Source organism: Bradyrhizobium rifense (genome assembly GCF_008123425.1).
Classification (GTDB): domain Bacteria; phylum Pseudomonadota; class Alphaproteobacteria; order Rhizobiales; family Xanthobacteraceae; genus Bradyrhizobium; species Bradyrhizobium rifense.
In genome coordinates this window covers 55,242-110,843 of the sequence record NZ_VSSS01000016.1, presented here as the reverse complement: position 1 = coordinate 110,843, position 55,602 = coordinate 55,242, and the positions used below count along the sequence as shown (strand labels likewise).

The following is a 55,602-nucleotide window of genomic DNA, read 5'->3' as shown; positions in this document are numbered from 1 at the left end:
CGGCGGCGTTGTGCGGGGTCAGCACGACCTTGGGATGGGTCCAGAACCGGCTGTCCTTTGGCTGCGGCTCCTGGACGAAGACGTCGAGCGAGGCCGCGCCCAGCGTGCCGTCGTCGAGGCAGGCCAGGATGTCGGCTTCGTTTTGCAAGCCGCCGCGGCCGGCATTGATCAGCACGGGCGCGCCGAGCGGGCTGTTGCGGTTGAGCTTTGTGAAGACGTCGCGGTTGAGAATGCCGTTTGTGTCAGGCGTCAGCGGCAGCAGTGACACCAGGATGTCGGTCTTGCGCAGGAACGCATCCATTCCGGCCGTGCCGTGGAAACATTCGACGCCCTCGATCGTGCGCGGACTACGGCTCCAGCCGGCGACGCTGAAGCCGAGCCGCCGCAGCACGTCGGCAGCATCAGCGCCCAGCGTGCCGAGCCCCATCATGCCGACCGTGACGGCGCTCGCCGGCCATTGATATGTCGGCTCCCAGCGTTTGGCGCGCTGCGAGTCCCGCAGATAAAGCTCCTGGCGGTGGTGCATCAGCACGTGCAGCACGACATATTCGGTCATGCGGTTGGTGAGATCAGGCACGGCGACGCGCACCAGCGGCACGTTGGGCAGGCTCTTGTCCGCCATCAGCGCATCGACGCCGGCGCCGAGATTGAAGATCGCCCGCAGATTCGGAAAAGAGCCGAGGTCGCCCGGTACCGGCTTCCACACCGCGGCATAGTGCACCTCGGCCGGATCGAGCCCGGCATCCGGCAGCAGCACGACACGACGGCCGCCGCAGACCGCGTCGAAACGGGCCTTCCAGCGCTCCGGCAGCCAGTTCTGCTGCGTGCTGTTGATCAGGACGGCCAGTGTGCCTTTGGTCATTCTAAGTGCCTCGTCGGGTTCCGCTTTTGAAGGCCCTCCTTGGCACGATCCGTCGGATTTTTCTTGCAATTTTTTTCCGCAGCCCTGTCGGGGCGGGGCATAGTGGATCGTCTTTAAAACAAGCGTTCAGGGAAGGTGCTGCCCATGCTTTATGCGATCCTTTGCTATCACGACGAGGACTTCGTCGGCTCCTGGAGCAAGGACCAGGACGAGGCCGTGATGAAGAAGCTCGCCGTGGTGCAGGAAGGTCTCGCGAAGCAGGGCCGGCTCGGTCCGGTGGCGCGGCTGCTGCCGACCACGGCGGCGGCGACCTTGCGCAAGGAGGACCCGCCGCTGGTGCTCGATGGCCCCTATGCCGAGACCAAGGAGCAACTGCTCGGCTTCTACGTCGTCGACTGCAAGAGCCTCGACGAGGCCCTCGACGTCGCGCGCGACCTTGGAGCTGCCAATCCCGGCGGCGCCTATGAGGTGCGGCCCGTCGGCGTGTTCAGGCCCGGGGGAATTTCAGCGTGAGCGAAGCCGACACCGGCTGGATCGAGACCGCGCTGACCTCGGCGCGACCCCAGGCGGTGGGCGCGCTGCTACGCTATTTCCGCGATCTCGATACGGCGGAGGAGGCGTTTCAGAACGCCTGCCTGCGCGCGCTCAAAACCTGGCCGCAGAACGGGCCTCCGCGCGATCCCGCGGCCTGGCTGATCATGGTCGGCCGCAACGTCGCGATCGACGAGGTGCGCCGTAACCGGAAGCAGCAGCCGCTGCCCGAGGACGACCAGGCGATCTCGGATCTCGACGATGCCGAAGGCGCGCTCGCCGAGCGGCTCGACGGCTCGCACTACCGCGACGACATTTTGCGGCTGATGTTCATCTGCTGCCACCCGCAATTGCCGGCGACGCAGCAGATCGCGCTGGCGCTGCGCATCGTCTCAGGCCTGACAGTCAAGCAGATCGCGCGCGCTTTCCTGGTCTCGGACGCCGCGATGGAGCAGCGCATCACCCGCGCCAAGGCCAAGGTCGCCGAAGCCGGGACACCTTTCGAGACACCGGGGCCGGTCGAGCGCTCCGAACGGCTCGTGGGCGTCGCGGCGATGATCTATCTGATCTTCAACGAGGGCTATTCGGCCAGCGGCGACACGGCCGAGATCCGCAAGCCGCTGTGCGAGGAAGCGATCCGGCTGGCGCGCTTGTTGCTGCGCCTGTTCCAGAGCGAGCCTGAGATCATGGGCCTGACGGCGCTGATCCTGTTGCAGCACGCGCGCAGCGACGCGCGCTTCGCCAAGGACGGCTCACTCATTCTGCTGGATGACCAGGATCGCGCGCTGTGGAACCGCAATATGATCGCGGAGGGCCTCGCGCTGATCGACAAGGCGATGCGCCACCGCCGCAGCGGGCCCTACCAGATTCAGGCCGCGATCGCCGCGCTGCATGCGCGCGCGGCGACGCCGGACGAGACCGACTGGACCCAGATCGACCTGCTCTACGGTGCGCTCGAAGTGGTGCAGCCCTCGCCGGTGGTGACGCTCAACCGCGCGGTCGCGGTGTCCAAGGTGCGCGGACCGCAAGCCGCGCTCGATCTGATCGAGCCGCTGGCGCCGAAGCTCGCCAACTATTTTCATTTCTATGGCGTGCGCGGCGCCTTCCTGATGCAGCTCGGCCGCAACGACGAGGCCCGCGTCGCCTTCGACCGCGCCATCGCGCTCGCCAACACCTCGGCCGAGGCCGCCCACATCCGCATGCACATTGATCGGCTGATCAGGGACAGCCAGCCGAAAGGAGCCAATGGCGGCGCCAGGCAGGGCGCGAAGGCCAAGTGACGGGCAAAGTGACGGCCTAAAATTTCGTTCCGGCAATTGTCGGCCCCCGCCGTCTCCCTTCGTCTTAATCCCGTATCCAGGGAGTCCTTCATGCTGAAAGCTATTGCCATTGTCGCCATCGTGCTCGCGGTCGGGATCGCGGGCATCCTCGTCTTCGCCCTCACAAAACCCGACACATTCCGTGTCGAGCGCACGCTCGCGCTGAAGGCGCCGGCCGAGGCGATCTATCCGCTCGTCTCCGATTTTCACTTCTGGACCAGCTGGTCGCCCTATGAGGGGCGCGATCCCGCCATGAAGCGCACCTTCGGTGGAACTGCGGCTGGGAAGGGCGCAACCTATGCCTGGGACGGCAACAACAATGTCGGCGCCGGCCATATGGAGATCCTCGAGGCGAGCACGCCGTCCAAACTCCGCATCAAGCTGGATTTCGAGCGGCCTTTCGAGGGCCACAACACCGCCGAGTTCACCTTTGTGCCGCAAGGCGATGCCACACTGGTCACGTGGGCGATGTACGGTCCGGCTCCCTTCATGTCCAAGCTGATGCAGGTCTTCATCAACATGGACACCATGATCGGCAAGGACTTTGAGGTCGGCCTCGCCAGCCTGAAGAAGCTCACCGAGAAGTAGTGCTCTGCACGCCCGAAGAAAGCAAAAGGAGAGAAACCATGCTCAATCCCTATCTATTTTATCAGGACACCTGCGAAGCGGCATTCACCTTCTACGCCAAGATTCTTGGCGGCAAGATCGAGATGATGCTGCGTGCCTCCGAGGGGCCGCCGGATATGCAGCCCTCGCCAGGCCGCGAGAAGATGATCATGCATGCGCGAATGTCGCTCCCTGGCGGCAGCGTGCTGATGGCGTCAGACGCGCCACCGGAGCATGTCCAGAAGCCGCAGGGCTTTTCGATCTCGCTGACGATCACCGACGTTGCGGATGCCGAGCGCAAGTTCAACGCGCTCGCCGACGGCGGCACCGTCACCATGCCCTTCAGCAAGACGTTCTGGGCCAAGGGCTTTGGCATGTGCGTCGACAAGTTCGGCATTCCCTGGATGGTGAATTGCCCCGCTGAAGGAATGTGAGCGCGATGCTCTGTTGATTCCCTGAGCTGCAGCTTCCTCTCTCCATTGTCGTGAGAGAGGGAGCGCGCCTCGTCAGCGGATCGATCCGGTCACGTCCTCGCCCGGCGGCTGCGTCACGCAGCTGCGGCAGATCACGAGCTTCGAGCCGAGTTGCCTGTCATTCTCGGCCTCGATCTCGTCTTGGACAGCCCACCATGCGTCGGAATAGGGACGCAGCGTGCCCAGCACCCTTTGCCGCTCCACATTGGGATCGCTCTCTGGAGCTGCGTGATTGGCAAAGCGGCGTTTTGTGACAGCAGGACGATTGGGATCCTGACCGAGCCCGTCCCACGCAATCGGGCGACGCTCTGCCGCCGGCGCGCTTGCGCATCCCGCGAGTGCTGCGCAAAAACTGAGCAAGACGAGAATGTGTCGAGCCATGCCGAACCTGCCGTGCGGTGTGCCACGCAAATCAGCGTGGGAAACTTTGCATCGCGACGCTTACCCGGGACTTAAGGGAAAACGACGTCGCCGGCATGGCCGAAAGGAGATTCGTGCGCCCGATTCACTTTGGGAGAACCGCACGAGCGCCTTTGTGACATGAAGCGAATTGCATCGCACAACGACTGGCGCAAGATTAGGCTGTGAAATTTGCGCCAGAATCGCTAACTTTATTCACAATACTTACAAATTGGGGCGGGCGTGACTTGGAAGGGAGCGACCGATGGCGGCGGCGCTACAAATCAATTTTGCTCTTTGGGGAATGCTGATCTGCGCCAGCGTGAAGCTCGCGCCGATCGTGCAGATCGTTTTCCACTAGAGGAATAGCCGGTTCGCGACGGCCACGGCTCCCTGTGCGAGCACGTAGAACCAGCCGACCGTTGCGACTGCGCTCGTGATCAGGAACGACAGGGTGATGACCTGATCGCTTCCTTTCCGCGAAAGTGATGACTGAGCTTGCGAGCCGGCATGTCCGTCGGTGCTGATGCTGGTCATGAATCCCCTGCGGACATCGGTGTCGCTTCGTTCACCGTATGCCAGATCAACTTGGCCGTGGTGTGACGCGGTTCACACTGTTTATGGTTGTCGACGCATGACGCCATGCATCAGCTGATGAACAGCGCAATCAGCATGAAGCTCATGCCCACCACGACGATCATGGGAACAATAAAGTCGCGCTGACGTGAGGGCCGTCGCGGCAATGGCCTTCGTCGTCGCTGCGTCTCACTCGCGTGCGACTCGCTCACCAGAGACACGGGCTCCGACGGTGCGAGCGAGACCTTGGCGTCCGAGCCGATGTACTTCACGTAGAGCTCGAGAAGCCGCAGTTCCGACGTCAGGTCGATCAGGCCCTCGCGGTCGCGCCGCGACAGCTCCTCGAATTCGAGGGTTTCTTCAGAGCTCAACGGGCCTAGGACGATCCGTCCCTGATCCGACAGGCGGTAGCGAAAATCGATGGACTCCATATGCGTACCATTTGAAAATGACCGATCTCGAAAAAGTGGAACCACCATATTCCGCAGTCGCTGCCGAGATATGACGGTCCGCAGCCATCGCGAGCCGGGTAGGCCTCGGTCTGGCCTGCATCATCATAAGCGACAGGGAAAAGCTGGAAACCGTGTAAATTGTGCATGCGTTGCGAAGCACTTAGGCGGATTTGTTTCCGGCAGGGCCGAATTCGCCGGGATCTGCCTAATCGTCGAACAGCGGAGGATTCATCGCGGTCACATCCCCGCCTGAAATCGAATTGTCATCGACAGCGCGGATAGATCGCGGCGAGGTCGCGCCCCTTCAGCAAAAGCAACCGCGAGGTGAGGCCGCCACGGCGGCTGATCCAGTCGCGAACGGGGCCCGGATAGGCCGCAAGCACGGCTTCGGATGCTTCCGGCTCGGCATAGAAGCGTCCGCGCCGGTCGACCGAACGCGCGGCATGGAAACCGAGCACGGCACGTTTGGTGACGCAGATGCGCTCGCCCGGCACGATGCTGAGCACCAGCGTGCAGGCGGACAGGCAGGGACCGTCGATCACCACGCGGTCGCCGCTCTCGCGCACCTTCTCGAACAGATCGAGGAACGGCCCGACCTGTCCGCCGGGGCTCTGGATGATGCGGATCTCGGCCCTGGCTGGGACGGAAGCGAGCAGCGCGGCCGCAAGCATTACGGCCGAGACAAAAGCAACACGTTGCATGAACTCTCCACCAGCTCGGTTCCGTACGGTGGGCAAAGCGTAGCGTGCCCACCATCGGCACGGCCAATTCGGGGAAGATGGTGGGCACGGCGCAAGAGCGCCTTTGCCCACCCTACAGGCTCCTACCCGTTCCGCCGCTCGCCGCGCAGCGTCGGCAGGCCGATGCCGGCCGCATCAAAGCCGCCATCAACGGCCAAAATTTGGCCGGTGATGTAGCTCGCGCGTTCCGAGCACAGGAAGAAGATTGCTTCCGCAAGTTCCTCCTCCAGGCCGTAGCGATTGAGCGGGATGGCGTCGTGATAGTCGGCGCGGATTTCCCTGGTGTGCACCTGCTTCGCCATCGCGGTGTCGACCGGCCCTGGTGCGACCGCATTGACGCGGATGTTGAGCGAGGCGAGCTCGACCGCGAGCTGCTTGGTGAGGTGCGCAAGCCCGGCCTTGCTGGTGCCGTAGGCCGAGCGCAGCGTCGAGGCGCGCACGGCCGAGATCGAGGTGATGTTGACGATGGCGCCGCCACCCTGCTCGCGCATCAGCGGCGCGGCCGCCTTGGTGCAGAGGAACGGGCCGGTGAGGTTGACCGCCATGATCCTGTTCCAGTCGGCATCGCTGGTCTCCAGCACGGGCGCGAACATGGCGACGCCGGCATTGTTGACCAGCGCATCGAGCCGGCCGAAGCGGCTCATGACCGCGGCCATTGCTGCTCCCACGGCGGCTGCGTCCGACACGTCGCAGGTGATCGCCAGCGTCGCCTCGTGTTGGTCGATCTCGGCGACCGCACGGCCGAGCAGCTCGCCCTCGATGTCGAGCAGCGCCACCCGCCAGCCCTCGGCCAGTAATTTCCTGGCCGTCGCAAGCCCGATGCCGCGTGCAGCTCCGGTGACGAGGGCGACTTTTTGCGGGGCATGCGGCATTTGCTGACCTGTCCTGTGTCCGAAAGGGGCGCGCATGAGCGCCGGCCCCTTTTACTGCGCTTTCGTCCCGGCAAGAAAGGGTCCCAGGCCATGCCCATCGATCCCAGCACGATCCCGCCCGAGGAATGGCGGCCAGGTGTGAAGACCCGCATGGTGACATCCGCGCGCAACGGTGCGACCGCGCTCTGCATCTTCGAGCAATGGGTTGATCCCGGCGCCGGCGCGCCGACGCACAGCCACGCGGTCGAGGAGGTGCTTACCGTGCGGGTCGGCGAGGCGGAGATGTGGATCGAAGCCGAGCGCGTCATCGTGACGGCCGGCCAGTCGCTGCTGGTCCCGGCGGGCAGCACGCACGGTTTTCGCAATTCGGGCACGACCACGCTGCATGTGCATGCCGTGCTGGCCTCGCCGGTCTTCGAGATGCTGCCGGAAGGGGCGACGCAAACGACGCGGCGGTGGGAGCGTTAGGGGGCTCGGCAATCTCAAATCGTGGTCCGTCACCTGAGGTGCGAGCCTTGCGGCGCATCTGCGCCGCGGGGCGAGCCTCGAAGGGCGACGGGCCGGCTCTACCGGGGCCGGTTCATCCTTCGAGGCTCACACTGCTTTGCGGTGTGAGCGCCTCCAGCGACAACCGCTTCGCGGTTGCGCGGGGATGACGGAGATGGAGTAGAGCCTACGACAGCTCGGCAGAGGCCCGCTGCATGTTCGCCGACATGTCCGCGGTCACCGCGCTCTGCTCCTCGACCGCGGCGGCGGTGGTGGCGATGAACTCGTTGACGCCGGCAATCGCGACCTTGATCGCGGTGAGCGAGCTCACGACATCGCCGGAGATCGTGTTCAGCGCGTCGATCTCGGAGGTGATCGTGTCCGTCGCCTGCTTGGCCTGGTTGGCGAGGTTCTTCACCTCGGAGGCGACCACCGCAAAGCCCCGTCCGGCTTCGCCCGCGCGTGCCGATTCGATCGTGGCGTTGAGCGCGAGCAGGTTGATCTGGCTGGTGATGCCGGCGATCATCTCGACGATGCCGCTCATGGCCTGCGCGGCCTCGTTCAGTCGCTGGGCCTGGCCGTCGGCGGCCTCGACCCGGTTGGTCGCGACCTTGGAGGTCTCGCGCGACTTCGCCATGGTCTCGGAAATCTCGCGGATCGAGGCGCTCATCTCTTCGCTGCCGGCCGCGACCGCCTCGATCAGCCCGCGCGCATTCTCGGCCTTCTTGCGGCCGATGACCTGCGCGGTGACGTCGGTGGCGTATTTCACCACCTTGTAGGGCTTGCCGTTGAGGTCGAAGATCGGGTTGTAGGACGCCTGGATCCAGATCCCGCGGCCGCCCTTGGCGATGCGCTTGTATTCGGCGGCCTGGAATTCGCCGCGGTTGAGCGTCTCCCAGAACTGGCGGTAGGCGGCCGAATTCTTCTCGCTCGGCTCGACGAACATGCTGTGGTGCTGGCCCTTGATCTCGGCCAGCGAATAGCCCATCGCGCCCAGGAAGTTCTGGTTGGCGGTGCGGATCGTGCCGTCCATGTTGAACTCGATCACCGCCTGCGACTTCTGGATCGCGGCGAGCTGGCCGTCATTGTCGGCCGCCTTCATCTTCTGCGCGGTGACATCGGTTGCGAACTTCACCACCTTGAACGGCCGGCCCATCTCGTCGAGGATCGGATTGTAGGTCGCCAGGATCCAGATTTCCTTGCCACCCTTGCCGAGCCGCTTGTATTCGGCCGCCTCGAATTGGCCGCGGTTCAGCCGCGCCCAGAAATCGGCATAGGCAGAGCTGGCACGATCCTCCGGCGTCACGAACATGCTGTGGTGCTTGCCCTGGATCTCGTCCAGCGAATAGCCCACCGCGCCCAGGAAATTCTCGTTGGCGGTGACGATGGTGCCGTCCATGTTGAACTCGATGACGGCCTGGGCGCGGCTGATCGCGGCGAGCTTGCCGGCTTCCTCCATGCTCCGCATCTTGTAGGCCGTGATGTCGGTCGCGAACTTGATGAAGCTGATCACCTTGCCGCTCTCGTCGAGCAGCGGCGCGTAGGAGGCGTGGACCCAGACTTCCTTGCCGTTCTTGCCGTAGCGCCTGTATTGCGTGGTCTGGAACTCGCCGCGATTGAGGCTGGCCCAGAAATCACGATAGCGGGCGCTCTCGCGCTCGGCCGGGCTCACGAAGATGCTGTGATGCTTGCCCTTGATCTCCGCGAGCGAATAGCCGCTCATCTTCAGCAGATTTTCGTTGGCATCGAGAATGGTGCCGTCGAGGCCGAACTCGATCACCGCCTGCGATCGGTCGAGCGCCTCGACCTCAGCGACCGCGTGCCTGACTTTCTTGCTCTGGAAATTGAACAATTGATGCTCCGCAATGATCTGGAGGCGAATCGACGGGATCAACGCACCGTCGCGCTTGCCTTGAAAAGTTGCATGGGCCCGTTGAGCAACTGTAAACTTCTGCACAGGGCTGCGGAGTTTCCGTAGTTTCACGTGCGATGCAGATGTTGTTCAGTTCACGAGCCTTCTGGTTTCATAAGCACAGCGCAATTCATAAAATGCGTACAGGCGGTCGTAGTTCTACGGGCGACTTTTTCGATATTTTCCGATGTGGATAGTGAAATCCGAGACTTGGATGTCGGATCCACCGCGCACCGATCGTCTTCTACTGGGCCGATCACGAAGGAAAGCGCGATGTACGAAGGCCGCGAGCTGCTCGTTCGAAACCTTTTCGCCGCCTATCTCGCCAACGATCGTCAACGGGTCAGCGATGCGCTCGCCGATGATTTCCGCTTCACCAGCCCGTTCGATGACGACCTCGACAAGGCCGCCTATTTCGAACGCTGCTGGCGTGACACCGGCTGGATCGCGCGCCACGAGATCGAGCGCGTCTTCGTCATCGGCGACGAGGCCTTCGTCACCTATCGTTGTCTGGCAACAGATAGCAGGAGTTTTCGCAACACCGAGTTCTTCACGTTCGCTGGCGGCAAGGTCCGCCGCATCGAGGTCTATTTCGGCGCTGCCTTCCAGGACGGCCGGTTCGTGCCGCAGCCGCGTTAGCGTTGCGCAATAACCTCCAAAATAATTTTCATACCCGTGTCGGTTCCGTAAAAGGGCGTTCGTCTTGTTAGGTAAGCACGGACGGTGAAGACAAGGACCCGCATGCGATTCATGATGCTGATGATACCGCTCGGTTACGAGACAGCACCGGCGGACGTGCAACTCGATCCCGAACGCGTCGCCGCGATGATGCGCTACAACGAGGCGCTGAAGGATGCCGGCGTGCTGATCACGCTGGACGGCCTGCATCCGCCGTCGATGGGCGCCCGCGTCTCGTTTGCGACCGGTGTGCCGATCGTGACCGACGGTCCCTTCGCTGAAGCCAAGGAAGTGCTGGGCGGCTACTGGATGATCGAGGTCGGCTCGCGTGCTGAGGCGATTGCCTGGGCGAAGAAGTGCCCGGCCTCGGCCAACGAGGTCATCGAGATTCGTCAGGTGCAGGAGATGGCCGACTTTTCGCCGGAAGTGCAGGAGGCTGCCGCCGGCTTTGGTGATCTGAAGAAGAAATGACCACGGCGGCCGCGGATAAATTCGCGGCCCTCGTCTATCCATCAACGAAGGGAGAGACCGATGAGCACCGATACCTACCTTGCCGTTTTCCTCGGCAGCAAGAACAGCCCGAAATGGACCGCATGGCACGCGATGTCCGAGGCGGAGCGCAAGGCGAAGGAGCAGGAGGGCATGGCTGCCTGGAAGGCTTGGGTCGAGAAGCACCAGGGCGCGATCCAGGCGATGGGCGGCCCGCTCGGCAAGACCAAGAAGGTCGACGCCGCCGGCATCGCCGACATCACCAACGAGCTGGGCGCCTTCACCGTGGTCCGCGCCGCGTCGCACGAGGCCGCCGCAAAGATGTTCGAGAACCACCCGCACTTCGCGATCTTTCCCGGCGAGCGCGTCGAGATCATGCCGGTACTGCCGATCCCGGCTGGCTAGGGCTGCCGCCCGGACTTGCGGAAAATACGGGTTCATCAAATCCGGCCCGCGCTAGTGACCTTGACGCCCGGCTCATGTAAAAGCCGTTCACATGAGCTGGCGCAAGGAAGAGCGCCGCGCCGAGCGCGGCTATCACCACGGCAATCTGAAGGAAGCCCTGTTGCAGGCTGCCCTCGGCCTGATCGCCGAGAAGGGCGCGGCCGGCTTCACCTTTGCCGATGCCGCGCGCATGGCCGGTGTCAGCGCGGCGGCGCCTTACCGGCATTTTCGCGACCGTGACGAGCTGTTGTCCTCGATCGCCCAACGCGGTTTTGAGCAGTTCGAAGCGCGTCTCACGGCAGCCTGGGATGATGGCCGCCCCGACACCGTCACCGCGTTCGAGCGCGTCGGCCGGGCCTATCTCGCCTTCGCCCGCGAGGAGCCGGCGTTCTACAACGCGATGTTCGAATCCGGCCTGCCTGTCGATGCCAATGCGGCGCTGCAGGCCGCAAGCGAGCGCGCATTTAACGTCATTCGCGCTGCCGCAGAGCGCCTGGCCGCGCTCGCCCCACCCGGTGCGCCGCGTCCGCCGGCGATGATGATGGCGCTGCATATCTGGTCGATGGCGCATGGCGTCGCCTCTCTGTTCTCGCGCGGGGATGCCGCGCGGCGAAAACTGCCGATGTCGCCGGATGAGCTGTTGGAGGCCGAGGTGCTGATCTATCTGCGCGGCCTCGGCTTCCCGACCGAGCGCAGGCCGCAGGCGAAAAGCGCCGAGCCGCCGCCGGTGCCGCCGGAGGCTCCCTCCGGTTCCGGCGTTCCGCCGGGCGGGCCCTGGGGCAAGCCGAAATAAAGTTGCGCAAATAATTCGGCCGACCTGTCAGGCCGCCAGCTTGACAAAATCGCGGGATGGTCTAGCTATGTAAATGTTATTTACATTCACAACGGCAGATGCCGTGATGGAGAAGGGAAATGGCCTACACCGCTGATGTCAATCGCTGGCGCGGCCCCTCGGACCAACAGCAACCATACGAGCGGCCGCACATGCTCGATACGCCATGGCATCCCGGCTGGATTGCCGTGACCATTCTCGGCTTCATCATCTGGTGGCCGATCGGACTTGCCCTTCTCTTTTTCACACTCGGGAGCAGAAAAATGGGTTGCTGGAGCCACCAGGATCGCTGGCAGAACAAGATGGAGCGGATGCAGTACAAGATGGACCGCATGCGCGGCCGCATGGAGCGCCGTGGTTTCGGCTTCGGCTTTGGTCCGCCGTCCTCCGGCAACCGCGCCTTCGACGAATACCGTACCGAGACGCTGCAGCGGCTCGAGGAGGAGCAGGTCGAATTCAAGAACTTCCTCGATCGCCTGCGCCACGCCAAGGACAAGGAAGAGTTCGACCAGTTCATGGCCCAGCACAAGACGCGTCCGACCCCGCCGCCGAACGACCAGCCGCAGGGTTGATACCTCTCAAAGCCTTCAGGCGCATGCCCCCAAAGTCCTGATGGCCCCGAGCCGCCCGCCTGCGCACCCCGCAGGCGGGCGGTTTGGTTTGGGGAGGGCGGTTAGGATCTGGATCTCGTCAGCGGCCGTACCGCCTGATGCCATAGAACCCGCTTCCCGCCAGGCGCGACTAAACCCCGACAGCGCGGCCCAGCGCGCCAACGGGGCCGACCATGACCAACGCCGAACGCAACCAGATCAACCAGCGCATCGCGCTGCTGGAGCGCGCCAGCGCGCTGTTCAGTCGGTTCGGGGGCTCCATTCCCGTGGCCATCGCATTTCTCAATCGATGGCCGACGCAGGTCGAACTCTATCCGGACTGGCAGGTCGGCGAGTCCTGGAAGTTCTTTCTGGCCAGCTTTCTCTATTTTCTCGCCAGCCTCGCGCTCGACCGCGCCATTATTTTCGCGAAAGCGGACCTCGACCCATGATCGTGCTCCGCGATTTTGCGCTCTTCATCCTGCCCGCTCTCATCGCTGCGGGCGGCTGGCTCTATGCGCTCAGCATGCGCAGGCAGACGCGGCCAAACCGCGTGCACGATGATCGCGAGCTTCAGCGCACCGTCACGAGCTGCGCGCGGACCGACGTCAGGAAGTGTTCGTAGGCGTGGTCGACGATCTCGTTGAGTGATCGCGTTCGCGCGAACATCGCCCTGGCTTCCGTGAGAAACTCGTCGCGGGTCGGTATCTTCGGCAGATGCAGATGTGTCAGCGCATCGACGCCGTCATGGGCGCGATTGAGGATGTCGTGCAGCGTCGGCAGTTGCAACTGGGCCAGATCGGCCCGGTGCAGCGCCGACGAGATCGCGTGCGCGAGTTTTGGCGCATCGAACCGCCCGGCAAGCTCGCGGGCCGCGCGATTGATGACCCGTGCGCCGAGCGGCTGCTCGTTGCGCAGTACCTGCTCGGGCGGTGCCTTCATGTTCCAGACGATTCCGAACCAGGACAGCACCTTCAGAACGTAATAGGTCACGTCGATTTCCCACCAGCGAAAGCCTTGGCGCACGCTGCTCTGGTAGGCGTGGTGATTGTTGTGCCAGCCTTCACCCATGGTGACCAACGCCAGCAGCCAGTTGTTGCGGGAATCGTCGCCTGTCACGTAGCGCTTGCGTCCATGCACGTGGGCGAGGGAATTGATGCAGAAGGTCGCGTGATAGACCAGCACCGTGCTCCACAGGAAGCCGACGACCAGACCCGACCAGCCAGCCACCAGGAAGCAGAGCACCGCAAGCGTCACGGCCGGCAGAAGCTCCAGCCGATGCAGCCACATCAGCTCCGGATAGACTGTGAGATCGCCGACTTTCACCAGGTCGGTCGCATCGTGCTCCCGGTAGAAAATCCAGCCGAGATGGCTGTACAGGAAGCCGCGCTGACGCGGCGAATGCACGTCCAATTCGGTATCGGAATGCAGATGATGATGCCGATGCTTGGCCGCCCACCACAACACGCTCTTCTGCGCGGTGCTTTGCGCAAGCCAGGCGAGGGCGAACTGAAACACCCGGCCGGTGGCAAAAGCCCTGTGCGAGAAATAGCGGTGGTAGCCTGCCCCGATCGCAAACATGCGCACGACGTAAAGCGCTCCGCAGATCGCGAGGGCCTGCCAGGTGACGCCTGTCCAGATGGCCGCAATGCAGCCGAGATGGACCAGAACGAACGGTATGGCGGAGGGGTACATGACGTCGTCGTGGTGGTCGTCGGCGGGCGCGTTGGGCGACATGTCTTGGCGTGACCTTGGGTGAGCGGGATTCGTTTTTTCGGCTGCGCCGACGGGCGCCGGGTACGAAAAACCCGCGGATGGCGGACCACCGCGGGGCTTGAACGAGACGCTTTACGTGGGCATCCCCGGCCGACGCAAGGTCGGCTGAAAGTTCGATGGATTATATGGTTGCGGGTGCCTGGCTTGCAAGCTCGTAACCTCACGGGGACCTGCGGCATGGTGCTCGGATAGCGACAGCGCCGCTGACGTGGCGCCCGGCTTGCCTACGGCCTATATTCGATACGTGAGTGTTAAGATACCGGAGGCGGCGACGATGGCAGCTGCGACCGCGACCAACGACAGTCTCTGGCAGACGATACGCGACGAGGCGCGGCGCGCGATGGCGGCCGATCCTGTCTTTGGCAAATCCCTTGCCGATGCCGTCCTCGTCCATGACGATTTTGGCGCCGCGCTAGCCGATCTGATCGGGCGCAGGCTTGGTGGTGATGCCACGGAGCGCGCGCGGTTCACCGCCTTTGCCCTCGACGCCTTTCGCGGCTCACCCGAATTGATCGAAGCGGCCGGCCGTGATTTGCAGGCCATCGTGCGCAGCGATCCAGCCATCGCCAGCCTGTTGGCGCCACTGCTGCATTTCAAGGGCTATGTCGCGCTGCAGGCCTGGCGCGTCTCGCACTGGCTCTGGCGTCACGACCATCGCGATGCAGCGTTGCTGTTTCAGAACGAGGCGTCGAACGTCCTGCAGGTCAGCATCCATCCGGCCGCGCAGATCGGCGCGTCCGTCTATCTCGACCATGCCACCGGCATCGTGATCGGCGCCAATGTCGTGATCGGCGACGAGGTCACGCTCCTGCAGAACGTCAGCATCGGCCGCAGCAGTGAACTGCCGACGCGCTCACCGCGCATCGGGCGCGGTGTCTATATCGGCGCCGGCGCGACCATTCTCGGCGACATCAGCATCGGTGATTTTGCAAAAATCGGCGCCGGCACGATCGTGACATCAGATGTGCCCGGCGGCTGCACCGCGGTCGGCAATCCCGCGCGGCTGACCAACTGCCCCGAGCCCGCATCAGTGGCGTGATTCACCCATCATCAGCTTTCAATCTTCGGAGCGTGCAATGAAGACGGCAATCGTGATCGGCGTGGGGCCGGAGCGCGGCCTTGGCGCCCAGCTCTGCAAGCGTTTTGCGGCCCAGGGGCTCAAGGTGATCGTCGCGGGCCGGACGCAGTCGGCGTTGCAGGCGGTCGTGGATGACATCGCGAAGGTCGGCGGCGCGGCCGTTCCGTTCGTCGCCGATGCGACCAAGGAGAGCGACATCACCGCCTTGTTCGATGCCGCCGGCGAAGACCTCGACCTTGCGATCTACAATGCCGGCAACAACACGCCGGGAAAGATCATCGAGATGGACGCCGAATATTTCGAGAATGCCTGGCGCGTGGTCTGCTTCGGCGGCTTCCTGTTCGGCCGCGAAGCGGTGCGCCGCATGGTGCCGAAGAAAACAGGAACGTTGCTCTTCACCGGCGCTAGCGCCTCGCTGCGCGGACGCTCCGGCTACGGCGCGTTCAACTCGGCCAAATCAGGCGTGCGCACGCTGGCGCAGGCCATGGCCAAGGAATATGCGGGAGACGGCATCCATGTCGGCCATGTCGTGGTCGACGGCGCGATCGCCGGCGACAAGATCTTCTCGCGCTTTCCCGACGCCGCGGGCCGCGAGGACAGCCTGATCAGCATCGAGGGCATCGTCGATGCCTTCGAATTCCTCTACCGCCAGCCCGAGCGGGCCTGGTCGTTCGAGCTCGACGTGCGAACCTCGAAGGAGAAGTGGTGAAGGGTGTGGATGGCGAATTAGGATTGGCGAATGCAGGCGGCCGCCTCTTCATTCGCTATTCGCCATTCGCCCCTTCAATACCCCGCCGCCAGCCCCGTGTTGCGGCGCGGATCGTTGGCACCGTAATAGCGGTTGTTGCCGACTTGCTTGCCGTCGAGCGACGGCGCGCCGACGATGATAACCGCGAGATGGTTCGCCGGTTGCGGCGGCCCGAACTTGTGGCCCATGCCCTCCAGAATCTTGCGCGTGTCCGGAGACAGGGCGTAGTTCTCGACATTGGTCAGGTCCGGCAACCATTGCTGGTGGATGCGCGGCATGTCGACGGCTTCCTGCGCGTCCATGCCGTAGTCGATCGCGTTGATCATCGTCTGCAGGACTGCCGTGATGATCCGGCTGCCGCCGGGGGTGCCCACCACCATGACGGTCTTGCCGTCTTTGGTGACGATGGTCGGGCTCATCGAGGATAGCGGCCGCTTTCCGGGAGCAATGGCGTTGGCCTCGCCCTGTACCAGGCCATACAGGTTCGGTACCCCGACCTTGGCCGTGAAGTCGTCCATTTCATCGTTCAGCAGCACACCGGTCGTTGCCGCCGTCACCTTGGCTCCGAACCAGTCGTTCAGCGTGTACGTCACCGATACCGCGTTGCCGTCCTTGTCAGCGATTGAATAATGCGTCGTGTTGGTGCCCTCGTGTGGCGCGACGCCCGGCTTGATGTCCTTGGAGATTCCGGCCTTGTTCGGATCGATCACGGCGCGGATCTTGGCCGCGTAGGCCTTGTCGAGCAGGCGATCGAGCGGATTCTTCACGAAGTCGGGATCACCGAGGTAACTGTTGCGGTCGACGTAAGCGTGCCGCATGGCTTCGATCTGCACGTGCACGGCCTGCGCGGAGTGATAGCCCAGCTCCTTCAGCGGATAGCCCTCCAGGATATTCAGGATCTCGCAGATGATAACGCCGCCCGAGCTCGGCGGCGGTGCGGAGACCACGTGATAGCCGCGATAATCGCATTCGACGGGCGCGAGCTCGCGCGTTTTGTAACTGTTGAGGTCGTCTTGCGTCAGCAGCCCTTTGCCGGCCTGGCTTGACGCCACGATAGCGCTGCCGACCCAGCCTTTGTAGAAGCCGTCAGTGCCCTTGCTGCTGATCTCGCGCAGGGTTTTCGCCAGTTCGGATTGCACGAGCCTGTCGCCCACGCTGAACGGCTGGCCATTGTTGAGAAATATGGCGCTCGATGCCGGATCGTCCTTGAAATCGTCGGTTGCCGTGCGCAGCAGGTCGATGTCGCCTTGGTCGAGCACAAATCCCTGTTCGGCGAGCTGGATTGCGGGGGCAAGGAGGTCGGCGCGTTTCATCGTGCCGTACTTTTCGCGCGCATACTCCATGCCCGAGACTGATCCTGGCACACCTACGGCCAGATGCCCCTTGGTCGAGATGCCCTTGATGACGTTGCCGTCCTTGTCGAGATACATGTTGGCGGTCGCAGCCTTTGGCGCCGTCTCGCGGAAATCGAGGAACGTCTTGCGGCCGTCGGCAAGCTGGATCGTCATGAAGCCGCCACCACCGAGATTGCCGGCTGCCGGATAAGCCACTGCAAGGGCATAACCGACGGCCACGGCGGCATCGACGGCGTTGCCGCCGCGCTTGAGCACCTCCACGCCGACCTGTGTCGCCAGATGTTGCGCGGACACGACCATGCCGTTTTCCGCCGGGATCGGTGCGACTGAGGCCGCGCGTGCAGAGCTGAATGTAACGAGGCTGACCGATACGATCGCGGCGGTCATCCACCGCAGGCTTGTTCCCGCATTCTGCACGGCGTGCTCCCTTGGCGAGGCCGTCTGTTCCGGCCCTTGTTGGTTGATGCAAGTGCAGCCTATCAGGCGGAGTCTGTCGGGCAAATCAGTGAGGGGGAGGGAACCGACCGTGTTCCGGGGCCGCACCTTCCACCCCCGGTAACGCCACGCGACACCATGTCTCGCACCCGGCACGTCCCCCATCCCCCTGCGCTGCCTGCCTTTCCCGCAGCCAAATTTGTCGCTGGTAACCCGGCATTAACCATCGCCGGGCTCTGGTAATGATGGACAATCGCGCCCGGAGCTGTCGTCGAGGCCCTTAGTTTTGACATCTTGGCAGGGAATGCAGGCGGCGGCTTTGGATGAGCCCCTGCACCCCAGAAAGACAAGGCTTTGAGCGGGCTTGCCGGCCGCGCCGGTTCTAGCGCGGCTGTTGGGGAACCGGCAGCCATTTAGCTCGCCGGGACATAGATAACGATCGCCTTGAGAGGATACTGCTGATGAATCCGGCCGACGTGGCTCAGTCCGCCCTTCCGGTTGCCGCCTCCGCCGACGTGTCGCTGATCGCGCTGTTCTGGCAGGCTCACTGGATCGTGAAATGCGTCATGCTGGGCCTGCTGTCCTGCTCGGTCTGGGTCTGGGCCATCGCGATCGACAAGATCTTCCTCTATGCCCGCACCCGCCGCTCGATGGACCGCTTCGAGCAGGCGTTCTGGTCCGGCGAGTCGATCGAGGATCTCTATCGCACGCTCTCGGCCAAGCCGACCCATTCCATGGCGGCCTGTTTCGTCGCGGCGATGCGTGAATGGAAGCGCTCTTTCGAGAGCCACGCCCGCTCGGTCGCCGGCCTGCAGATGCGGATCGACAAGGTCATGAACGTCTCGATCTCCCGCGAGGTCGAGCGGCTGGAACGCCGGCTCCTGGTGCTCGCGACCGTCGGCTCTGCCGGCCCCTTTGTCGGCCTGTTCGGCACGGTCTGGGGCATCATGTCGAGCTTCCAGTCGATCGCGGCGTCGAAAAATACCTCTCTGGCGGTGGTGGCGCCCGGCATCGCGGAAGCGCTGTTTGCGACCGCGGTCGGCCTTATCGCCGCCATTCCTGCCACTATTTTCTACAATAAGTTCACTTCCGAGGTGAACCGGCAGGCCCAGCGGCTCGAGGGCTTCGCTGATGAATTTTCAGCCATTTTGTCCCGTCAGATCGACGAGCGGGGCTGACGGACGGCATGTATAGTGTGAAGGCGAGATTGGGCACCAAGCCATGGGCATGAACGCAGCCAGTTCGTCCGGAGGCGGCGGCCGCCGGAGCCGGCGCAAGCCGGTCATGGCCGAGATCAACGTCACGCCGATGGTCGACGTGATGCTGGTGCTGCTCATCATCTTCATGGTGTCGGCGCCGCTTTTGACCGTGGGCGTGCCGCTCGACCTGCCGCAGACCCAGGCCAAGAGCCTGGAGACGAACGATCAGAAGCCGATCCAGATGTCGGTCGACATCAAGGGCAAGGTGTTCATCAACGATACCGAGATTGCTCTGAACGAGCTGATCCCGAAGTTGAAGGCGATCACGGACGCGCGCGGCGGACTCGAGGAGCGTATCTATCTGCGGGCCGACAAGAAGGCGGATTACGGCACCGTGGCCAAGGTGATGGGCCAGTTGTCGGGGGCGGGCTTCAAGAAGCTGGCGCTCGTCACGGAAGCGGATCAGGGGTCCTAAGCCGGTGAAGGTGAACGTCGACAAGACACTCGTTGCGTCGATTGTCCTCCACGTCCTCGTGATTGGGTGGGGGCTGCTCACCTTTAGCAGCAAGGCCTTCATCGCGCCGGAAGAGTCGCTGCCGATCGACATCATTTCCACTGACCAGCTCGCGCAGATCACCAACGGGCAGAAGACCGGCAAGAAGGAAGAGCCGAAGCCCAAGGTCGAGAAGATCGCCGAGGCCAAGCCCGAGGAAGATTCCGTCGGCAAGGTCACCGAGAAGAAAGAGCTGATCAAGACCACCTCGACCCCCGATACGCCGCCGCCGCCGCCGAAGCCTGTCGAAAAGCCGGTCGAGAAGAAGCCCGATCCGCCGAAGCCGGTCGCCGAGGCCAAGCCGAAGGAAGAGCCGAAGCCGCAGGAGAAGAAGCCTGATCCGGCCAAGGAAGATCCGATTGCGGAGCTCCAGAAGAAGCTGGACACCAAGAAGCCGCCGCCCAAGCCTGTGGAGCAGAAGGTTGCGGCGGTACAGCCGCAGCAGCAGCCGAAGCCCAAGGAGCGCAGCTTCGACCCCGCGCAGATTGCCCGAGACCTCGACAAGCGCGCTGCGACCCGGCACGAGCTCACCGGCACGGCGCTGAATGCGTCCGCTTCGTTGGGCTCGACGTCCGGGACAGCCGCCAACAATGTCGCGACCTGGCAAGGTGCATTCCAGGGCGCGGTCAAGCGCTGCTTCACGCCTACCTATAACGGGCAGGACGCCAATCTGTACGAAGCCGACATCGACATTCCCATGAGGGTCGACGGATCGCTGGCGTCGGAGCCGGTCATCGTCGCGGTGCGAGGACCGTCGCGGTCGATCGCCCAGGCGGTGGCGGAGAGTGCCAAGCGCGCCATCGTGCAGTGCCAGGTCTATTCGTTCCTGCCCAAGCAGCAATACGATAGCTGGAAGCTCATTCCGATGACTTTCGGCCTGAAAGACATGTTGTGACATCCGAACAAAAGAATTTTCCGATGAATGACGTTCGATCGATGAATCGCCGCCGCTTCATGACCCTGACCGGATCGGGGCTCGCGATGCTCGGAGGCGGACGCGCCTTCGCGCAGCAGCCGCAGGGGCGGCTCCGCATCGATCCTACGGAGTTTCGTCCGATTCCGATCGCGATCACCAATTTCGTGCCGGGCTCGCCCGCCGACGGCGATGTCAGCAACGGCGTTACGCAAGTCATCACCAACAATCTGAAGCGCTCGGGCCTGTTTGCCCCGATCGACCAGGCCGCCTTCATCGAGCGCATCAGCAACATCGACGTCGCGCCGCAATTCCAGAACTGGAAGACGCTCAACGCGCAGGCCCTCGTCACAGGCCGTATGACGAGGCAGCCGGACGGCCGGCTCAAGGCCGAATTCCGCCTGTGGGACGTGGTCACCGGCCAGCAGCTCGCCGGCCAGCAATATTTCACCTCGCCGGAATATTGGCGCCGCATCGCCCACATCATCTCCGACCAGATCTACGAGCAGATGACAGGCGAAAAGGGCTATTTCGACAGCCGCGTCGTGTTCGTCGACGAGACCGGGCCGAAGGAGCGCCGTGTCAAGCGGCTGGCGATGATGGACCAGGACGGCGCCAACGTGCGCTACCTGACCCGCGGCGCCGACCTCGTGCTGACGCCGCGCTTCTCGCCGAACTCGCAAGAGATCACCTATATGGAGTTCGGGCAGGGCGATCCGAAGGTCTATCTCTTCAACATCGAGACCGGCCAGCGCGAGATCGTCGGCAATTTCCCGGGCATGACCTTTGCGCCGCGCTTCTCGCCGGACGGTCAGCGCGTCATCATGAGCTTGCAGCAGGGCGGCAATTCCAACCTGTTCGTGATGGATTTGCGCTCGCGCTCGACCACGCGCCTCACCGACACGCCGGCGATCGACACGTCTCCGTCCTACTCGCCGGACGGCACCCGCATCTGTTTCGAGTCCGACCGCGGCGGCAGGTCGCAGATCTATGTGATGGCGGCGGGCGGCGGACAGGCGCAGCGCATCTCCTTCTCCAAGGACGACAACAACGCCACCTATTCGACACCGGTGTGGTCGCCGCGAGGCGATTACATCGCCTTCACCCGGCAGGGCGGCGGGCAGTTCTCGATCGGCGTCATGAAGCCGGACGGCTCCGGCGAGCGGCTCCTCACCTCCGGCTATCACAATGAGGGCCCGACCTTCTCGCCGAACGGCCGCGTGCTGATGTTCTTCCGCGATCCCGGTGGCAATGGCGGACCGTCGCTGTTCTCCGTCGACATCTCCGGCCGCAACGAGTTGAAGGTGCCGACGCCGGGCTTCGCCTCCGATCCGGCGTGGTCGCCGCTGCTGTCCGCGACCGCGGGCCAATAGGTCGATCGCGCGTTTGCAACGCGCGATGTTTTTTCGAAAAAAAAGCGCCGATTTTTCGGGTTTCTGCATGCGCGGCAAGCTTTCCTTCACCTTGCGCCCGGCAAGGCTTGCCTAGTTGCTTGATATCTCAGCAGAAACAGTTTCGCTATTGCCGAAAAACAACTCGACTTTAACGATGTTCCCTCAGAAAGGCTTCATCTGGTGTGGGTAAAAGTACGCGCCAAACAGGACGCGCGTACAAACGAAGATGCAGTTCGCAAGCCAGACCGGAAAATCCGATCGAGGACAGGCCGCGCCCCCGGTGTCGGCGGCGCTGAATGATTCCCTGTTCGAAGCACCCGGTCCGCTGTTTGCGGGTATCGTCTTCGTCGCGATCGGCGCCGCCATCACGGCGCTGAGGACCGGACAAACTCTGACCTGGGCCACCGTGGCGCTGATCATCCTGGCCGGAGCTCTCCGGTTGTTCGATCTGCGGCGCTTCCTGCCGCGCAAAGCGACCCTGACCGCCGAAGAGGCTGTGGTCTGGCAAAGGCGCTATCTGACGGGCGCGCTGATCCAGGCCGCTGCCATTGGAACATGGTGCGCGCTCGCTCTGGTGAGCACTGACGACGCCGTCGTCCACATGATCGCGCTCTCCATCACCACCGGGATCGTCGGGGGAGGCGCCGGACGAGCTTACGGGCGGCCATCGATCTACCATCTGCAGGCCGGCCTCATGTTCGGTCCCGCCGTCATCGCGCTGGCGTCGTGGGGCACGCCCTACTACATCGCCATGTCCGTCGTGAGCGCCGCATTCCTGCTGGCGATCATGCAGCTCTCGGCCAACCTGCACAGAATATTCATGCGCGCCGTTGTCGCCCGTGAGCGCGAAGCCGCGCTCGCCGGCCAGTTCGATACCGCCCTGAACAACATGCCGCACGGTCTGTGCATGTTCCGCGTCGACAGGCAGCTCGCGGTGATGAATCACCGGTTCAGCGAGATGCTGGACCTCCCCGACGATCTCGCCAGGAACGGCATCTGCGCGCGTGACATCCTGGCCGCGTGCGTCAGCTCCGGCTCCATCTCGGCCGCGAGCGGCGAGATGATCGTCACCGAGATCGAGAATTCGCATGCGAACGAGATCGTGACCGTCGATCCCGACGCGGAGAGAAACCGGTCATTGTCCTGGACGGTCCAGCCGATGGCCGACGGCGGCGCGGTGCTGCTGCTCGAGGACGTGACCGAGCGGCGCAATGCCGAGGAAAAGATCACCCATCTTGCCCGTTACGACGAATTGACGGCGCTCCCCAACCGCGTCCATTTCCGCAACGAGATCGAATCCCTGCTGGCAGCCTCGCGTCATTCCGACCGGCTCTCCGCGCTGCTGTTCGTCGACCTCGACCAGTTCAAGCAGGTCAACGACACGCTCGGCCATCCCTGCGGCGACCAGCTCCTCTGTGCGGTGGCCAACCGCCTGCGCGAGATGCTGCGGCCCGAGGATTTCGTCGCCCGCTTCGGCGGCGACGAGTTCGTCGTGTTCCAGCAGAACATCAACGCGGCCGAGGATGCCGCGAGCCTTTCCCGCCGCATCGTCGAGCGCCTGAGCGAGCGCTACCGGATCGACAATCACCTGGTCGAGATCGGTGCCAGCGTCGGCATCGCGCTGACCTCGCCGGAGGGCGTCAGCGCCGACACGCTGCTCAAGAATGCCGACATGGCGCTCTACCGCGCCAAGGCCGACGGACGCGGCACCTTCTGCTTCTTCCGCGACGAGATGGCGGCCACCGTCGAGGCCCGCCGCATCCTCGAGCTCGACCTGCGCAAGGCGCTCGCCAACGAGGAGTTCGAGCTGTTCTACCAGCCGCTGGTCAATCTGAAGTCCGGCAAGATCAGCACCTGCGAAGCGCTGCTGCGCTGGAATCATCCGGTGCGCGGCACGGTCTCGCCGGTCGATATCATCCCGGTCGCCGAGGACATGGGCCTGATCGTCGATCTCGGCCGCTGGATCCTGCGCCGCGCCTGCATGGAATGCATGAAGTGGCCGGAGGGCGTCAGCGTCGCCGTTAACTTCTCGCCGCAGCAATTCCACCAGCGCGACGTGCTGAGCGAGATCCGCTACGCGCTCGAAGTGTCAGGCCTGCCGGCGCACCGCCTGGAGATCGAGATCACCGAATCCTCGCTGCTGCGCAACACCCAGCTCACCCACGACATCCTGTCGCAGCTGCATGCGCTCGGCGTGCGCATCTCGCTGGACGATTTCGGCACCGGCTATTCGAGCCTCAGCTATCTGCACAACTTCCCGATGCAGAAGGTCAAGATCGACCGCTCCTTCCTCGAGGGCATCGACACCGACCGCCCGCTGACGCTGTTGCGCGGCGTTGCGCGGCTGTCCGCCGACCTCGGCATGGCGGTCGTGGTCGAGGGCATCGAGACCAACGAGCAGCTTGAGCTGGTCAGCGCGGACGGCACCGTCTCCGAAGGGCAGGGCTACCTGTTCAGCCGGCCGGTTCCGGCCGTCCGGATCCGTCAGTTGCTCGACGCCTCGCATGGCCGCCGTCTCGGAGACGCTCAGATCGTCTCGATCTCGTCGCGGTCGTTTGGTTAGCGTCGCGCTCCCGACCGTCGCCATTTCCTCAATATTTCCTTGTGTTTCCCCGGGTTTTTGCGGGCCATAATCCTTAACCCTAACAGTTCGAACCCTTTGCAATTCGGTTAAGGAGTCATTAATCTTGCCCATACTCGCGGAAGTTGCTCGCGAGGGCGGGAGTATCAGATGAAGTCAGCCGAGCCGCGCGCGCCGCTCGAAATTCGAGGGGCAGGGTTGTTCGACCGGCTCGATTATCGCCTCGTCGAAACCCCCGAGGATCGCGATGCGGTCTACGCGATGCGCTACCGGGCCTACCTGCACGGCGGGCTGATCTCGCCGAACGCGTCTCAGCGGATCATCGACACGTACGACGATGCACCCAACGCCTGGATCTTCGGAATCTATCTCGACGGCGAACTCTGCAGTTCTCTCCGCCTCCACGTCCTGACGTCAGAATGGCGGATGTCCTACACCACGGAATTGTTCGGCGATGTTCTCAACTCTCGCCTGGATCGAGGCGAGGTTTTCGTCGATCCCGCGCGTTTTGCGGCAGATCCGGACAAGAGCCAGCGATTTCACGAGCTCCCTTATCTGACGCTGCGGCTGGCCTATCTGGCCTGCGATCATTTTAATGCCGATCTCGGACTTGCGATGGTGCGTACGGATCACCAGGCGTTTTATCGCCGGATCTTCCTGCATGAGACCCTCACGGAGCCGCGTCCGTTCCCGGGCTGGCATTCGAGGCAGGTGGTCCTGATGGCCTCCGATTTCGCCAAGCTTCGCGAGCGGGTCCTGACGCGCTTTCCCATCATGCGCTCGAGCGCCTTCGAGCGACGGATGCTGTTCGATCGTGCCGGCCAGACCCAGGCTGTGTCCCGGCCTATGCTCGTTCCGGCGGCCACCGTGGCCTGATCGGCTGACGCGCCGGTTCCCGCCAAAGTCCCCGCAAAGGCCCAAAATTCCAGCAGAGCCGGGGATTTTGCCGGCTAACGCGGCTTGCCTTCACCCTCGCGCCACATTTACAACCCATTAACCATGGCGGGTGCTTTTCGCTGGTTGGGGGCATTTGACCGGCTGAGGCAAGGTTCCGTCAAGGTTGACGGAACGTTCGCTTAACCAACCCCCTGTAGACCGGACAGCAGTGGACGAACGTGAGCGTGGAGGCTCCGGAATGAAATATCCTATGCGTATCCTCCAGGGATTGAAGCTGGCCGCGGTGGTTGCCATCGCACTGTCGATGGGCGCCTGCGCCAAGCAGAACGCGGGACTGGATGCGAACGCGAGCGCGGCGACGCCGGGCAGCCAGCAGGACTTCGTGGTGAACGTGGGCGACCGCGTGTTCTTCGAGAGCGACCAGACCGATCTGACCCCGCAGGCGATCGTGACCCTCGAGAAGCAGGCGCAGTGGCTGCAGACCTATCCGCGCTACTCCTTCACCATCGAAGGTCACGCCGACGAGCGCGGCACTCGCGAATACAACATCGCACTCGGCGCCCGCCGCGCCCAGTCGGTGCGCTCGTTCCTCGCCTCGCGCGGTATCGATGCGAACCGCATGCGCACGATCTCCTACGGCAAAGAGCGCCCGGTGGCCGTGTGTAACGACATCTCCTGCTGGTCGCAGAACCGTCGCGCTGTGACCGTGCTGAACGCGAGCTCCTGACGTTCAGTCAGCCGCTGTTCATCTTCAGAAACCGATTATGCCGGCGCCCTCTCGGGCGCCGGTTTTCGTTTCAGCGATCTGTGACAGAAACCCCGTGGTGCCAGCCACATTTTTGGCGTACTGCCTTTCAAAGTGTGGCGCGTCGCATGTTCCGTCGCAGATTTCGTTTTCGTCGTCAGGGCAAGATGTCATCCAGATTCAAGGCAATTACCGGCACCGTGGCGATCGCCACGCTGCTCTCTTTGTGCGCGCCCGTATTCGCCCAGTCGGACGATGATCCCGAGATGCGGATCGAGCGGCTGGAGAACCAGCTGCGCCAGCTCACCGGCCAGAACGAAGAGCTGCAATTTCGCAACCGCCAGCTCGAGGATCGCATCCGACAGCTCGAGGGTGGCGCGCAAGGCGCGGCTCCCGGCCAGGCTCCCAGCGTCGCGGCCGTGCCGCCCGCTCAGGTCGCCCCTGGCTATCGCCAGCAGCCTCCGCAGCAGCAGGCCGCGCAGCCGAATTACGAGCAGCCGCAGATCGCTGCTCCCGCCCCGATCGTTCAGGAGCAGCCGGGTCCCGGCGCACCCGGCACGCGCCGTCGTGGCGATGCGTTCGACCCGAGCCAGACTCCGAATGCGCCTGGCGCGCCGCGCGCACTCGGTGGCGGTCAGCAACCGATGTCTGCGGGGGCTCAGGGCGGCGCGCCCGGTGGCCGCGCCCCCGGCGAACCGCTCGACCTCAACAACAATGGCGGCCGCTATCCGCAGGCCGCAGCGCCTGCGCAGCCGGGCTATCCGCCGGCTCAGTCGGGCTATCCGCCGCCGGCCGCCGGCGCCGGCGTCGCGACGCTGCCGCCCTCGGCGACGCCGCGCGACGAGTTCGATCTCGGCATCGGCTATATGCAGCGCAAGGACTATGCGCTTGCCGAGCAGACCATGAAGAGCTTTGCGGCGAAATATCCGAGCGACCCACTGCTTGGCGACGCGCAATACTGGCTCGGCGAAAGCTATTTCCAGCGCCAGCAATATCGCGACTCGGCGGAGGCCTTCCTCGCCGTCACCACCAAATATGACAAATCGGCCAAGGCGCCGGATGCGCTGCTGCGGCTCGGCCAGTCGCTCGCCGCGCTGAAGGAGAAGGAAGCCGCCTGCGCAGCCTTCGGCGAGGTCGGCCGCAAATATCCGCGCGCGTCCGCCGGCGTCAAAGCCGCGGTGGATCGCGAGCAGAAGCGGGTAAAGTGCTGATCTGCGGCGGCGATCGCTGACAAGGCGGATGGCGCTGCGCTAAAATTGCGCCCGCCATTCACTGGCGATTGCTGGGCCGCGTCATGTCAGACGACGACAATTCTCCGATCTCCGCACGTGCGGCGAAGCAGCTCTTCGCCGAGCTGAAGGCTGCGCCGGCACTGGTGCTCGCGGTCTCAGGCGGGCCCGACTCGGTCGCGCTGATGTGGCTCGCCGCGCGCTGGCGGCGCGGCCTCGCGCGCGGCCCGGAGCTCACCGTCGTCACCGTCGATCATGGCCTGCGGGCGGAGGCGGCGCGTGAGGCGCGTGAGGTCAAGCGGCTCGCGGCCGAACTTGGATTGACGCATCGGACCCTGCGCTGGCGCGGCGCCAAGCCTGCAACGGGATTGCCGGCCGCCGCGCGCGAAGCCCGCTACCGCCTGCTTGCGCAGGCCGCGCGCTCAGCCGGCGCGAGCCATGTGCTGACAGCGCATACCCGCGACGACCAGGCCGAGACCCTGTTGATGCGGCTGCTCCGCGGCAGCGGCATCGCAGGTCTCTCGGCAATGGCGCGCCTTTCGACACGCGACGGCCTCGTGCTGGCGCGCCCGTTGCTCGACGTGCCGAAATCGCAGCTCATCGCGACTCTGAAGCGGGCCAGGATCGCCTTCGCCGACGATCCCACCAATCGCGACGCGGCCTTCACGCGGCCGCGGTTGCGGGTGCTGCTGCCGCAGCTCGCAGCCGAGGGCGGCGATGCCCGCACGCTGGCCCGGCTGTCGGCGCGGCTCGCCCGGGCGAACGCGGCGGTCGAAGTGCTGACCGACGGCGCCGAGCGCTTCCTCCGTTTGCGGGATCGCGGCGATGCGCCGCAGCCGGGCGTTCGTAGTTTCGAGGCCGCAGCCTTCGCCACCCTGCCGGAGGAAGTCCGGCTGCGGCTCCTGCTGCGGGCCATTGACGCGCTCGGGCACGAGGGGCCGGCGGAACTCGGCAAGGTCGAGACCCTGCTGGCCGCGCTCGATCAGGCCATGTTCGATCAGGGCGCGGCGGCTCGCTCCCGTGCGCCTGCACATGGCCGTGCCATCCTGAAGCAGACCCTGGCGGGAGCCTTGATCAGCCTTGCCGGGGGGCGTATCCACATCGCGCCTGCGCCGGTCCGGCGGTCCCAAACAAACCAAAAAGGGGGCCTGAAGGGCGGATGAGGGCGGATCATGACACCGGTCGTTTCAGCCGGACACCGTCAGGACACCTTAACCAGGCAGGAAAAACCCCGGCCTTGATGCCATTATTTCAGCGGGAATCGCTCTAAGATGGGATAAATAGTCCCATCTCGTTCCCTTGGCAGCGACCGGGGCGGCACCTAAATTGTATCCGTCTAACAGAGAGGATTCCTTGGGGATTTCCTCGTACTGCCCAAACAACGACCCTAGATAACGACCCAAGGATCAGGCCGCGATCCGCGCGACCACGAAGGAAGATCGATGAACGCCAATCTGCGCAATTTCGCCCTCTGGGTCATCATTGTTTTGCTGCTGTTGGCGTTGTTCACGCTCTTCCAGAATCCGGGTCAGCGGGCCTCCTCGCAGGACATCGCATTCTCGCAGCTCTTGAGCGAAGTTGACCAGGGCCGTGTCCGCGACGTCGTGATCCAGGGCCCTGACATCCACGGTACCTTCACCAACGGCTCCAGCTTCCAGACCTATGCGCCGAACGACCCGACGCTGGTGAAGCGCCTGTACGACAGCAAGGTCCAAATCACCGCGAAGCCGCCCGGCGACAACGTGCCGTGGTTCGTCTCGCTGCTGGTCTCCTGGCTCCCGTTCATCGCGCTGATCGGCGTCTGGATCTTCCTGTCGCGGCAGATGCAGGGCGGCGCCGGCAAGGCGATGGGCTTTGGCAAGTCGCGCGCGAAGATGCTGACCGAGGCCCATGGCCGCGTCACCTTCGAGGACGTGGCCGGCGTGGATGAGGCCAAGCAGGACCTGCAGGAGATCGTCGAATTCCTGCGCGACCCCGGCAAATTCCAGCGCCTCGGCGGCCGCATTCCGCGCGGCGTGCTGCTGGTCGGCCCTCCCGGCACCGGTAAGACCCTGATCGCGCGTGCGGTCGCGGGCGAAGCCAACGTGCCCTTCTTCACCATTTCGGGTTCGGACTTCGTCGAAATGTTCGTCGGCGTCGGCGCCAGCCGCGTCCGCGACATGTTCGAGCAGGCCAAGAAGAACGCGCCCTGCATCATCTTCATCGACGAAATCGACGCGGTCGGTCGTCACCGTGGCGCCGGTCTCGGTGGCGGCAATGACGAGCGCGAGCAGACGCTGAACCAGTTGCTGGTCGAGATGGACGGCTTCGAGGCGAACGAGGGCGTGATCCTGATCGCCGCGACCAACCGTCCCGACGTGCTCGATCCGGCGCTGCTGCGTCCGGGCCGCTTCGACCGCCAGGTCGTGGTGCCCAATCCCGACGTTGTCGGCCGCGAGCAGATCCTCAAGGTTCACGTCCGCAAGGTGCCGCTGGCGCCGGATATCAACCTCAAGACCATCGCGCGCGGCACGCCCGGTTTCTCCGGCGCCGACCTGATGAACCTCGTCAACGAAGCCGCCTTGACCGCTGCGCGCCGCAACAAGCGCATGGTGACCCAGGCCGAGTTCGAGGAAGCCAAGGACAAGGTGATGATGGGCGCCGAGCGCAAGTCGCTCGTCATGACCGAGGAAGAGAAGCTGCTGACGGCCTATCACGAGGGCGGCCATGCCATCGTGGGCCTCAACGTCGTCGCGACCGATCCGATCCACAAGGCGACCATCATTCCGCGCGGCCGTGCGCTCGGCATGGTCATGCAGCTGCCTGAGCGCGACAAGCTGTCGATGTCGCTGGAGCAGATGACCTCGCGCCTCGCCATCATGATGGGTGGCCGTGTCGCCGAAGAGCTGATCTTCGGTCGCGAGAAGGTCACCTCGGGTGCGTCGTCCGACATCGAGCAGGCCACGCGGCTTGCGCGCATGATGGTGACGCGCTGGGGCCTGTCCGAGGCGCTCGGCACCGTGTCCTATGGCGAAAACCAGGACGAGGTTTTCCTCGGCATGTCGGTGTCGCGCACCCAGAACGCCTCGGAGGCGACGGTTCAGAAGATCGACACCGAGATCCGGCGTTTCGTCGAAGAGGGCTACAACGAGGCGACCCGCATTCTCACCGAGAAGCGCGCCGATCTCGAAGCGCTGGCCAAGGGCCTGCTCGAGTTCGAAACGCTGTCCGGTGACGAGATCGTCGACCTGCTCAAGGGCAAGAAGCCGAACCGCGAGTCCGTGCTCGAGCCGACCACGCCGCGCGCCTCCGCCGTGCCCCCGGCCGGCAAGTCGCGCCCGCGGCCCGATCCGGATCCCGGCCTGGAGCCGCAGCCGCAGGCGTAGTCGCCGGCGTCCTATGGCCGGCTACTCCGGCAAACCATTAGTGCAAAAGCTCGGCATCAAGCCGGGCTTTTGTATTTTTGTGGACGGTCTTTCCTCCACTGCCTATGACGATTTCGTCGGCAAGCTGCCCGACGATGTGACGATCGCTAAAACCGCGAGGGCGCCGCTCGATATGGTGCATCTCTTCGCAGCCGAGGCCAAAGGCCTCGCCGCAAAACTGCGCGGCTATCGCAAGGCGATCGCGCCGGATGGGATGATCTGGGCATCCTGGCCGAAGAAAGCGTCCGGCGTCGCGACCGACGTCACCGAAGCGCTGGTGCGCGAGACCGCGCTCGCCAACGGCCTCGTCGATATCAAGATCTGCGCCGTCGACGATGTCTGGTCCGGCCTCAAGCTCGTGATCCCCCTCAAGGACCGCGCCAAGCTCGCGAAATAGCATCGCTCTCGTGGGCAAAGGCGCGCTTGCGCCGTGCCCACCATCTCTCAGCAATCACGGCAGAGATGGTGGCACGCTACGCTTTGATGTCTCACCTCGCAGCGGCACCACCACGCCCCAGAAAATGCAGTATGTCGTTTGAAAACTGCTCGGGATCCTGCAGGAACGAGAAGTGGCTGACCTCCGGCTGGATCAACAGGCCGGCCCCCGGAATGTTCGCCGCCATGAACTCGGTGTTCTCGCGCTTAATCGCCTCGTCGTGATCACCATCCACGATCCAGGTCGGGACCTTGATCGCTGCGAGGTCCGAGGTCGACCATTTCGGCTGGCTCTCCCACATCCTGGTGATCTCGGCGACGAAGCTCTTGTATTCCGTCGGGGTCGGCGAGAGGCGCTTGTACTCCTCGCCCGCCCTGGCGATGTAGGCGTTGAAGACGTCGCTTGTTGCAATGTCGGCAACACCTGATGGATCGGAGTTCGCCGCGAATGCGAATAGCTTGCTCACCCGCTGAGGGTGCTTCATGGCGATGTCGAGGCCGATAATCGCGCCGTCGCTCCAGCCTACGATCGCCGCCTTCTTGATCTTGAGATGGTCGAGCACACCGATGACGTCCAAGGCCATCAAATCGTAGCCATACGGTTCCTGGTTGCGACTGCTGCGCCCATGCCCGCGGCTCTCCATGACGATGACCTGATAGTGCCGTTGCAGCGCACGGACCTGGTGCCCCCAATAGTTGGCGTTGGCGAGGCCGCCATGCAGCAACAGGACGGGCTCACCCCGGCCGAATAGTGCGTACCAGACCTTGATGCCGTTGACGGGCGCGAAGCCGCTCTGTGCCGCCTTGGGCAAGGTGGGCGTCGGCGGCAGGCTCAGCCATGGCGGCGCCGCACGCGCCGCGCTGATCGAGACCGCAACGAGAGATGCGATGAAGAGATTGCGAAGCAGCATGACACGCTTTCCTGTTCGACCACGGGACATTGGCCGCCGCTTCGCTCGCCGCTGAGATGCGCGGCGTCACCGCGACCGAGGTCAGGCTCGGCCGGATCCGCTCCGCCCCCGACTAGACGACGATGTGCCAGTTCGGCGGCAAATATCCCAGCGTGTGGGTGCTGGTCGTCACGTTGTCGTTCATGTCCCAGGTCGCAACCACGCCGGCATCGTTGCGCAGCAGAATATCGGTCTTGTGGTCGCCGTTGTAGTCGCCGGTATCGATGATATGCCAGTTGCTGGGCAGCTGTCCTACCGTCTTGCTGGCGAGCATGGTGCTGTTGTTGAGGTCCCAGATCGCGACCACGCCGGCATCATTCTCCCAGAGGATATCGGTATAGTTGTCGCCGTTGAAATCGCCTGTGCCCATGATGTGCCAGTTGGCCGGCACGATGCCCAGGTCGTGGGTGTTCTGCGTGGTGGCGTCGTCCATGTCCCATGTGACGATCGATCCGGTATCGTTGCGCCACAGAATGTCGGTGTGACCGTCCGAGTTGAAGTCGGCAGTGGCCGCGACGTGCCAGTTGAGCGGTACGACGCCAAATGAATTGCTGCTCACAAACGCCCCGTCATGCAGGTCCCAGGTCGCAAGAACGCCGGCGTCGTTGCGCAACAGGATGTCGGCGTTGCGATCGCCGTTGAAGTCGCCGGTGCCGACAATGTGCCAGTTCGACGGAAGCGCGCCGACGGTATGCGTGCTGAGCGTGGTGGTGTCGTTCATATCCCAGGTCACGACTGTGCCGTTGTCGTTCAACCACAGCAAATCGGTTTTGCCATCGCCGTTGAAGTCGGCGTTGCCATAAATGTGCCAGCTGGCCGGCACGGCCCCGAACGAATTGCTTCGCACCAGCGTCCCGTCGTTCATGTCCCAGCTGGAGACGACGCCGGCGTCGTTTCGCAACAGGATGTCGGACTTGGTGTCGCCGCTGAAATCGTTTGCCGTCGCCAGGTCGACATTCGAGACGGAGACTTTGTAGGTGCCGGTGGATTGATCGTTATAGGCGGCGGCCTCGACATAGTAGGTTCCGCTGGTGCCCGGTGTGAAGACAAGTTGGGAGTCGGTATAGCCGGTAGCCGTATTGACGTCGTCGTTGGAGCCGACCGTGTTTCCGGCGCTGTCGTGCAACACTTCGAGCGGGTCCGGGAGAGTGCCCTGGCCGAAGAGTTCGCCCTGCTCGCGGATCACGTAGTGATGGCCCGCGGCGAGAGAGACCTGGAACCAGTCGCGGTCGCCGTCGGTATTTATCGTCCCGCTGCTGGATCCATTCACCGCGATCGAGCCGAAGGGATGCGTCGTGTCGGTCAGCGTGTTGCGATAGTCGTCCGGGACGCTTGGAGTCCAGCCCAGGACGTCCAGCACGCTGAGATCGGTTGCCGAGAGAACATCGACGTGGCCGGCTATGCCGAAGCCGAACGAATCGTCCCCGATGTTCCAGTCGCCGGGGTCCTGATGATCGAAGCTGCCGGTGGTGGCCGAGTTGTGGAACTGGGTCAGCAAGTGCGTTCCATCGACCGAAAAATAGGTTGGGAGTCCATCTCGCCCGTCGGTGTAGTTGGCCGGCACCGGCCGGAATGACCGGGCTGACGACTTGATCGAACCACGCACTTTCGATGAAACTATCTGACTGGTCGTCCAGGAATCTGAACGCGCTAGCTGAATGTTTCATAGTCGGACCACCTCCGGGCGATGCGCGGCCGTCGCCGCTGTCTCGTATCTCGCGGACCAGGAGGATATGCTCGGAAGCTGACCGCCCCTACAGGCGCGCTGACCGCCCTTGCGGGCGCATCATTCTGGGATTCTGATTCTATTTGTCTCGATCGTCCGCCCCTTGCGGTCGTCAAGCTGCCGTCATGGTTGCGGCAGGTTCTAAGTACGCCCCATCCCGAAAATATCTGCCTTGAAATTGGAGATAGCTAGACCGCTTCTAAACTGCCGTTCCCGCCGCACTCCGTCAATGGAAATGTATGGAAAAATATCGCTAATTCGGTGAATGGCCGGCAATGGTTGCGAGGCAGAGACCCATCTCACGGGAAATCGGCAGGCATAAAAAAACGGGAGGAATTTCATGCATCTAATCGCAAAGATCGCCGCGCTAACATTCCTCATGCTGCCTGCCGCTTCGCTTGCCGCCGAGATGCGCGGCGTCACCGCGACGGAAATCCAGATCGGCCAGACCATGCCCTATAGCGGGCCGGTGTCCGCCTTCGGTGCGCTCGGCAAGGGCGAGGTCGGCTATTTCAAGATGCTCAACGACAAGGGCGGCATCAACGGCCGCAAGGTCAAGCTGATCTCGCTCGACGATAGCTACGCGCCGCCGAAATCGGTCGAGCAGACCCGCAGGCTGGTGGAAAGTGACGAGGTCGCGCTGATCTTCTCCTCGATCGGCACCGCGCATAACACCGCGATCGCAAGATATCTCCAGAGCAAGAACGTGCCGCAGCTCTTCATCGGCTCCGGCGCCTCGAAATTCGCCGACATCACGCAATATCCGCAGGCGACGATGGGCGTGCAGGCGCCGTTCCGCTACGAGGCGCGGCTCTATGCGCGCTATGCGCTGGCGAAGAACCCGAACGCGAAGTTCGCCGTGATCTCGCAGAACGACGATTACGGCCGCGACTATCTCGCCGGCTTCAAGGACGTGCTCGGCGAGAAATACGATTCCGTCGTCACCAATGCGACCTACGAGATCCAGGACCCGACCATCGATTCCCAGATCGTGAAATTGAAGGCCTCGGGCGCCGACGTTTTCGTGATCGCAGCGACGCCGAAATTCGCGGCGCAGGCGATCCGCAAATCTTTCGAGATCGGCTGGCGTCCGATGACGTTCCTGTCGAATGTCGCGGTCTGGATATCGACCGTGATGGAGCCCGCAGGCGTGGAGGCCGGCACCGGCATTCTCTCCACCGCCTACGTGAAGGACCCCGACGATCCCGCCTGGAAGGACGATCCCGCCGTCAAGGCCTGGCACGAGTTCATGACGAAATATGTGCCGGAGGCCGACCAGCACGACACCAATTACGTCAACTCCTACAACAGCGCGATGGCGCTGGAGGCGGTGCTGAAGGCCTGCGGCGACGATCTGTCGACCGAGAACATCCTGAAGCAGGCGTTTTCGATCCACGATCTCGAACTGCCGATGCTGCTGCCCGGCATCAAGATCAACACCAGCCCGAGCGACCATGTCCCGGTCGACCAGATGCAGTTCATGCGCTTCAACGGCAAGACCTGGGAACGCTTCGGCGAGTTGCAGACGGGGAATTGAGGCGACCTGCGCGCTTTCTTGTAGCCCGGATGGAGCGCAGCGAAATCCGGGATCTATCTGCGCGGCGACAAGGTCCCGGATTACGCTGCGCTCCATCCGGGCTACTGGAGCATCAATGGCCCCCTTGAAGAGAGGCCCGCCAGATCACGAACAGGGCATCGCGGCGGGGCCAAAATGCCTCTTGTTGGCCACGATTTCGAGGGTACATTCGCCCCATCTGGGCGATGGCAGGGCAGTTGCAATGACGGCTCAGTCCCACAAGACCGCAGAAGAAGAGTACGAGGAGCAAGTCCGCATCCTCATCCGGATCGTTTCAGCCTCCACTTTGGGGCTTCTCGCTTTCGCTGCGGGCCTGCTGATCGGGACCTTTCTGTTTTCGTGATCGAAGATGAATGACGGCTCTCCCGGAGCTGCGTCCTCATTTCGATGTCGTAGCGGCCGCGCCTTCGGCATTGTCGCGCACATGGACCACCGCGATGCCGTCGCCGTAGATCCGCTTCCAGCCCTTGATATGATCCAGCATCTGCGCCGCCGGTGAATCCGGCGTCAGCAGCGTTGCGTCGATCCTGTTGTCGTCGAGCATGCGCAGCAGTCCCGGGACGTCGCGGCCGTCTTCGGCGGCAAAATAGTCCATCAGGAATTTTTCGCCGTAGAGCTCCGACCGGCCGTCGACGAAGGGCCTGATGTCGCGGACGATGAGGTAGCCGCCAAAGCCGTAGGAGTTGAAGATGCGCGCCGCCTTGCGCTCGGTCAGCACATCTACCGCCGCGACCGGCGCCTGTGCCGTCGAGAATTCGAAGGCATGACGGCCTACAAAGGTCGCCGTCGCGCTTGCGGTCGCGAGCACGATCGCCACCGCGGCCAGCGCCGCCGGAGCACCAGGAGCCATTCTCAAGCTGCGCGGGGCATCAGACACGGTCCTGAACCAGCCGCTCAGCGGCTGCGCCAGCACCAGAGGAACGAGCACGCCGAAGGTCTCGATGCTGCGGACATGCGCCAGCGCCATCCAGGTGGTGCCGAGGATCAGCAGCACGCGCGGTGGCGACAGCGTGAGCCCACGCGTCAGCGCGAGACCGAGCAGCCCGAGCAGCGCGCCTGCGAACGGGCTGAACGAGCTGAAATCGGCCGGACGCCATTCGGCAATGACCGAGAAGGACTTTCCGAGACTGAGGATGCGCGCTGCACCGAGCAGCGTGTCCAGGCCATAGGGTGTGCAGCAACTCGCCGCCAGCGCGCCGAGCCCGAACGCAGCCCAGCGCATCGCAAGCGCCAACCGGCGCGGCGGCGCGGCGCGCCAGAGCGCTTCGAGACCGATCGCGCCAATCAGAGCGAGGCCCAGTACGAAGCCGCCGTGAAGATTGGCCCACAGCACCATCAGCGGCAGCAGCCGGAAGGAGGGCGCGCGGCCGCGATCAGCCGCGGCCATCAAGCCGCCGGCCCAAGCGACCATGACCGGCAACGCCAGCACATGTGGGCGGGCCAGCAGATGCGGCGCGGCCAGCGTCATCGCCAGCAGGCAGAACACCAGCGCATAGGGCAGGTCGAGATGCCGTTGCAGGAAGGCCAGCAGCAATCCCATCGCCAGCGCGATCGCGGCCGCGGTCAGCACGACGGGCCCGGCCCATCCCCAATGCGAATAGGCGGTCGCGAACAGGACCTGCGACAGCCATGAGGTCGATAGCCAGACATCACCCTGGTGGGTCAACGAATAGAAGTCGGTCCAGGGCACTGCGCGATGATCGCGGATCCACTCGCCGACCTTGATCTGCCAGAGCGTGTCGGGATCGTGCAGCAGGCTGTCGCCGCTCACCAACAGCAGCAGAAAGATCGCGGCCGCGATGCATAGCGGCGCCAGATTGCGCTGGGCGCGCGCGATCGGAACACTGGCCGCGATGGTCATGGCTTGGCCGGCACGGCCGCATCGGGCGCGCCATCGCGCACATGGATCACGGCGATGTTGTCGGCATAGAGCCGCTTCCAGCCCTTGATATGATCGAGCACCTGGGCGGCCGGGGTGTCGGCGCCCATCAGCGTGGCGTCGATCTTGTACTCTTCCAGCAGCCGCGTCAGGTTATCGAGCTTTTTGACCTCGACCCCCTTGAAGAAGTCCATCACGAACTTCTCGCCATAGAGCTCGGCGCGGCCGTCCACGAACACCGGGATATCGCGCGAGATCAGATAGCCGCCGAACTGGTAGCCGTTGAAGATGCGTTGCGCCTTGCGTTGCTGGAGCAGGTCGACGGCGGCGACCGGCGTCTGGTCCATCGTGAAGGTGAAGCGATGATGCGACATGTAGATCGAGGTCGTGGTCCAGGCCGCGGCCGCGATCATCAGCGCGCCGGTGATGGTGACGTAGTGCGCTGCCCAGCTCTCGCCGGCTTGCTCAGTATCTTGCGGCAGCGGCGATGTCTCGCCGAGCGGCTTGGCCAGCACCAGCGGCACCAGGAAGGCAAAGGCCTCGATGCTCCTGACATGGGTGAGCCCCATCCAGGTGAAGAGCAGGATCAGCAGAATGCGCGGCGGCGACAGCGTCAGGCCGCGAAACAGGCCGATCGCGATGAGGCCGAGGATCGCGCCTTCGAACGCGGAGAACGAGGCGAAATTCGCCGGCATCCATTCCGAGATGACCGACAGCAGTTCGCCGAGATTGAGGATGTTGGTCGCTCCCAGCAGCGTGCGCCAGCCATAGGGCGTGACGCAGGCAGCGGCCATGGCGGCGACGCCGAACAGGAACCAGCGCGCGAGCAGCCGGATCTGCTTGCCGGAATCCAACGTCCAGATTGCCTCGATCGCCATCGGGCCGATCAGCGCGAGGCCGAGCACGAAGCCGCCGTGAAGGTTCGCCCACAGCGACATCAGCGGCAGCCAGACCCAGGACGGTGTGACCTTGCGGTCGGCCGCATTCATGAGGATGCCGACCCATGCGATCATCACCGGCAGCGCCAGCATGTGCGGCCGCGCCAGGATGTGGTGCAGCGACAGCAGCACGGCCAGCATCGCGAACAGCACCGCGCGCGGAATTTCGAGATGCGCCTCGAGCAGGTAGACGAAGATCGCAGCGGACGCGGCGATCGCAAGCGCGGTGAGGACCACCGGCCCAGCCCAGTCCCATTGCGCATAGGAGATGGCGAACAGGATCTGCGACAGCCAGGACGTCGAGATCCAGGGCTCGCCGGAGCGCGTGAAGGAATAGAAGTCGGTATAGGGCAGGGCGTGGTGATCGAGGATCCACTGCCCGATCTTGATCTGCCAGAACGAGTCGGAGTCCTGAAGCAGGGTGTCGCCGATATAGAGGAAGAAGAGATAGGCGCCCGTGCCGACACACAGCGGCACCAGCGCTCGCGCGCGGCTCTGCACCGTGATGCTGTTGGTGAAGGATAGGGACATGCCGCCTCGTCTTGTTCTTGTCGGATTGCCCGAGCGGGCGGCATTTGACCATGGCGGTCATAACTTCCCGTAAATCGGTGGAATTAGAGCGTGATGAACTGCGCTCCAACGGAGACCGCGCCGGTGTATGTCCCGCAATTTAACCGATCGTTTTAGATTTCGGTTTACCATCGGCCAATACATACAAACGGTTCCGTATTTCCGCAGTCGAATTAACTGCGGCGCAAGTCTTTGCCCTTACGTTGGGTTCCATGGTCGGGCGGCGCTGGGAAGCCGAAAAGACCAGACCAGTTGAAGCCACGTGTATCCTTTGGAGCAGTCTATGAAGAACCTCGTTTCGCGTTTCGTGAAGGACGAATCCGGCGCCACCGCCATCGAATACGGCCTGATCGCCGCCGGCATCGCGCTGGCGATCATCACCGTCGTCAACCAGCTCGGCACCACGCTGAATGCCAAGTTCGGTTCGATCTCGTCCAGCCTCAAGTAAGCTGCACGATCTACGGAATAGCGAAGAGCCCCGTCATCGACGGGGCTCTTTTGCTTTGCCGGCAGCATCGGCGCCGGGCATTCGACAATCCGGCTTAAGCCTCCTTCAAGTCCCTTGGGTGTAGGGCTTGAACGCATCTGCGTCACCGTGTTGCGTCAAAGGAAGCCGTATGGCCGAAGCTTCGTCCGCCCCGCCTGCTGTTGCCCGTCACGGCGCACTCCCTGCGACGCTCCTTAACATCTCCTTCGTGCTGGCGATCGTCACGCTGGCGTATTTTCCGACGGCCTATCTCACGCATGCGTGGATCTATGGCGCGGACGGACGCGGCATCCCGACGGACTTCGTCAATGTCTGGGCGGCCGGAAAACTGGCACTCGACGGCCATCCCGCACAGGCCTGGGATTGGGACATCCAGAAGCAGGTCGAGCTTGCGCTGCTCAAGCAGGATTTTGTCGGCCATTTCGCCTGGCACTATCCGCCGCCCTTCCTGTTCGTCGCCTCTCTCCTCGCGCAGTTTCCCTATGCCGTGGCTTTCATCGGCTGGGCCGCGTTCAGCATCGTGCCTTATCTCGCCGTGATGCGCGCGATCATCGGGCGCAACGCGGGCCTGGTGCTTGCGATTGGATTTCCTGCCACCTTCATCAACATCCTGGTCGGGCAGAACGGTTTTCTCACCGCCTCCCTGATCGGCGGCATGCTTTATCTGCTGCCGACGCGGCCCGTGCTGGCTGGAATCTGCCTGGGCCTTCTGAGCTACAAACCCCAATATGGATTGCTGTTTCCGCTGGTGCTGATCGCCGCCGCCGAGTGGACGGTGCTTTTCACCGCCGCTGTCGTCACGGTGACGATTGCAGGCGTGTCCTGGCTCGCATTCGGGACCGAAAGCTGGCAGGCCTTCTTCCACTGGATTCCGATGTTCTCGCAGGCCTTCCTGACCGAAGGAAGGGCGCCCTGGTTCAAGATGCAGAGCATCTTCGCGTTGGTGCGCTATGTCGGCGGCACCGAGCAGCTTGGATGGATCTTCCAGTGGGTGTTGACGGCAGCGGTCGCCGTCGTGCTGGTCGCGATGTGGCGGAGCAGGCTGCCTTACGCGTTGAAGGCGGCGATGCTCGCGGCGGCAACGCTGCTCACGACGCCCTATCTCTTCATGTACGATCTGGTTGTGCTGGGCATTGCGGTGGCCTTTCTAATCCGCGCCGGGCTCGATGAAGGTTTTGCCCGCCATGAGGTGATGGCCCTGGCTCTCGTCTTCGCGCTGCTTGCGACCTTCCTGTTTCTCGGGCAGCCGGTGGGCTTCCCGGCGATCCTCATCGTGTACGGGCTGATCCTTGGCCGCTGCGCAGCCTGGCGGGCTGCCGAGGCTGCATCATCGCTGCAGCTCGCGGCAACCCGAACGAACTGAGAAGCTCGGGCAAGCTCCGATCGGCGTGACCTGCTACGGCAGCGTCCGCTTGAAGAAGGCGACGATGTCGTGATCGAAGCGCTCATGAAACGCAGCGCGGTCGAAACCCGGTTTGCTTGTGCAGATTGCCGGCGCGCGGGTTGCCAGGTCCGCAGGGCACGGCTTCAAGAAGTCGTAGTGCCCGGCGTTAACCACGACGTGCGTCTCGGGCAGCGTCGGCAAAGCGAGCCGAACGGCTTCCGCATAATAGGGGTGTGGCAGCACTTGATCATCCTCGGCCCGCCAGAGCTGGACCGGCTGGACGACCGCCGCCAGACCCTTGGTCCCGAACGCAAAACCGAGAGCGGGCGCGGCGGAGACCACCGCCTTGATGCGCGGATCGTGGGTCCAGACGATAGCGGTATCCGGCAGCAACGGGTGCTCTCCCATGATCTGACAGTCTTCGAAGGCGGGATGCGCCTTGCAGTGCGACGGAAGGGTCTGAAGGTCCGGCTCGCCGCCGGCGGCCGCCAGCACCGTGAAGCCGCCTGCCGAGAAGCCGAACGCGCCAACGCGATTGGCATCGAGGCGCCCGTGGTCGCTCCATGCGCCCAGCATGTAATCCGTGAGCAGCTTCAATTGCCGTGGCCGTTCCCAGATTGCGGTCGGACGGCTTTGGTCGCGCCAGCTATCGCCATTGTGCGTCAGAGCGGCGACGACGAACCCTGCATTGGCCAGGGCCGTGGCTGTGTCGAGGTGCCCGGCATAGGAGCCTCCGTGACCGTGCGATATGACCACCAGCGGCAGACCGGTGCCCTCAACCGGCGCGTTGCGGGCGACCATCTGTTGACCGGTCTCGGCCGCCTCCAGCTTCGGGGTCACCGTGGTCGGATACCAGACGCCCACCTCGATAGGTGGGCCTTGCGGATCGTCGATGCTGAAATGCTGGAACCCGACCGCGGCGTCGGCCTGACCGGCGGTGACTGCGATGAGTACGGCGAAAATGGAGGCAATCGTGGTGCGCATGGGAACCTCTGGCGAGTGGGACGCCAAGGATCCAGCAAACGGCACAGGCCTGCGCCAGCAATTGTTCGCCAACGGGCGAATGGGTTCGCCGGCGGGCAAACCGCCATTATAATGGCCTTATGAGTGACACGCGCCGTAGTGACTTTCTGCGGGATTGGGCCGTCGACCTCGCGATCGCGAGCGTCTGCGCAATCTTTTTCGGCCTGATCGGACCGTTTGGGAGCTATCTGAATGGACCGATTTGGCAGCGCGTGGCGTTTCAACTCGCCTGCTTCTTGCCAGGAATCCTCATTTTCGGATCGCTTGTCCGGGTGGTGCTGCGGTTCCGCCTGAACCCAGCGATGACCTGGATGTCGATCGTCCTCGGTGTCGTCATCCTGAACGCGCCATTCCAGATCTGGGTCGTGTCGATCGCGGTATCGATATGGCCTTTCCTGAAAATCCTGCGACCACTCGATTGGTACTTGCAGGGGCTGATTACCGCCTTGCCGATTGTGCTGGGTTTCACCCTTTTTACGCAGGCCCGGTTACATCGCCGGCAACAGGCCAGGGAAGCCGGCGAAGCGCCGCCAACCGCTTTCGGGCTACTCGGTGCGCCACCGTCCGCGGTGCTTTGCCTGCAGATGGAGGACCACTATGTGCGCGTCCATACCGCCGGCAACTCTCGCCTTGTGCTGGCAACGCTCAACCAGGCGATGATGGCGCTCGAAAATGCCGATGGCCTGCAGGTCCATCGCTCCTGGTGGGTGGCGAGGAAGGCGGTCGTGCGGGCCGTTACCGAGGGCCGCAATCTGCGACTGCAACTCGCCAACGGAATCACGGCCCCCGTCGCCCGGTCAGCCGTCGCCATCGTGCGGGAGGCGGGCTGGTTGACGAACGAGAACCCGACGGGGGGCCGCAGCACCGAAACAGAAATATTGTCCACATGACGGTGTGGCCAACGGCACGTTGAGCATCGTCCGCGGATCAAGTCCGCTAACGCGAGCCCCGCTCAATGAGCGGGCAGCTTTCGAGGATTGTGCCGGGGCGGGCGCCCTCGATGGCGACACAGGGCCTGGCGGGATCGATGGCAAGCGCGTAGCGATCCAGCAGCGCGCTGCGGTCCGGTTCGCCGCGCATGTGCAATTCGCGGAGACCGCCGGGCAGGGGCGCCTTCAATCCGGCGCGGATGCGCTGGTCGAAGATGCCGCCGGGGACGATAGGCACACCGATATCGGCGAGCAGGTAGAAGCGCGACTGTGGCGGAAGCTGCGGCGCGATATAGGCGAGCGGCTTGCCGAGGATGAAGTAGGTCGCGGGCTGACCGAGCTCATCGGCGATCTTCGGCCGGTAGGCTTCGGACCAGGGACGGTGCCACCAGTCCGCCGGCTGCGACCACAATGCGATCGCGGCTGCAACCGTCAACATCAGCGCATTCAGCGGAACGGGCGACGTCGTGGGGAATGTCGGCCCCGCGCTCGCAGCGAGGCGCGCGAGCAGCAGAACGATGATCGGGCCGCACAACAATTCCAGAATGACCGCATAGCGCTGGATCGAGAACAGGCCCATCCACGCCAGATAGGAGACTGCAAACAGCACCACCAGCTGCACGTCACGTCGTGTGAGGATCGCGCTGTTGCGCGTCATGCGCGCAAGCAGGCCGAGCACGAGCAGAACCGTCACCACCGCGAAGCGTGCGTCGCGGAACGGATGCTCGGCACCTCTGTGATCGCCCACCACCCAGTAGAAGGGGTAGGCCAGTGCGTCGAGCACGCCGTGGGGCATGAACTGCGCATCCATCAGATTGATGGCCGCCACCTCGCCTGACTGGAACACGGCATTGAACAGCGGGAAGATCGGATTGCCGGTGTCGCGCCAGGCGATCAGACACCATTCGCCGCCGGTGAGCGCCGCGCCGACAATCCCGCCAAGTCCGAGCAGGACACTCGCGCGAAGCGGACGCGCGGCGGCGAGCACTGCCGCGGCTGCGCCTATTGCGTAGACGACATTGGTCAGCTTCAGCCCGACCGCGGCGCCGATCAGGAGTCCGGCCAGCAGATAGCGGACTGTCGGCCGGCGATCCCCAACCAGGATCAGAAGGAAACCGCCGATCACGGGCAGTGCCAGCAGCACGTCGGAAAAGCTCGTGCCCACTTCCGAAAGCGTCATCGGGCCCGAGGCGGCGATGGCGACCGCCGCCGCGATCGCAGCGAAGGTCGCGGCTTGTCCCAGGACCAGGCGTGCAAACAGGCAAATCAGCGCGAGGTTGAGGCCGTGAACGGCGCCGATGATCATCAGCCCATACGGCGACGGCAGGAAGTGGCGGAGGTAATAGACGGGAAAATAGACGATCGGATTGAAGTAGGTCTGAAAGCCCGGTGGGATCGCATCGACGCCATAGCGGCCATTGAGCACGGCCCAGACATTGTATTCGTGGTAGTTCTGCCAATCCCAGTTGACGTCCTCGCCCATCGCGAAGGTGTAGAGCGCGCCTGCCAGCATCGAGCAGACGACAATGGCGATGGGTGCAAGCGTTTTCCCGCGCAGGTTCGTCGTCCATGATCGCCGCAGGCCTCCGGCCGCAGGCATGGACTCTCGCAAGTCAGTGGCGGTTGTCGCGCGCTGCAGCATCAAGGCGCCATGTGCGCAGGTCGCAGTCCTTTTTCGGAAACGCGGCGCGACGCAGAAAGGACGCTTGTGAGCTGCATGGCCAAATTCCGATTGACGCAAGTAGGACTATGGCCGGCCAGTTAAGGTTGCATGAATCGGTGCGGGAACTTTGCCGTTTTGCGCGTAAAAGGTCGCGCTCGGTCGAGCCGTCGCACGGCCATCCGGCAGACGCAGCGGGGTGCCGCCGCCGTCGCCCGAAGCTGTCCGGATTCGGGTACGCCGAAGCTGGCTGTCCGCGCAGCCAGAGCGGGTGCAACGATGCGAAGCGCGAAAACCGGCATCACGCATTTGCTTCTTGTCATCCCCCCTGAATAGTTGTTCAGTCCTTGCGGGGCGATTTGCATCTATTGCAGTGACGAAGCGTTCGGCCGCGGGCGTGCGGCAAGCGTGTGGGACAGGAAGCGCGCCATGGTTTATCGGCGAACGCATCAAGTGGTTAAGCGCCTTGCGGCTCGGCGCAGCGCCATCCTGGCGGCGGCAAGGGAAGCCGCAGCCGAAGGCGGCATGGCGGCGGTGCAGATCGCACCGGTCGCGGTCCGCGCCAGTGTGGCGGCCGGCACCGTCTATCGCTACTTCCCCTCCAAGGCCGAGCTGATCTCCGAATTGATCTCCGAGGTCTCCCGCGACGAGCTCGCGGCGATCCGGCGCGCGGCCGATGCCGCGCCTGGCCCGTCCTCCGCGCTGGCGGCGGCCGTGACCACGGTGGCCGTCCATACGCTGTCGCAGCGCCGGCTGGCCTGGGGCATTTTGGCCGAGCCTGTCGATGTCGATGTCAGTGCCTCACGGCTTGCCAGCCGCCGCGAGATTGCCGGCGAGATCGCCGCCCGGATCGATGCAGCCGTGCGCGCTGGCCATCTGCCGGCGCAGGACACCGCCTTGGCCGCGACCGCGCTGCTGGGTGCGCTGCACGAAGCGCTGGTCGGCCCGCTAGCGCCCGACAATCTCGAAGATCCCGTGAAGATGCGCGATGCGGTGCAGACCGTGACACTGCTTGCGCTGCGTGCCGTCGGCGTCATGGACGCCCGCGCCCGTGGTCTGGTGGTGCAGCAGACGCTGCTGCCGACGACCAAGGCGCTGGTCGGGGCCTGAAAAAGCCGGTGCGATAGGAGCCTCGAGCTGATCGCGCTCAGGCCGTTGCTGGAGCACGCCTTTTCGCAAAACCCGCGCAAAGCAGCCGGACCGGCCGGCTACTGTGCATGGGGTTGTTTTCGCGGTTTTTGGTGGCGGCCTGCCTGCCGCCTCACAAATTCGCGTCGCCCTCGGGGCCGACGGAGGCGATGCGCACCATGTTGGTGGTGCCGGGAATGCCGAGCGGCACGCCGGCGACGATGATCACGCGCTGGCCGGCACGGACGAAACCGTCGCGGAAGGCGATCTGGCCGGCGCGGCTCACCATGTCGTCCTGGTCGCGCGCATCCTCCGCCACCACGCAATGCACGCCCCACACCACGGCGAGCCGGCGGCCGGCCTGAATGTTTGGCGTGATCGCCACGATCGGCGGCTTCGGCCGCTCGCGCGCCACGCGCACGGCGGTCGAGCCCGAGCTGGTCCAGCAGATCAGGGCGGGCAGGTCGAGCGTCTCGGCGATCTGCCGCGCGGCGTCGGCGATGGCGTCGCCCGCGGTGGCTTCCGGTGCGGGGCGCTGGGCCGTCAACACGGAGCGGTAGATCGGGTCGCGCTCCACTTCCTCGCCGATGCGGTTCATGGTCGAGACCGCCTCGACCGGGAATTTGCCCGCCGCCGATTCCGCCGACAGCATGATCGCGTCGGCGCCCTCATAGACGGCGGTGGCGACGTCGGAGACTTCGGCGCGGGTCGGCACCGGCGACTGGATCATCGATTCCAGCATCTGGGTTGCGACCACCACCGGCTTGCCGGCGCGGCGCGCCATGCGCGTCATTTGCTTCTGCAGGCTCGGCACCCGCTCCAGCGGCAGCTCGACGCCGAGGTCGCCGCGCGCCACCATCAGCGCGTCGGAAGCCTCGATGATGTCGGCGAGGCGGTCGATCGCCTGCGGCTTCTCAATCTTGGCCATGACCGCGGCGCGGCCGCGGATCATCTTCTTCGCTTCGAGCACGTCGTCGGCACGCTGCACGAAGGATAGCGCGATCCAGTCGACACCGGTGACAAGCGCAGCCTCGAGGTCGGCGCGGTCCTTCGGCGTCATCGCCGAGACCGGCAGGTCGGTATCCGGAAGGCTGACGCCCTTGCGGTCGGACATCTTGCCGCCGACCACGACGCGGGTCACCGCGTGCTCTTTCGTGGTCTCCTCCGCGATCAGCCGCACCTTGCCGTCATCGAGCAGCAGCGCATGGCCGGGCCTGAGCGCAGCTAGAATTTCCGGATGAGGAAGATTGACGCGCGTGGCGTCGCCCGGGGTCTTGTCGGAATCAAGCGTGAAGGTCTGGCCGTTCTGGAGCTGGACTGAGCCTTCCGCGAACGCGCCAAGCCGGAGCTTCGGGCCCTGAAGGTCGACCAGGATGCCGATCGGGCGGCCGTAACTCGACTCGACATTGCGGATGGTCGCCACCAGCTCCCGCATCTTGTCATGCGGGGTGTGGCTCATATTGATGCGGAACACGTCGGCGCCGGCCTCGAACAGGCGGCGGATCATCGCGAGATCCGAAGAGGCAGGTCCAAGGGTCGCGAGAATCTTGATACGGCGAAGACGCCTCATGGCTTATTTCCAGACGGTGGCGAGGGGGCTGGCGGAAGGCCAGGCGCGGCGGGGGGCGTACCACCGGGCGGGCTATTGGGCAAACCCGGAACGCCGCCACCGGGGCCGACAGGGCCGGGCATGCCGGGGACACGTTGCTGGGCGGGCTGCTCGTTGGCATCGGTGAGCTGCACCGTCCAGGCGCGCTGCTCGCCGGTATCGACCTCGAAATAGCCGGTCCGGTCATAGCCGCGCGCCAGGCAGTCCTCGGTGCCGCGGATGGTGAATTCCTTGTCGCGCGAGCACATGAAGGCCTGCCCCGACCATTCGCCGCCGCGGTCATAGTCGATCGCGTAGATGTAATAGTAACGGGCGACCAGCGTTCCCCGCAGCAGGGTCTCGCAGGAGCGGGACGAGATGTTCCACCAGCCCTCGGTGGTCCAGCCGTCGGCGTCCTTGTAGCCAAGCGCGATGCCGACCCGGCTCGAGGTGTTGTTGCAAAGCCGGAAATCGGCCGAGGCGGGGCTGGCCCAGATGCACAGCAGGCCAACCACCAGCACCGGGACCAACCGGGCGAGCAGGCGAAGGGGGAAGCGGGGAGATTCGGCGATCATTGTCGCGGAAGCTATATCAGATCATTGACGATTTGGCGTAGGGGCGGGCGGAACCGGCCCAGGGTCACCTAAGAGCGCCGTTTGCACCGCGATATGGCAAAATCTGTGACAGGACCCCACCTGATCCCGTAAGGGTGACGACATCGGGGCCAGCCAAGGGATCCAGCTATGGCGATCGACGACAAAACCAGAACGGAGCTCGAGGCGGCCGCTTTCCGGCGCCTGGTCGATCATTTGAAGACGCGGACCGACGTCCAGAACATCGATCTGATGAATCTGGCCGGCTTCTGCCGCAACTGCCTGTCCAACTGGCTCAAGGACGCCGCCGACGCGCAAGGTGTGAGCTTGAGCAAGGACGAGAGCCGCGAGGCCGTCTACGGCATGCCCTACGAGACCTGGAAGGCGAAGCACCAGGGCACGGCCAGCCCTGAGCAGCTCGAGGCGATGAAGAAGGTCCATCCCCACAGCCACTGAGGGACTGTCCGGGGCGCGCGGCTTGAGTCGCACCACACAACAGCTTTCTTCGCTCACCTGCAGGAAGGTGTGGGCGCGCTGTGGACGAGCGCGATGCTTGCTTGAACGCAATCGGCACCAACCCTAAGGGTCTTGCCAGCACGCGCGGTGAGGATGCCGGCGTCACCTCGTTTTGCCAGTTCCATTGGGAGTACCAAGATGGCCACCTCCGCCGCCGTCCGCGACGACGAGCCTGCGACGAAATTTGCCAAGGACCAGCTCAAATCCATCATCGAGCGCATCGAGCGGCTGGAGGAAGAGAAGAAGGCGATCTCCGACGACATCCGCGACGTCTTCGCCGAAGCCAAGGGCAACGGCTACGACGTCAAGGCGCTGCGCACCATCGTGCGCATGCGCAAGCAGGACCCGAACGAGCGCGCCGAGGCCGAGACCATTCTCGAGACCTACATGCAGGCGCTGGGGATGATCTGAGGCGATGAGGCCGCAGCGTCACCGGTAGGAGTACCTCGTCCCGCCGCAGCGCACCCAGCTTGGGCAAAATCTGCTTGTCTGCTAGAGTGCCCGGTGAAGGGACCGAGCAATGGATGTGCCTGGACCTGAGCGCAGGCTCGCAGCGGTCCTCGCGGCTGACATGGTCGGCTTTAGTCGGCTCATGGAGGCCGATGAGGCTGGCACGCTCGCGCGCCTCAAGACCCACCGGATCGAGCTGATCGATCCGGCCATTGCCAAAAATCACGGCCGCATCATCAAGACGACGGGCGACGGCATGCTCGTGGAATTCCATAGCGTCGTCGACGCCGTGCTGTGCGCTGCTGAAATTCAGAGCCGGATGGGGCGACGCAACGCCGACGTTCCGCCGCCGCGATGGATGCAATTCCGCATCGGCATCAATCTGGGCGACGTCATCGTCGACCAGAACGATATTTTCGGCGACGGCGTCAACGTCGCGGCGCGGCTGGAGGCACTGGCGGAGCCTGGAGGCATCTGCATCTCGAGCGCGGTGCGCGACCAGCTCGGCGAGCGGCTTGATGGCGTTGCATTCGAGGATATCGGCGAGCAGAACGTCAAGAACATCGTCCGTCCGATCCGGGTCTACCGGATACGACTGGAGGAGAGCCCGGCAACCGCATCAGACGGCACGAAGGGCACTGCGAGGGCGACCGGCAAGTCGAAGAAGCCGTCCATCGCCGTGCTGCCCTTCGCCAACATGAGCGGCGATCCGGAGCAGGAGTTCTTCGCGGATGGCCTGACCGAAGACATCATCACCGAGCTTTCACGTTTCCACGACCTGTTGGTGATCTCCCGCAACTCGACCTTTGTGTACAAGGGCAAGGCGGTCAAGGTGCAGGACGTCGGCCGCGAATTCGGCGTCGATTATGTCATCGAGGGCAGTGTGCGAAAGGCCGGAGATCGCGTCCGCGTCACCGTGCAGCTGATCGATGCGGAAACCGACCGGCACATTTGGGCCGAACGCTACGACGGCGAGCTCAAGGACATCTTCGCCATCCAGGACGAGATGACCCGGGCGATCGCCGCCACGTTGCCCGGCCGCGTCGAGGCGGCCACGCACGATCGGGCGAACCGCAAGCCCACGGACAACATGGCGGCTTATGAATGCGTGCTGGCCGCAAAGGTCTTGCACCATCGCTCCAATCGCGAAGACAATGCGCGGGCGCAACTTCTGCTCGATCGGGCGCTCGAGCTGGATGCAAACTATGCTCACGCACACGCGTGGAAGGCGTGCGTCCTGGGCCAGACCTGGGTCTATAGCTGGTGCGCGGATCGCGACGCCACGTTCCAGCAGGTGGCTTCTGAGCTGGAGACCGCGCTGGCCCTCGATGACAATGATAGCGACGTCCACCGTATTCTCGCGGCGCTCAATCTGAACCGCGACGACCATGACAAGGCCACCTACCATCAGGAGCGGGCGCTCGCGCTCAATCCGAACTATGATCTCGTCGTGGTGCAGCAGGGCGAACTGCTGACCTGGCTGGGGAGGCCGGAGGAGGGCATCGACTGGATCAGGAAGGCGATGCGGCTGAACCCGTATCACCCGGAACGCTTCTGGAGCCATCTCGGGCGCGCCTATTATTGTGCCGAGAAATACGCCGAAGCCGCCGAGGCCTTTTCACGGGTCACACGACCCGATCACACCCATCACGCCTTCCTCGCCGCGATCTTTGCGCAGATGGGCAACGCGATTGCGGCCGGCGCTCACGCGGCCGAGGTTCTCAAGCGCGAGCCGTCATTTTCAGTGGCCAATCATCTCTCCACCCAGCATTATAAGCGCGGCCTGGACCGTCAGCGCTACGAGGCGGGCCTTCTAGGGGCAGGCCTGCCGGTCTGATCGTCGATCCATCCAGGAGGAATCCGTGAGCGAGCCCCCGTTGCCGCGCGAGGTGAGCCGAGTCTTCGAGGCTTTTCCGCCGACGGTCCGCCGGCGCCTTCTCGACGTGCGCAAGCTCATCTTTGCGACGGCCAAGGCGCATGACGACGTCGGTCCGCTGACCGAGGCGCTGAAATGGGGCGAGCCTGCCTATCTCACCGAGGAGACCGGAAGCGGCAGCACCATCCGGCTCGGGCGCGTGAAAGACTCAGAGCATCCTGCGATTCTGTTCAACTGCAAGACCACGTTGATCGACACGTTCCGCGAGCGCTTTCCGGATCAATTCGAGTATCGGCAGACGCGGGCGCTGTTGCTGCCATTGTCCGGCGCACTGCCGAAGCAGGAGCTCACGGTCTGCCTGTCGCTGGCGTTGACGTATCATCTCGATCGGCGGCGCAGGAAATAGCGAAGGCTATCAGCCTTAGCGCAGTGCGGCGGTGCGCACGACGAACGACGTCGTCTCGAGCTTGGCGGTGGCGCTGCCCGAGAAACTGTCGCAGGACAGGCCCTGCATGGGATCGTCGGTGAAGCCCATTGCGATCACGGCCTGCGGCTTCACGAAATAGCCGCGCAACGCGACCGTATCGAGCTCGCCCATCAGCGTCACCGACATCGCGCGGCTGGCGCTCGGCGACAGCATCACGATCTTGAGCCAGATGCTCTCGCCCTTGGCGGCGGAGAGCCGGGTCGCGGTGGCGATCATGCCGTCGGTGCTCTTGCTGACGACCGTGTTGATCTCGGTGGCCGGCGCGGCGTTGCGGGCCGCGGACACCGGGCGCACGCCGCGCGGGATCGGCGCAGAGGCGGCGACGACGTTGGCGCGGTCGACCGGGGAGGCGGCCGGCGCGTAAGCCAGTGCCTGAAGGGTTGCGTTGGAGACGCTCGCGGTCGGCTGCGGGTCGGTGGCGGCGGCAAGCGCCTGGCGCGCCCTCAGGGCTGCGACCTGGGCGGGCGTCGCCTGCTGCGGCGTAGCGGGCGCATCCCAGAAGCCGCGGGCATTGATGATGTCGGCCGGGGTCTCGGGCTTGCCGTCAGACGATTTGCCGGCAGCCGGCTTGTCAGCCACGGGGGCGAGCTTCGACTTTGGCGGCACAACCAGCTGGGCGTCGGCCGAAGCGAGCTGGATCGCGGCGGCGACTGACGGCTTGGCGCGGGGCGTCGGGACCGGATCGGCCGGCTTGGCGGTTGCGACCACGGTGGGTGCCGCCGGCTTCTCGGCCGCGCCCTCGTCGTCCTCGTCGCTGCTGGCGGCGGGAGCCGACTTGCCCTTGAAAAGTGCAGCGAAGAAGCCCGGCTTGCTGGCGCCGTCGTCGCCGCTGCTGCGCCGTTCGATCTCAGCCTTGGCGAGCTCATAGCCCTTCATCGGCGTGCCGTCTGTCGGCAGATGCACGGTCTTTCCGTCCGGGAAGACGCGGGCGAGCTGGTCATGCGTCATGCGCGGCCAGTGCCGGATGCTGCCGGTGTCGAGATGCACGAAGGGCGAGCCGGAGGTCGGGTAGAAGCCGACGCCGCCGCGCTGCAGGCGCAGGCCGGCGAAACGGATCTGCTCCAGCGGAACGTTCGGGATGTAGAAGTCCATCGCATGGCCGAGCATGTGCTGGCTGAAGCGCGCCACGCCCGAGGAGCGGCGGCGGAGCATGGCGTTGGTGGCGGGGGAGCGATAGGAGGAGATGATCTGGATCGGCTGCTTGCCGTCGACGTCGCGATAGACTTCCCAGAGGATATCGAAGAGGTGACGGTCCATGACCGTCTCGTCCTGGGTGCGCCAGTCGCGCAGGAAGTGGTTGAGCGTCTTCAGCGCGGCTTCGTCGTAGCGGCCATCGCGCTTGAAGGTGACGGTGAGGTCTTCGCCGGAATGGGTGTGGTGGAAGGAGAGCGTCTTGGTCTCGTTCAGCGCAGCGGCGTTATGAACCGAACCGGCAGCCGCAAGCAGCACCAGCGAGGCGAGGCCGATCCGAGATCCGACCTTCACGCCCGCATGGGACAACGACACCGCAGCAAATTGGCGTGCGAAACCAGCCAGCACGTATGAGCCCACCCAGTCGACGAGCGTTCAAAATGGACTCTCCCGCCAACCCCGTTAGCGCGCGAAAGAGGATGAACGCTTTGTTAAAGCGAGAAGGTTAATTCGAGGTTGACCTTCCCGCCCCCCAAACCAAGTCAGAATACAAACCTAACCGGCTGAGTGTGGCGAAAAAACGCCCGCTGCTCGAACTCGGGTGGCGAATGGTTAACGTTAAACGACCCCATCCATGGGACAGGGTCGCTGATTTTATTGAAGAATTTCAAGAAATGAGGCGCCGGACCAAGCTTAGCGGGTAAACACCCGCTGCGGCTTGCGGCCGACCGGGGCCGGCGGCTGGGCTGGGGCGCCACCACCAAACAGCCGCTCGAAGAAGTTCGGACCCGACGAGCCGAAGCCGCCGCCATTGTTGGCCACCGCCACGCCGGCCGGCAGCGTCGTCGCCGGGCGCGAATAGCTCGGCTGCGAGTGGGCCACGATGTTCTCGAGGTCCTTGCCGCGGCCGTTCTTCAGGATGTTGATCATGGTCGTGTCGCGGCCATAGACGTCCTTGCGGAATTGCAGCTTGCCGCCGTCGTCCACGAAGGCAGTCTGGTAGGTGATGTTGACCGGGATCGGGGTCGGGAATTTCAGGTCGATTTCACCCGAGCCGTACATGCTGCGCACGCGCTCCGGTGTGTACTTCTCGCCCGGCATGGTGATGTTCAGCAGCACGGAGGCGTACTGATCCGGATATTGAACGCGCATGCAGCCGTGGCTGAAGGCGCGCTCGTCCCGCGCGAACAAATTCTTGTCCGGCGTGTCGTGCTGATAGACCAGGAATTTGTTCGGGAAGTTGAAGCGGATGCGGCCGAGCGCGTTGGCTTCGCCGGGCGGCTGCGAGATGTGCACCGAGCCGTCGCGGTTCTGCTCGAGCTTCAGGCCCATGCGCTGAAGCACGGTCGGGTCCTGCTGCAGCGCCGGCAGATATTCGCCATAGACGATCGACGGCGGCACGTTCCAGGTCGGGTTGACCGTGATGTACTTCATCGTCTCGGTCAGCAGCGGCGTGGCATGCTGGCCCGGCTTGCCGGTGACGACGCGGGTGGTCCAGACCTGCTGGCCGCGCTGCATCACCTTCAGCGTGTAGTCGGGAATGTTGAGGATGACATAGGCGTCGCCCAGCGAGGGCACGCCGAGGTCGCGCGGCAGCCAGCGCCAGCGCTCCATGTTCACCAGCACGGTGTCGATCTGCCTGTCGCGCTTCGGGCTGTTCAGCGCCTTCACGGTCGGCGCGTCGAGCACGCCGGTCGCCTTGATCTCGGCGCCGTCCTGGAATTTGCGCACGGCTTCGGCGACCGCGGCGTCGTAATGATCGTCGCTGGCGTTCTCGGTGATACCGAGCTTGGCGCGGAGCTGCGGCACGCGCGGATCCTGCGCCACGACTTCCGCCTGCTTCTTGCCCTTGGCGGGCGTGTACTTCAGTGCCGGGCCTTCGGTGATCTCGATCACCGGGCCGTCGCCTTGGCCGCGCAGCTGCGCGAGCTTCGCCTTCAGCTCCTTGTAGAGCTTCTGCGGCGGGTTGTAGCTGTCGAGCGCGGCGGAGGCGTCAGCGGCGGTCGAAACCTTGGTCAGCACCTCGTTCGGATCGGTCGGATGCTCGGGATAGAGGATGTCGGCGCTGACCTGGGACCAGTGCATGCGACCGCTCTGCGCCTGGCGCGCGTAGTCGAACATGCTGGCGGTGAGCTTGAGCTCGGCGTCCGCGAGCGCGTCGGGCGTCGTGGCCGCGGCGAAATCCGGCACCGGATAGTCGGCGGGATTGAGACCATCGGAGGCTGCATCCTTCAGCCGCGCGATCACGCCCTTGGCCGCAGCGTTGAGGCTGCCGCCCTGGGTCCAGACCGGCGCGAAGTCACGGGCGCCGTAGAATTTCTCGACGGCGGCGCGCTCGTTCTTGCGGTCGAAATAGCGCGAGGTCTTGGCGCCCAAAGCGTCCTTCAGCTTGTCGGCGACGGGCTGGTCGGCGGCGGGGACATTGCTCGCGGCCTTCACGGGTTCGGCGGCTGGGGTCGCTGCTGCCGCGGCGGGGGCGACGGGAGCCGCTGCCGGCGCTGCTGCAGTGTCGGCCTTTGCTGGTTCGGTCTTCGTGGGCTCGGCCTGCGCGGGTTCGGTCTTGGCCGTCTCGCTCTTCGGGGCATCGGCTGCGGGCGTGGTGACGACGTCGGAGGGCTTGGTCTCGACTTTGTCGGGGGCAGGAGCTGCCTCGGCCTTCACGGGCTCTTTGGCAGCTTCCTTCGGGGCGTCCTGGACGGTGGCGGTGGTGTCGAGCTTGATGTCGGATGCGGTCGGGGGCGGGACGTTTGCAGGCTCGGGGCGCGGGATCGCGGCTTCGATCGCGAGCTCGGCGGCACTGCTGCGCGCCTGATCCTGTGCCAGCGCCGAGCCGGCCGATACCGTGAAGAAGGTCGCCGCGACCGTCATCAGGACACGGTCAAAGCCTGCACGGTGGTTCAAACAGTCACGCATTGTGTCGCACCCCTCGGGTGAACTGTCCCCCGTGGAACAGCTTTCGTTATCGCCTAATTGAGTTTCGGCTAAACCGCGCCGGCCTCTCGAAAGTTGCACGCCTGCACGCAACGATTCATACGCAGACGATATACAGGCCCCGGTTTTGCGGCCAGCGCTACCCGGGACAACTCACGACAAACTGACTTCAAGACAGGTCGTTTTGCAACGGATTGTGCGCCTTCATCGCGCGCTTTTCCCGGTGTCTGTCACTTCCAAGTCACGGTTTCGGTCGTCGCCGAATTTTGCCGTAATTCAACGGGTTGCGGGCGCAATGCCTGACAGCGCAAACCTCCGTTGGCATGAGGTTCAGTGCGTCTCCTCGCCGCTTTTCCCGCCATGTCCGGGAACCCCGGCTTCGTCGAGTTTGCGGTAGAGCGTGGACCTGCCGATTTTGAGGCGACGCGCCACCTCGGACATCTGTCCGCGGTAGTGCGAGATCGCGAAGCGGATGATCTCGCTCTCCATGTCATCCAGAGGACGGACATCGCCGTTGGGGGTCAACATCGAGAGAGACCCCGCCAGCGGCAGCGGCACGATCGGTATTTCATTACCTGATACCACCGAGGGCGCTGCGATCGGCTCGATCATCAGCGGCGCAGTCGGAATCTCCGTTGCGGTGTGCGAATGCGAGGCCACAAGCGGGAAGTCGTCGAGACCGAGCTGGTCGCCCTCACTCATCACCACCGCGCGGTAGACCGCGTTTTCGAGCTGGCGAATGTTGCCGGGCCAGTCGAGCTGGGCGAGATGCGCCAC

General features: G+C 64.1%; 54 protein-coding genes (2 of these 54 running past the window's edge). 34 read left to right on the top strand and 20 right to left on the bottom strand.

All coding sequences use genetic code 11. The features are described from left to right. Nucleotides 1-862: the 5' portion of a 2-hydroxyacid dehydrogenase gene (locus FXB40_RS09960; RefSeq protein WP_148772028.1), read on the bottom strand. It extends 104 nt beyond the left edge of the window; the window shows 862 of its 966 coding nt (coding positions 1-862); its start codon is at nt 860-862; its stop codon lies off the left edge, out of view. Between the two features lie 144 nt (nt 863-1,006). Here FXB40_RS09960 and FXB40_RS09955 point away from each other — a divergent pair, with 144 nt between their 5' ends. The 4 genes from FXB40_RS09955 to FXB40_RS09940 all read left to right on the top strand — a co-directional run bounded on the left by FXB40_RS09955 (nt 1,007) and on the right by FXB40_RS09940 (nt 3,752). Further along, nucleotides 1,007-1,375 (top strand): YciI family protein, encoded by a 369-nt coding sequence (locus FXB40_RS09955; RefSeq protein ID WP_148772027.1) that lies wholly within the window; start codon nt 1,007-1,009, stop codon nt 1,373-1,375. After that, the gene (locus FXB40_RS09950; protein WP_148772026.1) at nt 1,372-2,673 is read left to right on the top strand and encodes an RNA polymerase sigma factor; all 1,302 of its coding nucleotides are present in this window, start codon (nt 1,372-1,374) and stop codon (nt 2,671-2,673) included. The genes FXB40_RS09955 and FXB40_RS09950 overlap by 4 nt, the downstream gene beginning before the upstream one ends. Nucleotides 2,674-2,763: 90 nt before the next feature. After that, on the top strand, nt 2,764-3,300 hold the full coding sequence (locus tag FXB40_RS09945) for an SRPBCC family protein (RefSeq protein ID WP_148772025.1): 537 nt from the start codon (nt 2,764-2,766) through the stop codon (nt 3,298-3,300). Between the two features lie 38 nt (nt 3,301-3,338). Next, complete coding sequence (locus FXB40_RS09940; RefSeq protein WP_148772024.1) at nt 3,339-3,752, top strand: VOC family protein; 414 nt, start codon at nt 3,339-3,341, stop codon at nt 3,750-3,752. 72 nt (nt 3,753-3,824) lie between these two features. Here the strand turns inward: FXB40_RS09940 and FXB40_RS09935 are convergent, their stop codons facing one another. From FXB40_RS09935 to FXB40_RS09915, 5 genes are all read right to left on the bottom strand, one after another. After that, nucleotides 3,825-4,172 carry a hypothetical protein gene (locus FXB40_RS09935; RefSeq protein ID WP_148772023.1) on the bottom strand — a complete coding sequence of 116 codons (348 nt, stop codon included), beginning with the start codon at nt 4,170-4,172 and terminating at the stop codon, nt 3,825-3,827. A 375-nt stretch (nt 4,173-4,547) separates the two neighbouring features. Next, nucleotides 4,548-4,727 (bottom strand): hypothetical protein, encoded by a 180-nt coding sequence (locus FXB40_RS09930; protein ID WP_148772022.1) that lies wholly within the window; start codon nt 4,725-4,727, stop codon nt 4,548-4,550. A gap of 110 nt (nt 4,728-4,837) precedes the next feature. Next, on the bottom strand, nt 4,838-5,197 hold the full coding sequence (locus tag FXB40_RS09925) for a hypothetical protein (RefSeq protein ID WP_148772021.1): 360 nt from the start codon (nt 5,195-5,197) through the stop codon (nt 4,838-4,840). A 284-nt stretch (nt 5,198-5,481) separates the two neighbouring features. Then, nucleotides 5,482-5,919 (bottom strand): hypothetical protein, encoded by a 438-nt coding sequence (locus FXB40_RS09920; RefSeq protein ID WP_148772020.1) that lies wholly within the window; start codon nt 5,917-5,919, stop codon nt 5,482-5,484. A 122-nt stretch (nt 5,920-6,041) separates the two neighbouring features. Next, nucleotides 6,042-6,830 carry an SDR family NAD(P)-dependent oxidoreductase gene (locus tag FXB40_RS09915; protein ID WP_148772019.1) on the bottom strand — a complete coding sequence of 263 codons (789 nt, stop codon included), beginning with the start codon at nt 6,828-6,830 and terminating at the stop codon, nt 6,042-6,044. Nucleotides 6,831-6,920: 90 nt separating this feature from the next. Between FXB40_RS09915 and FXB40_RS09910 the strand changes: the two genes are divergently transcribed. After that, nucleotides 6,921-7,298, top strand: a complete 378-nt coding sequence (locus FXB40_RS09910; protein WP_148772018.1) for a cupin domain-containing protein — start codon at nt 6,921-6,923, stop codon at nt 7,296-7,298. A 205-nt stretch (nt 7,299-7,503) separates the two neighbouring features. On the opposite strand, the gene FXB40_RS09905 is transcribed toward FXB40_RS09910, so the two are convergent. Next, the gene (locus tag FXB40_RS09905; protein WP_148772017.1) at nt 7,504-9,168 is read right to left on the bottom strand and encodes a methyl-accepting chemotaxis protein; all 1,665 of its coding nucleotides are present in this window, start codon (nt 9,166-9,168) and stop codon (nt 7,504-7,506) included. Nucleotides 9,169-9,501: 333 nt separating this feature from the next. Here FXB40_RS09905 and FXB40_RS09900 point away from each other — a divergent pair, with 333 nt between their 5' ends. From FXB40_RS09900 to FXB40_RS09875, 6 genes are all read left to right on the top strand, one after another. Continuing rightward, nucleotides 9,502-9,867, top strand: a complete 366-nt coding sequence (locus FXB40_RS09900) for a nuclear transport factor 2 family protein (protein WP_148772016.1) — start codon at nt 9,502-9,504, stop codon at nt 9,865-9,867. Between the two features lie 102 nt (nt 9,868-9,969). Continuing rightward, entirely contained in the window at nt 9,970-10,377 is a 408-nt protein-coding gene (locus tag FXB40_RS09895) for a YciI family protein (protein WP_148772015.1), read from the top strand. 60 nt (nt 10,378-10,437) lie between these two features. Continuing rightward, nucleotides 10,438-10,800 carry a YciI family protein gene (locus FXB40_RS09890; RefSeq protein ID WP_148772014.1) on the top strand — a complete coding sequence of 121 codons (363 nt, stop codon included), beginning with the start codon at nt 10,438-10,440 and terminating at the stop codon, nt 10,798-10,800. Between the two features lie 91 nt (nt 10,801-10,891). Continuing rightward, nucleotides 10,892-11,632, top strand: a complete 741-nt coding sequence (locus tag FXB40_RS09885) for a TetR/AcrR family transcriptional regulator (protein WP_148772013.1) — start codon at nt 10,892-10,894, stop codon at nt 11,630-11,632. 119 nt (nt 11,633-11,751) lie between these two features. Then, nucleotides 11,752-12,243, top strand: coding sequence for a DUF2852 domain-containing protein (locus FXB40_RS09880; RefSeq protein WP_148772012.1), 492 nt, complete (start codon nt 11,752-11,754; stop codon nt 12,241-12,243). A gap of 212 nt (nt 12,244-12,455) precedes the next feature. Then, nucleotides 12,456-12,713, top strand: coding sequence for a hypothetical protein (locus FXB40_RS09875; protein ID WP_148772011.1), 258 nt, complete (start codon nt 12,456-12,458; stop codon nt 12,711-12,713). Between the two features lie 121 nt (nt 12,714-12,834). Here FXB40_RS09875 and FXB40_RS09870 read toward each other — a convergent pair whose 3' ends face one another. Beyond that, complete coding sequence (locus FXB40_RS09870) at nt 12,835-13,998, bottom strand: acyl-CoA desaturase (RefSeq protein ID WP_148772010.1); 1,164 nt, start codon at nt 13,996-13,998, stop codon at nt 12,835-12,837. 313 nt (nt 13,999-14,311) lie between these two features. Here FXB40_RS09870 and FXB40_RS09865 point away from each other — a divergent pair, with 313 nt between their 5' ends. Together FXB40_RS09865 and FXB40_RS09860 are read left to right on the top strand one after the other, a co-directional pair. Then, entirely contained in the window at nt 14,312-15,076 is a 765-nt protein-coding gene (locus FXB40_RS09865) for a serine acetyltransferase domain-containing protein (protein WP_148772009.1), read from the top strand. Between the two features lie 37 nt (nt 15,077-15,113). Beyond that, entirely contained in the window at nt 15,114-15,824 is a 711-nt protein-coding gene (locus FXB40_RS09860) for an SDR family NAD(P)-dependent oxidoreductase (protein WP_148772008.1), read from the top strand. 74 nt (nt 15,825-15,898) lie between these two features. Here the strand turns inward: FXB40_RS09860 and ggt are convergent, their stop codons facing one another. Then, nucleotides 15,899-17,605, bottom strand: a complete 1,707-nt coding sequence (gene ggt, locus FXB40_RS09855; protein WP_187436771.1) for a gamma-glutamyltransferase — start codon at nt 17,603-17,605, stop codon at nt 15,899-15,901. Between the two features lie 509 nt (nt 17,606-18,114). On the opposite strand from ggt, the gene tolQ reads away from it, so the two are divergent. From tolQ to FXB40_RS09800, 11 genes are all read left to right on the top strand, one after another. Next, nucleotides 18,115-18,831: a protein TolQ gene (gene tolQ / locus FXB40_RS09850; RefSeq protein ID WP_148772007.1), complete on the top strand. Its 717-nt coding sequence runs from the start codon at nt 18,115-18,117 to the stop codon at nt 18,829-18,831. Between the two features lie 43 nt (nt 18,832-18,874). Then, complete coding sequence (tolR, locus tag FXB40_RS09845) at nt 18,875-19,327, top strand: protein TolR (protein WP_148772006.1); 453 nt, start codon at nt 18,875-18,877, stop codon at nt 19,325-19,327. Between the two features lie 4 nt (nt 19,328-19,331). Beyond that, nucleotides 19,332-20,300, top strand: coding sequence for a protein TolA (locus FXB40_RS09840; RefSeq protein WP_148772005.1), 969 nt, complete (start codon nt 19,332-19,334; stop codon nt 20,298-20,300). Nucleotides 20,301-20,341: 41 nt separating this feature from the next. After that, on the top strand, nt 20,342-21,691 hold the full coding sequence (gene tolB / locus FXB40_RS09835; protein WP_148772129.1) for a Tol-Pal system beta propeller repeat protein TolB: 1,350 nt from the start codon (nt 20,342-20,344) through the stop codon (nt 21,689-21,691). A gap of 247 nt (nt 21,692-21,938) precedes the next feature. Beyond that, the gene (locus FXB40_RS09830) at nt 21,939-24,275 is read left to right on the top strand and encodes a putative bifunctional diguanylate cyclase/phosphodiesterase (protein ID WP_148772004.1); all 2,337 of its coding nucleotides are present in this window, start codon (nt 21,939-21,941) and stop codon (nt 24,273-24,275) included. A 168-nt stretch (nt 24,276-24,443) separates the two neighbouring features. Beyond that, nucleotides 24,444-25,169 carry an N-acyl amino acid synthase FeeM domain-containing protein gene (locus FXB40_RS09825; protein ID WP_148772003.1) on the top strand — a complete coding sequence of 242 codons (726 nt, stop codon included), beginning with the start codon at nt 24,444-24,446 and terminating at the stop codon, nt 25,167-25,169. 259 nt (nt 25,170-25,428) lie between these two features. Beyond that, nucleotides 25,429-25,917, top strand: coding sequence for a peptidoglycan-associated lipoprotein Pal (pal, locus tag FXB40_RS09820; RefSeq protein WP_148772002.1), 489 nt, complete (start codon nt 25,429-25,431; stop codon nt 25,915-25,917). A gap of 185 nt (nt 25,918-26,102) precedes the next feature. Next, nucleotides 26,103-27,146 carry a tol-pal system protein YbgF gene (ybgF, locus tag FXB40_RS09815; protein WP_148772001.1) on the top strand — a complete coding sequence of 348 codons (1,044 nt, stop codon included), beginning with the start codon at nt 26,103-26,105 and terminating at the stop codon, nt 27,144-27,146. A gap of 83 nt (nt 27,147-27,229) precedes the next feature. Then, entirely contained in the window at nt 27,230-28,327 is a 1,098-nt protein-coding gene (gene tilS, locus FXB40_RS09810; protein WP_148772000.1) for a tRNA lysidine(34) synthetase TilS, read from the top strand. Between the two features lie 279 nt (nt 28,328-28,606). Further along, complete coding sequence (gene ftsH / locus FXB40_RS09805; RefSeq protein ID WP_148771999.1) at nt 28,607-30,529, top strand: ATP-dependent zinc metalloprotease FtsH; 1,923 nt, start codon at nt 28,607-28,609, stop codon at nt 30,527-30,529. Between the two features lie 13 nt (nt 30,530-30,542). Continuing rightward, on the top strand, nt 30,543-30,965 hold the full coding sequence (locus tag FXB40_RS09800) for a DUF3052 family protein (protein WP_148771998.1): 423 nt from the start codon (nt 30,543-30,545) through the stop codon (nt 30,963-30,965). A gap of 91 nt (nt 30,966-31,056) precedes the next feature. Here FXB40_RS09800 and FXB40_RS09795 read toward each other — a convergent pair whose 3' ends face one another. Continuing rightward, the gene (locus FXB40_RS09795; protein ID WP_187436757.1) at nt 31,057-31,914 is read right to left on the bottom strand and encodes an alpha/beta fold hydrolase; all 858 of its coding nucleotides are present in this window, start codon (nt 31,912-31,914) and stop codon (nt 31,057-31,059) included. A 112-nt stretch (nt 31,915-32,026) separates the two neighbouring features. Further along, nucleotides 32,027-33,451 carry an FG-GAP repeat domain-containing protein gene (locus tag FXB40_RS09790; RefSeq protein ID WP_148771996.1) on the bottom strand — a complete coding sequence of 475 codons (1,425 nt, stop codon included), beginning with the start codon at nt 33,449-33,451 and terminating at the stop codon, nt 32,027-32,029. A 607-nt stretch (nt 33,452-34,058) separates the two neighbouring features. Here FXB40_RS09790 and FXB40_RS09785 point away from each other — a divergent pair. Beyond that, nucleotides 34,059-35,216 carry an ABC transporter substrate-binding protein gene (locus FXB40_RS09785; protein ID WP_246207494.1) on the top strand — a complete coding sequence of 386 codons (1,158 nt, stop codon included), beginning with the start codon at nt 34,059-34,061 and terminating at the stop codon, nt 35,214-35,216. A gap of 115 nt (nt 35,217-35,331) precedes the next feature. Beyond that, nucleotides 35,332-35,598: a hypothetical protein gene (locus FXB40_RS09780; protein ID WP_148771994.1), complete on the top strand. Its 267-nt coding sequence runs from the start codon at nt 35,332-35,334 to the stop codon at nt 35,596-35,598. A 36-nt stretch (nt 35,599-35,634) separates the two neighbouring features. On the opposite strand, the gene FXB40_RS09775 is transcribed toward FXB40_RS09780, so the two are convergent. Together FXB40_RS09775 and FXB40_RS09770 are read right to left on the bottom strand one after the other, a co-directional pair. After that, nucleotides 35,635-37,116, bottom strand: a complete 1,482-nt coding sequence (locus FXB40_RS09775) for a hypothetical protein (protein WP_148771993.1) — start codon at nt 37,114-37,116, stop codon at nt 35,635-35,637. Further along, complete coding sequence (locus FXB40_RS09770) at nt 37,113-38,603, bottom strand: hypothetical protein (protein WP_148771992.1); 1,491 nt, start codon at nt 38,601-38,603, stop codon at nt 37,113-37,115. The genes FXB40_RS09775 and FXB40_RS09770 overlap by 4 nt, the downstream gene beginning before the upstream one ends. 322 nt (nt 38,604-38,925) lie before the next feature. On the opposite strand from FXB40_RS09770, the gene FXB40_RS09765 reads away from it, so the two are divergent. Beyond that, nucleotides 38,926-39,090, top strand: coding sequence for a Flp family type IVb pilin (locus FXB40_RS09765; protein WP_148771991.1), 165 nt, complete (start codon nt 38,926-38,928; stop codon nt 39,088-39,090). Between the two features lie 169 nt (nt 39,091-39,259). After that, complete coding sequence (locus FXB40_RS09760; protein ID WP_148771990.1) at nt 39,260-40,492, top strand: glycosyltransferase family 87 protein; 1,233 nt, start codon at nt 39,260-39,262, stop codon at nt 40,490-40,492. 33 nt (nt 40,493-40,525) lie between these two features. Here the strand turns inward: FXB40_RS09760 and FXB40_RS09755 are convergent, their stop codons facing one another. After that, entirely contained in the window at nt 40,526-41,497 is a 972-nt protein-coding gene (locus FXB40_RS09755) for an alpha/beta hydrolase family protein (protein WP_148771989.1), read from the bottom strand. A 119-nt stretch (nt 41,498-41,616) separates the two neighbouring features. Between FXB40_RS09755 and FXB40_RS09750 the strand changes: the two genes are divergently transcribed. Continuing rightward, entirely contained in the window at nt 41,617-42,426 is an 810-nt protein-coding gene (locus tag FXB40_RS09750; RefSeq protein WP_148771988.1) for a LytTR family DNA-binding domain-containing protein, read from the top strand. Between the two features lie 46 nt (nt 42,427-42,472). Here the strand turns inward: FXB40_RS09750 and FXB40_RS09745 are convergent, their stop codons facing one another. Continuing rightward, nucleotides 42,473-44,065 (bottom strand): glycosyltransferase 87 family protein, encoded by a 1,593-nt coding sequence (locus tag FXB40_RS09745; protein WP_187436756.1) that lies wholly within the window; start codon nt 44,063-44,065, stop codon nt 42,473-42,475. A 489-nt stretch (nt 44,066-44,554) separates the two neighbouring features. Between FXB40_RS09745 and FXB40_RS09740 the strand changes: the two genes are divergently transcribed. Then, entirely contained in the window at nt 44,555-45,235 is a 681-nt protein-coding gene (locus FXB40_RS09740; RefSeq protein ID WP_148771986.1) for a TetR/AcrR family transcriptional regulator, read from the top strand. Nucleotides 45,236-45,386: 151 nt separating this feature from the next. Here FXB40_RS09740 and pyk read toward each other — a convergent pair whose 3' ends face one another. Both pyk and FXB40_RS09730 read right to left on the bottom strand, forming a co-directional pair. Next, on the bottom strand, nt 45,387-46,823 hold the full coding sequence (gene pyk / locus FXB40_RS09735) for a pyruvate kinase (protein WP_148771985.1): 1,437 nt from the start codon (nt 46,821-46,823) through the stop codon (nt 45,387-45,389). Beyond that, on the bottom strand, nt 46,820-47,416 hold the full coding sequence (locus tag FXB40_RS09730; protein ID WP_148771984.1) for a DUF1036 domain-containing protein: 597 nt from the start codon (nt 47,414-47,416) through the stop codon (nt 46,820-46,822). The genes pyk and FXB40_RS09730 overlap by 4 nt, the downstream gene beginning before the upstream one ends. A 168-nt stretch (nt 47,417-47,584) precedes the next feature. Here FXB40_RS09730 and FXB40_RS09725 point away from each other — a divergent pair, with 168 nt between their 5' ends. The 4 genes from FXB40_RS09725 (at nt 47,585) to FXB40_RS09710 (ending at nt 50,682) form a co-directional block, all read left to right on the top strand. Then, nucleotides 47,585-47,890, top strand: coding sequence for a DUF1244 domain-containing protein (locus FXB40_RS09725; protein ID WP_148771983.1), 306 nt, complete (start codon nt 47,585-47,587; stop codon nt 47,888-47,890). A gap of 198 nt (nt 47,891-48,088) precedes the next feature. Next, nucleotides 48,089-48,361, top strand: coding sequence for a DUF2312 domain-containing protein (locus FXB40_RS09720; RefSeq protein ID WP_007596286.1), 273 nt, complete (start codon nt 48,089-48,091; stop codon nt 48,359-48,361). A 109-nt stretch (nt 48,362-48,470) separates the two neighbouring features. Then, nucleotides 48,471-50,237 carry an adenylate/guanylate cyclase domain-containing protein gene (locus FXB40_RS09715; RefSeq protein ID WP_148771982.1) on the top strand — a complete coding sequence of 589 codons (1,767 nt, stop codon included), beginning with the start codon at nt 48,471-48,473 and terminating at the stop codon, nt 50,235-50,237. A gap of 25 nt (nt 50,238-50,262) precedes the next feature. Beyond that, nucleotides 50,263-50,682, top strand: coding sequence for a DUF1801 domain-containing protein (locus FXB40_RS09710; protein ID WP_148771981.1), 420 nt, complete (start codon nt 50,263-50,265; stop codon nt 50,680-50,682). A 15-nt stretch (nt 50,683-50,697) separates the two neighbouring features. Here the strand turns inward: FXB40_RS09710 and FXB40_RS09705 are convergent, their stop codons facing one another. The 3 genes from FXB40_RS09705 to FXB40_RS09695 form a co-directional block, all read right to left on the bottom strand. Next, the gene (locus FXB40_RS09705; RefSeq protein WP_246207485.1) at nt 50,698-52,302 is read right to left on the bottom strand and encodes a peptidoglycan L,D-endopeptidase MepK; all 1,605 of its coding nucleotides are present in this window, start codon (nt 52,300-52,302) and stop codon (nt 50,698-50,700) included. A 285-nt stretch (nt 52,303-52,587) separates the two neighbouring features. Further along, a complete protein-coding gene (locus FXB40_RS09700; protein WP_148771979.1) occupies nt 52,588-54,807 on the bottom strand; it encodes a L,D-transpeptidase family protein in 2,220 nt (739 codons plus the stop codon). A 348-nt stretch (nt 54,808-55,155) separates the two neighbouring features. After that, nucleotides 55,156-55,602 carry the end of a sigma-54-dependent transcriptional regulator gene (locus FXB40_RS09695; protein WP_148771978.1) on the bottom strand. Its footprint extends 1,050 nt past the window's final position, so 447 of the gene's 1,497 nt are visible here — the last part of the coding sequence; the start codon falls outside the window, past its right edge; the stop codon is at nt 55,156-55,158.

What these genes read in the sequence shown, in the direction of transcription:
- FXB40_RS09955 (WP_148772027.1), top strand. Translation starts at nt 1,007, where the DNA reads ATGCTTTATGCGATCCTTTGCTATCACGACGAGGACTTCGTCGGCTCC.
- FXB40_RS09945 (WP_148772025.1), top strand. Translation starts at nt 2,764, where the DNA reads ATGCTGAAAGCTATTGCCATTGTCGCCATCGTGCTCGCGGTCGGGATC.
- FXB40_RS09940 (WP_148772024.1), top strand. Translation starts at nt 3,339, where the DNA reads ATGCTCAATCCCTATCTATTTTATCAGGACACCTGCGAAGCGGCATTC.
- FXB40_RS09935 (WP_148772023.1), bottom strand. Translation starts at nt 4,172, where the DNA reads ATGGCTCGACACATTCTCGTCTTGCTCAGTTTTTGCGCAGCACTCGCG.
- FXB40_RS09930 (WP_148772022.1), bottom strand. Translation starts at nt 4,727, where the DNA reads ATGACCAGCATCAGCACCGACGGACATGCCGGCTCGCAAGCTCAGTCA.
- FXB40_RS09925 (WP_148772021.1), bottom strand. Translation starts at nt 5,197, where the DNA reads ATGGAGTCCATCGATTTTCGCTACCGCCTGTCGGATCAGGGACGGATC.
- FXB40_RS09920 (WP_148772020.1), bottom strand. Translation starts at nt 5,919, where the DNA reads ATGCAACGTGTTGCTTTTGTCTCGGCCGTAATGCTTGCGGCCGCGCTG.
- FXB40_RS09915 (WP_148772019.1), bottom strand. Translation starts at nt 6,830, where the DNA reads ATGCCGCATGCCCCGCAAAAAGTCGCCCTCGTCACCGGAGCTGCACGC.
- FXB40_RS09910 (WP_148772018.1), top strand. Translation starts at nt 6,921, where the DNA reads ATGCCCATCGATCCCAGCACGATCCCGCCCGAGGAATGGCGGCCAGGT.
- FXB40_RS09900 (WP_148772016.1), top strand. Translation starts at nt 9,502, where the DNA reads ATGTACGAAGGCCGCGAGCTGCTCGTTCGAAACCTTTTCGCCGCCTAT.
- FXB40_RS09895 (WP_148772015.1), top strand. Translation starts at nt 9,970, where the DNA reads ATGCGATTCATGATGCTGATGATACCGCTCGGTTACGAGACAGCACCG.
- FXB40_RS09890 (WP_148772014.1), top strand. Translation starts at nt 10,438, where the DNA reads ATGAGCACCGATACCTACCTTGCCGTTTTCCTCGGCAGCAAGAACAGC.
- FXB40_RS09885 (WP_148772013.1), top strand. Translation starts at nt 10,892, where the DNA reads ATGAGCTGGCGCAAGGAAGAGCGCCGCGCCGAGCGCGGCTATCACCAC.
- FXB40_RS09880 (WP_148772012.1), top strand. Translation starts at nt 11,752, where the DNA reads ATGGCCTACACCGCTGATGTCAATCGCTGGCGCGGCCCCTCGGACCAA.
- FXB40_RS09875 (WP_148772011.1), top strand. Translation starts at nt 12,456, where the DNA reads ATGACCAACGCCGAACGCAACCAGATCAACCAGCGCATCGCGCTGCTG.
- FXB40_RS09870 (WP_148772010.1), bottom strand. Translation starts at nt 13,998, where the DNA reads ATGTCGCCCAACGCGCCCGCCGACGACCACCACGACGACGTCATGTAC.
- FXB40_RS09865 (WP_148772009.1), top strand. Translation starts at nt 14,312, where the DNA reads ATGGCAGCTGCGACCGCGACCAACGACAGTCTCTGGCAGACGATACGC.
- FXB40_RS09860 (WP_148772008.1), top strand. Translation starts at nt 15,114, where the DNA reads ATGAAGACGGCAATCGTGATCGGCGTGGGGCCGGAGCGCGGCCTTGGC.
- ggt (WP_187436771.1), bottom strand. Translation starts at nt 17,605, where the DNA reads ATGACCGCCGCGATCGTATCGGTCAGCCTCGTTACATTCAGCTCTGCA.
- tolQ (WP_148772007.1), top strand. Translation starts at nt 18,115, where the DNA reads ATGAATCCGGCCGACGTGGCTCAGTCCGCCCTTCCGGTTGCCGCCTCC.
- tolR (WP_148772006.1), top strand. Translation starts at nt 18,875, where the DNA reads ATGGGCATGAACGCAGCCAGTTCGTCCGGAGGCGGCGGCCGCCGGAGC.
- tolB (WP_148772129.1), top strand. Translation starts at nt 20,342, where the DNA reads ATGAATCGCCGCCGCTTCATGACCCTGACCGGATCGGGGCTCGCGATG.
- FXB40_RS09830 (WP_148772004.1), top strand. Translation starts at nt 21,939, where the DNA reads ATGCAGTTCGCAAGCCAGACCGGAAAATCCGATCGAGGACAGGCCGCG.
- FXB40_RS09825 (WP_148772003.1), top strand. Translation starts at nt 24,444, where the DNA reads ATGAAGTCAGCCGAGCCGCGCGCGCCGCTCGAAATTCGAGGGGCAGGG.
- pal (WP_148772002.1), top strand. Translation starts at nt 25,429, where the DNA reads ATGAAATATCCTATGCGTATCCTCCAGGGATTGAAGCTGGCCGCGGTG.
- ybgF (WP_148772001.1), top strand. Translation starts at nt 26,103, where the DNA reads ATGTCATCCAGATTCAAGGCAATTACCGGCACCGTGGCGATCGCCACG.
- tilS (WP_148772000.1), top strand. Translation starts at nt 27,230, where the DNA reads ATGTCAGACGACGACAATTCTCCGATCTCCGCACGTGCGGCGAAGCAG.
- ftsH (WP_148771999.1), top strand. Translation starts at nt 28,607, where the DNA reads ATGAACGCCAATCTGCGCAATTTCGCCCTCTGGGTCATCATTGTTTTG.
- FXB40_RS09800 (WP_148771998.1), top strand. Translation starts at nt 30,543, where the DNA reads ATGGCCGGCTACTCCGGCAAACCATTAGTGCAAAAGCTCGGCATCAAG.
- FXB40_RS09795 (WP_187436757.1), bottom strand. Translation starts at nt 31,914, where the DNA reads ATGCTGCTTCGCAATCTCTTCATCGCATCTCTCGTTGCGGTCTCGATC.
- FXB40_RS09785 (WP_246207494.1), top strand. Translation starts at nt 34,059, where the DNA reads ATGCTGCCTGCCGCTTCGCTTGCCGCCGAGATGCGCGGCGTCACCGCG.
- FXB40_RS09780 (WP_148771994.1), top strand. Translation starts at nt 35,332, where the DNA reads ATGGCCCCCTTGAAGAGAGGCCCGCCAGATCACGAACAGGGCATCGCG.
- FXB40_RS09775 (WP_148771993.1), bottom strand. Translation starts at nt 37,116, where the DNA reads ATGACCATCGCGGCCAGTGTTCCGATCGCGCGCGCCCAGCGCAATCTG.
- FXB40_RS09770 (WP_148771992.1), bottom strand. Translation starts at nt 38,603, where the DNA reads ATGTCCCTATCCTTCACCAACAGCATCACGGTGCAGAGCCGCGCGCGA.
- FXB40_RS09765 (WP_148771991.1), top strand. Translation starts at nt 38,926, where the DNA reads ATGAAGAACCTCGTTTCGCGTTTCGTGAAGGACGAATCCGGCGCCACC.
- FXB40_RS09760 (WP_148771990.1), top strand. Translation starts at nt 39,260, where the DNA reads ATGGCCGAAGCTTCGTCCGCCCCGCCTGCTGTTGCCCGTCACGGCGCA.
- FXB40_RS09755 (WP_148771989.1), bottom strand. Translation starts at nt 41,497, where the DNA reads ATGCGCACCACGATTGCCTCCATTTTCGCCGTACTCATCGCAGTCACC.
- FXB40_RS09750 (WP_148771988.1), top strand. Translation starts at nt 41,617, where the DNA reads ATGAGTGACACGCGCCGTAGTGACTTTCTGCGGGATTGGGCCGTCGAC.
- FXB40_RS09745 (WP_187436756.1), bottom strand. Translation starts at nt 44,065, where the DNA reads ATGCCTGCGGCCGGAGGCCTGCGGCGATCATGGACGACGAACCTGCGC.
- FXB40_RS09740 (WP_148771986.1), top strand. Translation starts at nt 44,555, where the DNA reads ATGGTTTATCGGCGAACGCATCAAGTGGTTAAGCGCCTTGCGGCTCGG.
- pyk (WP_148771985.1), bottom strand. Translation starts at nt 46,823, where the DNA reads ATGAGGCGTCTTCGCCGTATCAAGATTCTCGCGACCCTTGGACCTGCC.
- FXB40_RS09730 (WP_148771984.1), bottom strand. Translation starts at nt 47,416, where the DNA reads ATGATCGCCGAATCTCCCCGCTTCCCCCTTCGCCTGCTCGCCCGGTTG.
- FXB40_RS09725 (WP_148771983.1), top strand. Translation starts at nt 47,585, where the DNA reads ATGGCGATCGACGACAAAACCAGAACGGAGCTCGAGGCGGCCGCTTTC.
- FXB40_RS09720 (WP_007596286.1), top strand. Translation starts at nt 48,089, where the DNA reads ATGGCCACCTCCGCCGCCGTCCGCGACGACGAGCCTGCGACGAAATTT.
- FXB40_RS09715 (WP_148771982.1), top strand. Translation starts at nt 48,471, where the DNA reads ATGGATGTGCCTGGACCTGAGCGCAGGCTCGCAGCGGTCCTCGCGGCT.
- FXB40_RS09700 (WP_148771979.1), bottom strand. Translation starts at nt 54,807, where the DNA reads ATGCGTGACTGTTTGAACCACCGTGCAGGCTTTGACCGTGTCCTGATG.